57 protein-coding genes and 1 tRNA gene (1 of these 58 running past the window's edge) are annotated in these 57,671 nt (G+C 52.5%); 32 read left to right on the plus strand and 26 right to left on the minus strand.

The genetic code is table 11. From position 1 onward, the window contains the following. The coding region (locus H7F11_RS11830) for a PDZ domain-containing protein (protein WP_193658151.1) at positions 1 to 499 on the plus strand (499 nt) is incomplete at its 5' end. 12 nt (positions 500 to 511) lie between these two features. Here H7F11_RS11830 and H7F11_RS11835 read toward each other — a convergent pair. From H7F11_RS11835 to H7F11_RS11885, 11 genes are all read right to left on the minus strand, one after another. Then, on the minus strand, positions 512 to 1,885 hold the full coding sequence (locus tag H7F11_RS11835) for a hypothetical protein (RefSeq protein ID WP_193649490.1): 1,374 nt from the start codon (positions 1,883 to 1,885) through the stop codon (positions 512 to 514). An 87-nt stretch (positions 1,886 to 1,972) separates the two neighbouring features. Next, positions 1,973 to 2,884 carry a site-specific tyrosine recombinase XerD gene (xerD, locus tag H7F11_RS11840; RefSeq protein ID WP_193649489.1) on the minus strand — a complete coding sequence of 304 codons (912 nt, stop codon included), beginning with the start codon at positions 2,882 to 2,884 and terminating at the stop codon, positions 1,973 to 1,975. Between the two features lie 12 nt (positions 2,885 to 2,896). Beyond that, entirely contained in the window at positions 2,897 to 4,102 is a 1,206-nt protein-coding gene (locus H7F11_RS11845; RefSeq protein ID WP_193649488.1) for a hypothetical protein, read from the minus strand. Between the two features lie 54 nt (positions 4,103 to 4,156). Next, a complete protein-coding gene (gene rplS, locus H7F11_RS11850; protein WP_010637603.1) occupies positions 4,157 to 4,501 on the minus strand; it encodes a 50S ribosomal protein L19 in 345 nt (114 codons plus the stop codon). 22 nt (positions 4,502 to 4,523) lie between these two features. Continuing rightward, positions 4,524 to 5,267, minus strand: coding sequence for a tRNA (guanosine(37)-N1)-methyltransferase TrmD (gene trmD / locus H7F11_RS11855; RefSeq protein WP_227485468.1), 744 nt, complete (start codon positions 5,265 to 5,267; stop codon positions 4,524 to 4,526). Further along, positions 5,267 to 5,782 carry a ribosome maturation factor RimM gene (gene rimM, locus H7F11_RS11860; protein ID WP_193649487.1) on the minus strand — a complete coding sequence of 172 codons (516 nt, stop codon included), beginning with the start codon at positions 5,780 to 5,782 and terminating at the stop codon, positions 5,267 to 5,269. The genes trmD and rimM overlap by 1 nt, the downstream gene beginning before the upstream one ends. After that, positions 5,766 to 6,026: a 30S ribosomal protein S16 gene (rpsP, locus tag H7F11_RS11865; protein WP_010637598.1), complete on the minus strand. Its 261-nt coding sequence runs from the start codon at positions 6,024 to 6,026 to the stop codon at positions 5,766 to 5,768. Before rpsP ends, rimM begins: the two co-directional genes overlap by 17 nt. Before the next feature lie 69 nt (positions 6,027 to 6,095). Then, positions 6,096 to 7,472 carry a signal recognition particle protein gene (gene ffh / locus H7F11_RS11870; protein ID WP_193649486.1) on the minus strand — a complete coding sequence of 459 codons (1,377 nt, stop codon included), beginning with the start codon at positions 7,470 to 7,472 and terminating at the stop codon, positions 6,096 to 6,098. A 41-nt stretch (positions 7,473 to 7,513) separates the two neighbouring features. After that, the gene (locus H7F11_RS11875; RefSeq protein WP_193649511.1) at positions 7,514 to 7,870 is read right to left on the minus strand and encodes a DUF192 domain-containing protein; all 357 of its coding nucleotides are present in this window, start codon (positions 7,868 to 7,870) and stop codon (positions 7,514 to 7,516) included. Then, positions 7,870 to 8,751 (minus strand): type II secretion system F family protein, encoded by an 882-nt coding sequence (locus H7F11_RS11880; RefSeq protein ID WP_031573076.1) that lies wholly within the window; start codon positions 8,749 to 8,751, stop codon positions 7,870 to 7,872. Before H7F11_RS11880 ends, H7F11_RS11875 begins: the two co-directional genes overlap by 1 nt. Continuing rightward, the gene (locus H7F11_RS11885) at positions 8,748 to 9,596 is read right to left on the minus strand and encodes a type II secretion system F family protein (protein WP_193649485.1); all 849 of its coding nucleotides are present in this window, start codon (positions 9,594 to 9,596) and stop codon (positions 8,748 to 8,750) included. The genes H7F11_RS11880 and H7F11_RS11885 overlap by 4 nt, the downstream gene beginning before the upstream one ends. A gap of 216 nt (positions 9,597 to 9,812) precedes the next feature. On the opposite strand from H7F11_RS11885, the gene H7F11_RS11890 reads away from it, so the two are divergent. The 3 genes from H7F11_RS11890 to H7F11_RS11900 all read left to right on the plus strand — a co-directional run bounded on the left by H7F11_RS11890 (position 9,813) and on the right by H7F11_RS11900 (position 11,581). Continuing rightward, positions 9,813 to 10,031, plus strand: a complete 219-nt coding sequence (locus H7F11_RS11890) for a hypothetical protein (RefSeq protein ID WP_193649514.1) — start codon at positions 9,813 to 9,815, stop codon at positions 10,029 to 10,031. A gap of 220 nt (positions 10,032 to 10,251) precedes the next feature. Continuing rightward, a complete protein-coding gene (locus H7F11_RS16765) occupies positions 10,252 to 10,623 on the plus strand; it encodes a helix-turn-helix transcriptional regulator (RefSeq protein ID WP_227485463.1) in 372 nt (123 codons plus the stop codon). Beyond that, positions 10,616 to 11,581, plus strand: coding sequence for an OmpA family protein (locus H7F11_RS11900; RefSeq protein WP_193649483.1), 966 nt, complete (start codon positions 10,616 to 10,618; stop codon positions 11,579 to 11,581). The genes H7F11_RS16765 and H7F11_RS11900 overlap by 8 nt, the downstream gene beginning before the upstream one ends. Here the strand turns inward: H7F11_RS11900 and H7F11_RS17285 are convergent. Beyond that, positions 11,494 to 11,916 carry a DUF1778 domain-containing protein gene (locus H7F11_RS17285; RefSeq protein ID WP_193649482.1) on the minus strand — a complete coding sequence of 141 codons (423 nt, stop codon included), beginning with the start codon at positions 11,914 to 11,916 and terminating at the stop codon, positions 11,494 to 11,496. The two genes, H7F11_RS11900 and H7F11_RS17285, sit on opposite strands and share 88 nt — an antisense overlap. Before the next feature lie 283 nt (positions 11,917 to 12,199). Between H7F11_RS17285 and H7F11_RS11910 the strand changes: the two genes are divergently transcribed. The 11 genes from H7F11_RS11910 to H7F11_RS11960 all read left to right on the plus strand — a co-directional run bounded on the left by H7F11_RS11910 (position 12,200) and on the right by H7F11_RS11960 (position 23,241). After that, positions 12,200 to 12,478: a Flp family type IVb pilin gene (locus H7F11_RS11910; protein WP_193649481.1), complete on the plus strand. Its 279-nt coding sequence runs from the start codon at positions 12,200 to 12,202 to the stop codon at positions 12,476 to 12,478. Between the two features lie 95 nt (positions 12,479 to 12,573). After that, positions 12,574 to 14,172: a pilus assembly protein TadG-related protein gene (locus tag H7F11_RS11915; protein WP_227485464.1), complete on the plus strand. Its 1,599-nt coding sequence runs from the start codon at positions 12,574 to 12,576 to the stop codon at positions 14,170 to 14,172. Between the two features lie 14 nt (positions 14,173 to 14,186). Further along, positions 14,187 to 15,017 (plus strand): hypothetical protein, encoded by an 831-nt coding sequence (locus H7F11_RS11920; protein ID WP_227485465.1) that lies wholly within the window; start codon positions 14,187 to 14,189, stop codon positions 15,015 to 15,017. Further along, positions 15,014 to 15,685, plus strand: coding sequence for a hypothetical protein (locus tag H7F11_RS11925; protein WP_193649479.1), 672 nt, complete (start codon positions 15,014 to 15,016; stop codon positions 15,683 to 15,685). The genes H7F11_RS11920 and H7F11_RS11925 overlap by 4 nt, the downstream gene beginning before the upstream one ends. 9 nt (positions 15,686 to 15,694) lie before the next feature. Beyond that, on the plus strand, positions 15,695 to 15,862 hold the full coding sequence (locus tag H7F11_RS11930; RefSeq protein WP_193649478.1) for a hypothetical protein: 168 nt from the start codon (positions 15,695 to 15,697) through the stop codon (positions 15,860 to 15,862). A 9-nt stretch (positions 15,863 to 15,871) separates the two neighbouring features. Further along, a complete protein-coding gene (cpaB, locus tag H7F11_RS11935; protein ID WP_193649477.1) occupies positions 15,872 to 16,933 on the plus strand; it encodes a Flp pilus assembly protein CpaB in 1,062 nt (353 codons plus the stop codon). Between the two features lie 16 nt (positions 16,934 to 16,949). After that, entirely contained in the window at positions 16,950 to 18,299 is a 1,350-nt protein-coding gene (locus tag H7F11_RS11940; protein WP_193649476.1) for a type II and III secretion system protein family protein, read from the plus strand. Positions 18,300 to 18,310: 11 nt separating this feature from the next. After that, positions 18,311 to 20,080: an ATPase, T2SS/T4P/T4SS family gene (locus tag H7F11_RS11945; RefSeq protein WP_193649475.1), complete on the plus strand. Its 1,770-nt coding sequence runs from the start codon at positions 18,311 to 18,313 to the stop codon at positions 20,078 to 20,080. Continuing rightward, entirely contained in the window at positions 20,070 to 20,969 is a 900-nt protein-coding gene (locus H7F11_RS11950; RefSeq protein ID WP_193649474.1) for a TadE/TadG family type IV pilus assembly protein, read from the plus strand. The genes H7F11_RS11945 and H7F11_RS11950 overlap by 11 nt, the downstream gene beginning before the upstream one ends. A 29-nt stretch (positions 20,970 to 20,998) precedes the next feature. Continuing rightward, a complete protein-coding gene (locus tag H7F11_RS11955) occupies positions 20,999 to 22,249 on the plus strand; it encodes a pesticin C-terminus-like muramidase (RefSeq protein ID WP_193649473.1) in 1,251 nt (416 codons plus the stop codon). A 140-nt stretch (positions 22,250 to 22,389) separates the two neighbouring features. Then, entirely contained in the window at positions 22,390 to 23,241 is an 852-nt protein-coding gene (locus H7F11_RS11960; protein ID WP_193649472.1) for a hypothetical protein, read from the plus strand. Here the strand turns inward: H7F11_RS11960 and H7F11_RS11965 are convergent. Next, on the minus strand, positions 23,227 to 24,156 hold the full coding sequence (locus tag H7F11_RS11965; RefSeq protein ID WP_193649471.1) for a uracil-DNA glycosylase: 930 nt from the start codon (positions 24,154 to 24,156) through the stop codon (positions 23,227 to 23,229). The two genes, H7F11_RS11960 and H7F11_RS11965, sit on opposite strands and share 15 nt — an antisense overlap. Before the next feature lie 163 nt (positions 24,157 to 24,319). Here H7F11_RS11965 and H7F11_RS11970 point away from each other — a divergent pair, with 163 nt between their 5' ends. After that, positions 24,320 to 24,670: a DUF4870 domain-containing protein gene (locus H7F11_RS11970; RefSeq protein WP_193649470.1), complete on the plus strand. Its 351-nt coding sequence runs from the start codon at positions 24,320 to 24,322 to the stop codon at positions 24,668 to 24,670. 93 nt (positions 24,671 to 24,763) lie between these two features. After that, positions 24,764 to 26,623 (plus strand): ATP-binding cassette domain-containing protein, encoded by a 1,860-nt coding sequence (locus H7F11_RS11975; protein WP_193649469.1) that lies wholly within the window; start codon positions 24,764 to 24,766, stop codon positions 26,621 to 26,623. A 216-nt stretch (positions 26,624 to 26,839) separates the two neighbouring features. Here H7F11_RS11975 and H7F11_RS11980 read toward each other — a convergent pair whose 3' ends face one another. The 9 genes from H7F11_RS11980 to glnL form a co-directional block, all read right to left on the minus strand. Further along, entirely contained in the window at positions 26,840 to 27,115 is a 276-nt protein-coding gene (locus H7F11_RS11980) for a hypothetical protein (protein WP_193649468.1), read from the minus strand. Positions 27,116 to 27,125: 10 nt separating this feature from the next. Then, the gene (locus tag H7F11_RS11985) at positions 27,126 to 27,437 is read right to left on the minus strand and encodes a hypothetical protein (protein WP_193649467.1); all 312 of its coding nucleotides are present in this window, start codon (positions 27,435 to 27,437) and stop codon (positions 27,126 to 27,128) included. After that, the gene (locus tag H7F11_RS11990; RefSeq protein ID WP_193649466.1) at positions 27,434 to 29,188 is read right to left on the minus strand and encodes a peptidoglycan D,D-transpeptidase FtsI family protein; all 1,755 of its coding nucleotides are present in this window, start codon (positions 29,186 to 29,188) and stop codon (positions 27,434 to 27,436) included. Before H7F11_RS11990 ends, H7F11_RS11985 begins: the two co-directional genes overlap by 4 nt. After that, positions 29,185 to 29,382: a hypothetical protein gene (locus tag H7F11_RS11995; RefSeq protein ID WP_193649465.1), complete on the minus strand. Its 198-nt coding sequence runs from the start codon at positions 29,380 to 29,382 to the stop codon at positions 29,185 to 29,187. The genes H7F11_RS11990 and H7F11_RS11995 overlap by 4 nt, the downstream gene beginning before the upstream one ends. A gap of 92 nt (positions 29,383 to 29,474) precedes the next feature. Continuing rightward, positions 29,475 to 29,551: transfer RNA gene (locus tag H7F11_RS12000), tRNA-Pro, on the minus strand. A gap of 10 nt (positions 29,552 to 29,561) precedes the next feature. After that, a complete protein-coding gene (locus H7F11_RS12005; RefSeq protein ID WP_193649464.1) occupies positions 29,562 to 30,530 on the minus strand; it encodes a polyprenyl synthetase family protein in 969 nt (322 codons plus the stop codon). A 124-nt stretch (positions 30,531 to 30,654) separates the two neighbouring features. Beyond that, the gene (locus tag H7F11_RS12010; RefSeq protein WP_193649463.1) at positions 30,655 to 31,593 is read right to left on the minus strand and encodes a hypothetical protein; all 939 of its coding nucleotides are present in this window, start codon (positions 31,591 to 31,593) and stop codon (positions 30,655 to 30,657) included. Between the two features lie 97 nt (positions 31,594 to 31,690). Next, complete coding sequence (gene ntrC / locus H7F11_RS12015; protein WP_193649462.1) at positions 31,691 to 33,100, minus strand: nitrogen regulation protein NR(I); 1,410 nt, start codon at positions 33,098 to 33,100, stop codon at positions 31,691 to 31,693. Further along, positions 33,097 to 34,182 (minus strand): nitrogen regulation protein NR(II), encoded by a 1,086-nt coding sequence (glnL, locus tag H7F11_RS12020; RefSeq protein ID WP_193649461.1) that lies wholly within the window; start codon positions 34,180 to 34,182, stop codon positions 33,097 to 33,099. The genes ntrC and glnL overlap by 4 nt, the downstream gene beginning before the upstream one ends. Before the next feature lie 347 nt (positions 34,183 to 34,529). On the opposite strand from glnL, the gene H7F11_RS12025 reads away from it, so the two are divergent. From H7F11_RS12025 to H7F11_RS12040, 4 genes are all read left to right on the plus strand, one after another. Next, positions 34,530 to 35,279 carry a peptidase gene (locus H7F11_RS12025; protein ID WP_193649460.1) on the plus strand — a complete coding sequence of 250 codons (750 nt, stop codon included), beginning with the start codon at positions 34,530 to 34,532 and terminating at the stop codon, positions 35,277 to 35,279. A gap of 190 nt (positions 35,280 to 35,469) precedes the next feature. Then, positions 35,470 to 36,933, plus strand: coding sequence for a circularly permuted type 2 ATP-grasp protein (locus H7F11_RS12030; protein WP_193649459.1), 1,464 nt, complete (start codon positions 35,470 to 35,472; stop codon positions 36,931 to 36,933). Continuing rightward, positions 36,918 to 37,904 carry an alpha-E domain-containing protein gene (locus H7F11_RS12035; RefSeq protein WP_193649458.1) on the plus strand — a complete coding sequence of 329 codons (987 nt, stop codon included), beginning with the start codon at positions 36,918 to 36,920 and terminating at the stop codon, positions 37,902 to 37,904. Before H7F11_RS12030 ends, H7F11_RS12035 begins: the two co-directional genes overlap by 16 nt. A 32-nt stretch (positions 37,905 to 37,936) precedes the next feature. Beyond that, positions 37,937 to 41,323, plus strand: a complete 3,387-nt coding sequence (locus H7F11_RS12040) for a DUF2126 domain-containing protein (protein WP_193649457.1) — start codon at positions 37,937 to 37,939, stop codon at positions 41,321 to 41,323. On the opposite strand, the gene H7F11_RS12045 is transcribed toward H7F11_RS12040, so the two are convergent. Then, positions 41,320 to 42,270 (minus strand): PDC sensor domain-containing protein, encoded by a 951-nt coding sequence (locus H7F11_RS12045; protein WP_193649456.1) that lies wholly within the window; start codon positions 42,268 to 42,270, stop codon positions 41,320 to 41,322. The two genes, H7F11_RS12040 and H7F11_RS12045, sit on opposite strands and share 4 nt — an antisense overlap. Before the next feature lie 602 nt (positions 42,271 to 42,872). Here H7F11_RS12045 and H7F11_RS12050 point away from each other — a divergent pair. Then, positions 42,873 to 44,807, plus strand: a complete 1,935-nt coding sequence (locus tag H7F11_RS12050) for a PrkA family serine protein kinase (protein ID WP_193649455.1) — start codon at positions 42,873 to 42,875, stop codon at positions 44,805 to 44,807. Positions 44,808 to 45,030: 223 nt separating this feature from the next. On the opposite strand, the gene H7F11_RS12055 is transcribed toward H7F11_RS12050, so the two are convergent. Continuing rightward, positions 45,031 to 45,501 (minus strand): hypothetical protein, encoded by a 471-nt coding sequence (locus tag H7F11_RS12055; RefSeq protein ID WP_193649454.1) that lies wholly within the window; start codon positions 45,499 to 45,501, stop codon positions 45,031 to 45,033. A gap of 460 nt (positions 45,502 to 45,961) precedes the next feature. On the opposite strand from H7F11_RS12055, the gene H7F11_RS12060 reads away from it, so the two are divergent. The 6 genes from H7F11_RS12060 (at position 45,962) to H7F11_RS12085 (ending at position 53,377) form a co-directional block, all read left to right on the plus strand. Beyond that, complete coding sequence (locus H7F11_RS12060; protein ID WP_227485466.1) at positions 45,962 to 47,284, plus strand: ammonium transporter; 1,323 nt, start codon at positions 45,962 to 45,964, stop codon at positions 47,282 to 47,284. Between the two features lie 221 nt (positions 47,285 to 47,505). Beyond that, a complete protein-coding gene (locus H7F11_RS12065; RefSeq protein WP_193649453.1) occupies positions 47,506 to 48,810 on the plus strand; it encodes a YeaH/YhbH family protein in 1,305 nt (434 codons plus the stop codon). After that, on the plus strand, positions 48,803 to 50,293 hold the full coding sequence (locus H7F11_RS12070) for a SpoVR family protein (protein WP_193649452.1): 1,491 nt from the start codon (positions 48,803 to 48,805) through the stop codon (positions 50,291 to 50,293). The genes H7F11_RS12065 and H7F11_RS12070 overlap by 8 nt, the downstream gene beginning before the upstream one ends. 155 nt (positions 50,294 to 50,448) lie before the next feature. Then, positions 50,449 to 51,627, plus strand: coding sequence for an outer membrane beta-barrel protein (locus H7F11_RS12075; RefSeq protein ID WP_193649451.1), 1,179 nt, complete (start codon positions 50,449 to 50,451; stop codon positions 51,625 to 51,627). Positions 51,628 to 51,681: 54 nt separating this feature from the next. Continuing rightward, positions 51,682 to 52,020: a P-II family nitrogen regulator gene (gene glnK, locus H7F11_RS12080; RefSeq protein WP_010639279.1), complete on the plus strand. Its 339-nt coding sequence runs from the start codon at positions 51,682 to 51,684 to the stop codon at positions 52,018 to 52,020. Between the two features lie 52 nt (positions 52,021 to 52,072). Then, on the plus strand, positions 52,073 to 53,377 hold the full coding sequence (locus H7F11_RS12085) for an ammonium transporter (RefSeq protein ID WP_193649450.1): 1,305 nt from the start codon (positions 52,073 to 52,075) through the stop codon (positions 53,375 to 53,377). An 83-nt stretch (positions 53,378 to 53,460) separates the two neighbouring features. Here the strand turns inward: H7F11_RS12085 and H7F11_RS12090 are convergent, their stop codons facing one another. Continuing rightward, positions 53,461 to 53,847: a hypothetical protein gene (locus tag H7F11_RS12090; protein WP_193649449.1), complete on the minus strand. Its 387-nt coding sequence runs from the start codon at positions 53,845 to 53,847 to the stop codon at positions 53,461 to 53,463. Positions 53,848 to 54,061: 214 nt separating this feature from the next. On the opposite strand from H7F11_RS12090, the gene H7F11_RS12095 reads away from it, so the two are divergent. Then, on the plus strand, positions 54,062 to 54,436 hold the full coding sequence (locus tag H7F11_RS12095; RefSeq protein WP_193649448.1) for a glycine zipper domain-containing protein: 375 nt from the start codon (positions 54,062 to 54,064) through the stop codon (positions 54,434 to 54,436). Positions 54,437 to 54,473: 37 nt separating this feature from the next. Further along, positions 54,474 to 54,998 carry a hypothetical protein gene (locus H7F11_RS12100; protein WP_193649447.1) on the plus strand — a complete coding sequence of 175 codons (525 nt, stop codon included), beginning with the start codon at positions 54,474 to 54,476 and terminating at the stop codon, positions 54,996 to 54,998. On the opposite strand, the gene H7F11_RS12105 is transcribed toward H7F11_RS12100, so the two are convergent. Beyond that, a complete protein-coding gene (locus H7F11_RS12105) occupies positions 54,995 to 56,740 on the minus strand; it encodes a peptidoglycan D,D-transpeptidase FtsI family protein (protein ID WP_193649446.1) in 1,746 nt (581 codons plus the stop codon). The genes H7F11_RS12100 and H7F11_RS12105 overlap by 4 nt on opposite strands. A gap of 58 nt (positions 56,741 to 56,798) precedes the next feature. Between H7F11_RS12105 and H7F11_RS12110 the strand changes: the two genes are divergently transcribed. Both H7F11_RS12110 and H7F11_RS12115 read left to right on the plus strand, forming a co-directional pair. After that, positions 56,799 to 56,975 carry a hypothetical protein gene (locus H7F11_RS12110; protein WP_193649445.1) on the plus strand — a complete coding sequence of 59 codons (177 nt, stop codon included), beginning with the start codon at positions 56,799 to 56,801 and terminating at the stop codon, positions 56,973 to 56,975. Next, positions 56,966 to 57,671 carry the 5' portion of a septal ring lytic transglycosylase RlpA family protein gene (locus H7F11_RS12115; protein ID WP_193649444.1) on the plus strand. It continues 410 nt past the right edge of the window, so the window shows 706 of its 1,116 coding nt (coding positions 1-706); its start codon is at positions 56,966 to 56,968; its stop codon lies beyond the right edge, outside the window. Before H7F11_RS12110 ends, H7F11_RS12115 begins: the two co-directional genes overlap by 10 nt.

Consider the following 57,671-nt stretch of genomic DNA (forward strand, 5'->3'; position numbering starts at 1 on the left):
CGGTGATGTCATTGTGACCTATGACAGCAAACCGGTTTACAACGTCGGCCAACTGCCGCCCATGGTCGGCAACACGGTTCCCGGCACCCATGCCAGCGTGGGCATCCTTCATCATGGCGTCGCGGAAACCAAAAATGTTCTGGTCACCGCCCTGCCGAAAAACATGGACGAGCAGCCCGGCAGTACCCAACCGGCAGCGCCTGCAAAGACCCTGAAAATCAGTCGGATGGATATTCATGTTCAAAATCTGACTCCAGATATTGAAAAACAGCTGGATGTTCACCATGGTGTGGTGGTGGTAGGCGTCAGTGAAGGCCCTGCCGCTGAAGCGGGCCTGATGCCCGGAATGATCATTCAGCAGATCAATCAGCAGGATGTCCAAAATGTCAGCGAGCTGGCGCACATTGTCGCCGAACTACCCGCAGACCAACCCATTCCCATGTTGGTCCGTCAGGGTAAAGCCAGCATCTATGTGGTCATTACCCTGGCAAAAAAATAACCCGTTCGAGCGCTACAGGACGTTGCGCTCGACAATCACTTCAGAATAGGGATCACCCATAGCCACACAAGCGCTTTGCCGTCCCCAGAAACCAGCTTTTGAACGGTTCACCTGATAATAAAATTCCAGGGTCAGATCGGGTTTGGCGGTAATATCAGCACTGTACAGCAGGTTCATCAAGGATGCGCCGATACCCGTCATCAAATAATCCACTGGATGATCTGCCGTGCCAAAACTCCGCAGATAACCCAGAGATTCATAGGGATACCAGGCCCTCAGCACCAGACGTTCGTTGGGCACCAGTTCATGAATCCTCCAGACACCCCAGCCGAGGGCATTAATACAGGCGACGATACCCGCCAGCCAGTCCTCACGACAGCGCAATTGGGGGACCACCAGCTGATACCAGGGATCCGAGCGCATAATGCCACCCATAGTATTGAAACCACATATATGACCGGCTTCAATAAGCAGGGTATCGGCGAGATCCTTACCCTGTAATCCCGCAAATTTTTCCTTGTAATAAAACAGGGCGGGATATTCATACCACAGCATTTCACCCAGATAAGGATGGGTGGCCATTGCTTTAACCAGAGCCTCTTCGAAGCGAAAAGATACCAGATTGTAATAGTCTGCATAATGTCGCGTCAGACAAACGCCAAATTCCCGTATCATCCCATGCTCATCGCCCTGAAGCGGCATGCCACTGACTGCTGCGATAATACCCGGCTCATCCAGATGCAGGCCAACAGTGCGTTCAGGTATATCCGCCGCTTCTGAAGGTAATCTTACCTCTACAATGGCCTGGGTACCCATAATATTTCCGTCTGGTTTGGCAATAAGAATTTGACTCATCCAGAAATCTGTTTGTTCGTCCCCACGGCTGAGGGACTGATCACCAAGGCGATTTCCCAAATGACCGGCAAATGGGATCTCATAACCCGCTGATAAGGCACCAATAGCAAATCCCAGGTCAAAGTGTTCTCCTGCCCAGCGTCTTTTCCCATAATTAAGACGTAGGGCAAAACCATAATGAGAATTTTTTTCGATAATCTGAAAAGCATTTTCCGGGTTTTCCGGCAGCTGAAAAGATGCCAGGGGCAAATCACCGAATCCACAAAATCGATAAACAGCTTCTGCATACGCCAGCCGATCTTCCACTGACCAGTCCGGACAGGATTTAAAATGTTGCTGCAGTTGCCGGAAGCTGACCTCAGCCGCTGATTGCATGAGAATAGGATCACGCTGAATGTAGTGACAATCTTCGACCACCAACTGCAAAAAGCGATTGTAATGATTACAGTGAAAAATCACTGGCTCATTATCAATGGTCACTATGCCGGTTTTGGGGTCACGCTGGGGATGAATGGAAGGAAGTTGCATCATATTCTGCCACACTCTATGGTTATAAACCTGACTTTACAGATAGTCGAAACGCGCCAGGCTGCAAGTCCAAATTAGCGTAAAATAATCCTACGCGCGGGGATGATGCTTTTCATGCAAGGCCTTGAGGCGGGCCTGGGCGACATGGGTGTAAATTTCGGTAGTACCCAGATTCGCATGCCCCAGCATCAACTGTACGCTGCGCAAATCAGCACCATGATTCAGCAGATGGGTGGCAAAAGCATGGCGCAAACTATGGGGTGAAACTGCCTGTTCAATACCGGCGACTTTTGCATAAGCTTCCATATTCTGCCAGAAACGCTGACGCGTCATCGCTGCCCCGCGAGCTGTCACAAATACGGCTGCAGAAATGCGCGCTCCCAGAATCCGGGGACGGGCATTTTGCAAATAAGTCGCTATTCGCTCAGCCGCCATTTCCCCCATGGGCACCAGCCGTTCCTTGCGGCCTTTGCCAAAGACCATGACCAGATCTGCGTTCAGATCCAGTTGCCGCATTTCCAGATTGACCAGTTCGGAAACCCGCAAGCCGCAGGCATACATCAACTCCAGCATCGCCGCGTCGCGCAACCCCAGCGGCCGGGTCTGATCCGGTGCGGCAAGAAGGGCTTCAATTTGTGTTTCACTCAGCACATGGGGCAAATAGCGGGCAAGACGAGGACTTTGCAAGTTCTGGCTGGGGTTGTGGGTTACCCAGCCCTCACGCAGCGCATAACCATAAAAACGGCGGATGCTGGACAGCAACCGGGCGACCGAACGCATTGCCGCGCCGGATTGCAGTTTTTGTCCGAGAATACGCATCAACATCCCGGCATCAGCACTCAGCAAGTGCGCATCCTGTTCAGCCAGAGTCAAAGACAACTGCAGCAGATCCTGCCGATAAGCAGCCAGGGTATTTTCACCCAGATTTTTTTCGAGCCAGAGCGCATCCAGAAAAGCATCAATGCGCTGAAGATCCTCAGACGGGGGTGCTGCCATCGTCATGAGGCTGTTTACTTAATCGAAATAAAAACGCAATACGACCAAAGGGTGAATCCATGCCAAGGGTCCTCCTGTGACCTGTCCGGCACGCTGCGCAGTTCGCCAGATCGGCCAGAAACCCGTGGGATTCCCTTGGGCTACCGCCCGTTCGGCCAATTGTAACCACCAATCCGCAGATGTTCCGGAAGCGGCAGCATAAAGCGCCCCTTGCCAGGTAAAAGGCGCCGGAACCGGTTCGGACAGCGCCCTATCCCGATAAGCAGCGAGGGTACTGAAATCCGGCCAATCCTCACGGCGCTGCCAACCGGCAAAGCCAAAAGTGCTGGCGGCAGCACTGAACAACACCTTACGTGCCTGGCGCAAACTGCGATGGGGAAAGGTCAGCAGGGTTCCCAGCCAGACATACAAACGCATCAGCGCCTGAGGATCATGACGATGACCACCCTCAATAATCATCAGGGTCACCGTCAGAAACAACTGCCGAATGGCATCCAGAGGCTGATCCCCCAAGGCCCGGATCCGCCCCATGAAGGCGGGCAGATCGCGCTCGCGCAGGGCATGCAGCAGGGGCTTATCCACTTCAGGATCGCGACTCGCACGCCCTTCCGGCACGACCACCGCAATACCAGATGCCTGCTGCCAATGGCTCTGCAACAGAGCCAAAGCCCCCAAAGCAAAAGGCCGGGCAGGCAGCCCGGCCGCTGCGTCATGCCATTCACCAAACAGAATACTACGAAGGCCCTGCGCATGGCTGTCATCCGCCAGCCGCTGGGCCAGCCGATTCAGCACCACACGCCGGGCATTTTCGTCATCGGCCATGCTCTGCAGCAAAGGCACCAGATGCTCCAGATCAGCTTCTTCCACCGCCTTGGACAGAAGATCGACTTCCATATCCAGCGGCATGGGTGCACTGGCTTCCAGCTTGAGCAACTCCGGCAAAGGGGCGGCAGTCAATAACGCGCGTTTTTCTTCCTGGATACCTGCCGCAGCGGCCAAGAGCCCGACAGGAAGCTGCCCCGCTGCAGCCCAGATGGACTGGCTATCCACCACCACCTGCAAAGCCTCCGTATTATCCGCTGCACTCCACCAATACGGCAGGATATCCTCCTGCCAGGCCGAATGGAGCAACAACTGCTGAGCGGGGTCGGCCCACAGGGCGGCCCGCCCATCAACAGACGCAGAACGCCAGCGTTCCAGGATTTCCCTGGACGCCGGCGTCATGATCAGATTATCCAAAGCGAACCCAGCCTTCGCCAGGAAGCGCAGCAGAAATCATCAGCCCAGTTTTTCTTTGATGCGGGCAGCCTTACCAGACAGATTACGCAGGTAGTAAAGCTTGGCACGACGCACATCACCGCGACGCTTGACTTCCACCTTGGTCACCAGCGGTGAATAAGAGGGGAAAACACGTTCCACACCTTCGCCATTGGAGATTTTCCGCACCGTGAAGGCAGAATGCAGGCCACGATTGCGACGGGCAATGCAGATTCCTTCAAAAATCTGGATACGTTCGCGGTCGCCTTCCTTCACCTTGACATGCACGGCAACCGTATCGCCTGCGCCAAAAGCCGGAAGTTCCGACTGAACCTGTTCTTTGTTGATTTCATCAATGATGTTCACAGCCCTGCTCCTTCGCCTAGTATTACTGCACTTCGCCGTCCTGACGGCGATAATCATCCAATAACTTCTGCTCACGCGCACTCAAAACGCGCTGCGCCAACAAATCCGGACGCCGCTCAGCCGTACGCCCCAAAGACTGTTGCAGGCGCCAACTACGAATCCGGGCATGATCTCCCGAAAGCAAAACTTCCGGAACCCTTACGTCCCCCACCACTTCCGGGCGCGTAAAATGTGGACAGTCCAGCAAGCCGTTATCCGCAAAGCTATCTTCGACTGCCGAGTCCGCATGTCCCAACAAACCCGGTAATTGCCGGGCCACTGCTTCAATCAGTACCAAGGCAGGCAACTCCCCACCTGCCAGTACATAATCGCCAATGGACCATTCTGCATCCACCGCCGCCAGCACCCGCTCGTCAATGCCTTCATAGCGGCCTGCCAGCAAAATCAATCCGTCTGCACCGGCAAAGCCCTGCACGGCTCCCTGCTGCAGACGCTGCCCCTGGGGGGACAGGTAAATCACCGGCGCCCCCGGGTTTGCTGCGCGTACCGCAGCAATGGCTGCCAACAACGGGGGCGCCATCATCAACATTCCCGGACCGCCACCAAAGGGCCGGTCATCCACGCGGCGATACGCATTATCGCTAAAATCGCGAGGATTCCAGGCATGTATCTGGATCAGCCCACGCGCCTGGGCCCGCCCCAGCACCCCCTCGCGCAGATAACCGTGAATCAGCTCCGGAAAAATAGTGATGACATCAAAACGCATCACCAGTCCGCTTGCCAGTCCACGGTAATCAGTCCGGCACTCTGGTCCACCCCAGCTGCACTTGTATCTGACCAGGGAATCAGCAATTCCCCGCCTTTTTCACCGTCCAGTACCATAACGTCATTCGCACCGGTTTCGAGAAAACTCTTCACGTTTCCCAGAAACTGACCTTCCAGATTCTGAACCCGCATACCAATCAAATCACGCCAGTAATATTCACCGGGCTCCAGGTCCGGTAAATACTTCCGCGCAATTCTGATCTCCTGACCAATGAGGGCACGGGCCTGTTCCCGGTCACTGACTTCCGCCAGCTTGGCAACCACACCCTCACCCTGCATACGCCCCTCTTCCAACACATAAGGCCGTAGTTCAGAACCCAAAAACCAGGGTGAGTAGTCGAGAATGGCATCACGCAGATCCGTAAAAGAGAACACTTTTAACATTCCACGCACACCGTAGATGCCGGAAATTTTTCCCAGCACCACCCATTCTTCAGACTCAGGCGGCAGCGACACCCGTCTTACTCACGCCTTCTTTCTTGAAAAAGCCGGCTACCGTATCAGAAGGCTGCGCACCCTGGCTGAGCCAGTAAGCGGCACGCTCTTTGTCGATGCGCAATTCGGCCGTAGCGCCAATGGGATTGTAAAAACCCAGGCGCTCAATGAAACGGCCATCGCGCCGGTTACGACTATCCGTCACCACGATGTGATAAAAAGGCCGCTTTTTGGCGCCGCCCCGGGCCATACGAATAACTACCATGTGTTCTCCTTAACCATGTCCTCTCCCACTGGACGGGAGAAAGGCGCGTATCGTAACTAAAAACAAGCTCTAACGGAAGGGTAAACCGCCCTTTAACATCGATTTGGGATTCATCCCCAATAAACGGCTGAGTCCGCGCCCGCCTTTCCCCATTTTTTTGAACATTTTCTGCATCATCTCAAACTGCTTGAGCAGCTTGTTGACCTCAGTTACGGTGGTTCCAGCGCCTGCAGCGATGCGACGACGGCGCGAAGCCTTGATGATTTCCGGATGCCGACGTTCGCCGGGCGTCATGGAATTGATAATGGCCTCCAGACGACGCATGGGTTTACCGTCCTGCATGGCCGCCTGTGCCTCAGCGGGGAGCTCACCCATCCCCGGCAATTTATCCATAATGCTCGACATGCCCCCCATTTTTTCCAGCTGCCGGAGTTGCTGGCGAAAATCTTCCAGGTCAAAACCTTTTCCGCTGCGCAGTTTTTCGGTCATTTTCTGCGCTTGTTCAACATCGACATCCTGTTGGACCTGCTCAACCAGGCTGACAATATCGCCCATGCCCAAAATACGCGAAGCCAGGCGATCCGGATAAAAAGGTTCCAGACCCTTGCGGATTTTTTCGCCAATACCCATAAACTTGATGGGCTTGCCGGTAATGGCCCGCACCGACAAGGCAGCGCCACCACGCGCGTCACCGTCAGTCTTGGTCAAAATGACGCCGGTCAGCGGCAAGGCATCATTAAAAGCCTTGGCCGTATTGACCGCATCCTGACCTGTCATGGCGTCCACCACAAACAGCAACTCCACCGGCTGGACGGCGCCGGTCAAAGCCTGGGCTTCCGCCATCATGGCGTCATCCACATGCAGGCGTCCGGCGGTATCGACAATCAACACGTCAAATACCCCGCGCTGCGCTGCCTCTAAGGCATCTTTGGCAATCTGCACCGGCTGCTGATCTGGACGGGACGGAAATACTTCGACCTCAATATCCTTGCCCAGATGCGCCAACTGCTCCATGGCAGCAGGCCGATAGACGTCGGTACTCACCATCATGACCCGCTTTTTTTCTTTTTCCTTGAGCCACAAAGCGAGCTTGGCACTGGTCGTGGTTTTACCGGAACCCTGCAACCCGGCCAAAAGGATCACCGCCGGAGGACGGGCACTCAAATCCAGCCGGTCGTTGTGCTCACCCATGAGCTTGACCAGTTCATCATTGACAATCTTGATAAACACCTGCCCCGGCGACAGGCTTTTCACCACTTCCTCCCCCAGCGCCGATTCGCGCACCTTGTTGATGAAGTCTTTCACCACCGGCAGTGCCACATCGGCTTCCAGCAAGGCCAAACGCACTTCACGCAGGGCGTCACGAATATTGTCTTCGCTCAAACGCCCCTGGCCACGCAGGTTTTTAAAAGTCTGGGTGAGTTTTTGGGTCAGATTGTCAAACATGGGTCCCCCTCATATCAGGGGTGGATTTTGGACTGTATGGCTCAGTCGTGCAATGGCGGACGCCATTCCAGCCGCTGGCCGGGTTCAACGCCATAAAACCTAATGCCGCCAGCGGCTACTTCCAGGGTCATTACTGCAGCACGGCAAAATCGCCAACGCCAGGGGGGCAAATCGCTATGACAAGCAGTAACCCGCCTGTTCTGGTCCAAAAAAATCACGTCAATGGGGAAAACCATGCCTATGCTGTGAATACTGCCTACGTGCATCAATAGCAGTCCTGCGTCAGCATTGAGATGACTTTTCCCTAACAGCCCACGCAGACGATCTCCAAAATGACTGGCGCAAGACACTTCTGTCCATAAAATGTCTTCTCCCCGAGAGATACAGCCTACTGACATCAATATCCGCCCTCCTGTAAAAATTTCATGTAAATCACAAAAGCCAGCATCAGGAAGGTAATCGGAAAAATAAAAACCACCAGCGGCGCCAAAAGCTTGACTGGTGCTTCAAGAGCCAATTTTTCTGCCCGCAAAAAACGCTCTTCCCGTCGCTGTTCTGCTTGAGCACGCAATACTGGTCCCAGATCTCCGCCACGCTCCTCTGATTGAACCAACGCACTGACCAGACTGCGTACTTCCGTCAACGATACGCGCTCTCCAAAGCGTCGAAACACATCCATTTTTGCCGTACCGGATCGCAACTCCCGAATCATGATCGCGAACTCGTTGTGCAGCGGGCCTGCAGGCCCCTTATCAACAGCCACCTGCATCGCACTGGTTAAATTAAGCCCTCCCTCAATCATAAGGGTGATGAAATCCAGGTAAACCGGTAACTCTTTTAGAATAAGACGCCCACGCCGCTTGGCCTGTTCAACCAACCAGATGTCAGGATAAAAGCTCGCAAACAACATAGTCAAAAATAACAGCCAAACATTGAACAACCCTGAAACCCGATATAACAACACACAAAAAATCAAGGGTACCGTCGTACTCAGAACTTTCAGTGCAACAAACTCTCTGGAACTCAGCAAGTAGTGCATACCCGCTCTTTGTAACCGTTGATGTACCGGTAACAGCAAACGATCGGGAATGAAAATAACCAATGTTGAACGAACAAATTGAACTATGGGCCAAAGCAGCCTCAACCCTTTGGGTAAAGGATCCATGTAGTCCCTGGGCGAGGGCTCCATCTGGCGTGCCAGATAACCCAAGCCATAAATTGCAACAGCAATAGACAACCCTATCAGTACGGCAATTAACCATATTGTTAGCTTTGTCATACTTCAATACTCACAATTTTCCGTATCCAAAAATAACCCAAAAACTCACAAAGAATGGCAACGGCCAATACTGCCCATCCCTGGGTCGTACTAAATAATGCACCCATAGCTTGCGGCTCGATTTGCAAGAGGGCCAAAATAATCAATGCAGGAAGCGCCGTCATGACGATCCCCTGAAGACGGCCCTGCGCAGTCAATGCTTTTATTTTCTGTTCCATCATCAGTCGCTTGCGAATAGTTTCTCCCAGTCGTGCCACTGTATCTGCAAGGCTGCCTCCGACTTCCCGACTAATTCGCAATGCGGAAGCGACCAGTTGTACATCTGGACTAGGTATACGTTCCGCCAGATGATCAATCGCATCTTCAAAAGCAGCTCCAAGACGCTGTTCTCGCACCACCAAACCCAACTCCTGACTGATGGGCGGACTGAGATCACGAGATAGCCCCTCCATAGCCTGTTGCAAATTAGCACCGGCACGCAGTCCACTGGCCAACATCATCAGCGCATCTGGCAACTGCGCATGCAGTCGGTCCAAGCGTCGCCCCTGCAGCCAACGCATAATCAGGCGCGGCAGAAGCAGGATCAAAAAGGCAGCCCCGACAGCGACCACAACTGACCCCGACGCCCACCACGTCAGAATAGGCAGAACAACCAGCAACATCAGATTAAATTTCCAGAGCAACACGGGGTCCGCAAAAATGAAAAGACTTTTCAGCCCCATTTGACTGTCGCGTGCGAAGCGGTTCTGTCCTCTATGCAGAAGCTGACGGGCAGCAAATAATAGCAGCAGCGTCAGGCCCAGAACGGCCATAAAGACCAGAAAAGCAAATGCTTCATGTCGCAACAGGTCTCTCCCACTCAAACAAGCAGCTCAGACAAAGTGTAAAACAATACACATTATAATCAGCATTACATTTTCAGCCATAACCGATAGCTGCTTTACAGGATCATTTAATCATAAGATAAAAATTCTAAAAAGATGTTCAATAATCATAACAGATATATTATAACTACATGTTTTTTATTTATATATAAACTGATAAACAAGAATTATAAACCCATGAAAGAGGTCTTTATCCATTTTATATACGATATTGACATTATGAAAAATCACAGTATTATTTTTGAAAATATTATAGATGTATCAACTTCCATAATGGAGGGAGCGAACGATGTGGTTAAAACTATTGGCCCAGACAAAACTCCAGGGCACAGATGCAACACTTTTGAACAACAATTTGCAGCTATCCCCGACACAGATGGCCCAACATTGGCGTGATCTAGGCTGGCTGCGCCAGATAAAAACTTACCGTATTCATCGACAAAGCAAGAGCTGGCAAACACATTGCTGGTGGCGCTACCCTGCCGGGCGCTGGCCCACCCCACCTCGGGGACTGATCGTTCGGGCTCAAAGGGAAGCCACGGGGAACACCCCAACTCCGCACACAGTCATGACCTCACTGGAAATCGCGTCAAGCTTCATCTGCAATGACACTCCCATGCAGATCATACTGTTTCATCTCGACACACAAAGAATACTAACTGCTGTAGAAATGCAAAAAATTCAGGCAGGGCTAACCTTCCTGCACAGCAGATTAGAAATAGAATACCCCTTTCATCCTGAACTAAACCCGACAGATTTACTTATTGCACAATTACTGGTTAATGGTGTTGGTCAAAGCCAAATTGCACTGCAACTTGGACAGAGTGAAAGCACCATACGTTCCCGGATAGCCGCACTATGCCGACGCCATGGGGTACCAAACAGGCGCATGCTCCTCGCGCGCCTTCTAAGGACCATTGGCAGAAAAAAACAAATCGCCACGTTGTCTTTCGGAGCCACTTCTGACTGGAGTGAACAGCATGCGTAACAGATTTAATTTTTTCTTTTTTCTGACATTGTCTTTAGCAGGTTCAACATCTACTCTTGCAGAAAGTGGTCAAGATCTCCCCTTTCTGGGGCGATACCCCGGAAGCGTAGTGGATAATTATCGCAGCGCTCATTACGATGAAATAACAATTCCCCTGGGACCATTAGGTAAAAATGCTCTGACCCGTTCTGAAACACTGGAGGGCCAAATCACTTATATCAAATATCAGGTTCCCAGAGATCGCTCGCCACTGGAAGTGATCCGCAACTATCAACAAGCTTTGCAGCATGCAGGGTTCCATATTTTGTGGCAATGCGCCAACCACAGTTGCAGAACCAATGGAGATGCAGCCATCAATACATCTCTCTGGCGAAACGCGCCGACAGGCTATACAGGAGGCGTTGAAAATTTTCTTTTTGATGATGGGCGGATGTTAACAGCAGAACATCGAGCTGCTGATGGAGTACGTACTTTAGTTTTCATAAACGACAACACCCTGTTCGGTCATTCCCAGGATGCTTCAGTATATGCAATACAGACGCAGCCTATGCAAAACGGGATGGTGTCCAGTTCGCCCGACCCTCTGACTAGCGAAAGCATGCTCTATGCACTGAATAATAAGGGGCAATTTTCCTTGCATTTACCTTTTGACTTCAATCGCTCAAGCCTCAGGGCAGATGCCCAACCCTCCTTGAAGGCATTGAGTGATCTACTAAAGAAGCATCCTCAGTTACATGTACGAATTGAGGGACACACAGATCAGGTAGGTGCAGAAAGCTACAACCAAAAGTTGTCCGTCACTCGGGCGGTAGCTGTTAAAAACGCCTTGCTTGTCGAAGGCATTGATCCCCGGCGCCTTGAAACAACAGGCTATGGATCAAGCAGACCCCTGGTTAGCAACGATACTGAGGCAAATAGAGCCATCAACAGACGCGTAGAAATTATTAAATTGTCGTAATCGTAACTTGTTTTTTTCGCACCGGGCAGGATCCTTTTGCAAGCCGGGAAACTTATCTCGTTGGCACCCATCAGCCACATCCATGAGGATGTGAGCTTGCGAATCTGCTCATGAGTCGCACCCAAGCTATTACCCCAGTAGCTCTGAGTAATTGCTGCAAAGTTTTGCTTCACTTGAACCGAACGGTCCAGCGCACCCTGAAATTTCTTCCATATATCCTCGCTCAGGACTAAGTGGTAAAAATCTGCGAGCACATGGTTAGCCGCAGTTACAGCTGCGTCCAGCAAAAAATCTGGTACACCATCGTGACAAGCGCGAGCGTCAAACTGCGACATATTACCCCACAAATTAACATCACAAATTACCTCACTGAAAATAATATAATAACGTCATTAGCAATAAATTTTATAGAAAATAATTAACTATAAAACAATATTTATACAACAAACATAAATCATCATTAAAAAATTATAAGCCATAATTATAAAAAAATATTTATTCAATATTTACAAATAATTAAAAATTAAAACGCGTGATTATTGAACATATTGTTCATGTCTTTGTGGCATGCTTAAATAATAACACATCGATAAAGTAGCCGACCCTAATGGAGGATTCATGAAACATAATTTATCCACGTCAAATCAGCAAAAAGAATACGGTCAAGGGATGACAGAATATCTCATTATCGTTGCCCTCATCGCCATAACTGGAATTGCAGTATTTTCCTATTTTGGACAGACGTTGCGTCATCAAATGGCGGGTATTTCCCAGGAACTATCTGGCAAAAGTGGAGGAACCGAAATCACTGCAGCGCAGGGCACTGCGGGGCAAGCAACAGGCAATGCTGCCATTCAGAAAAATATGAGTGATTACAAATCTGACTTAGGCAAATAATTTTTTAATTTAGAATTTTTCATCAATTCAGATTGAGAAATAATTCCATACGCACCTACCGGGATCATCAACTTCATATAAATATGGAATTTATTATGCGTTCAACGTCTATAAATATGATATTTACTTCGAAAAATCTCGCAGAATCCGGGCAGGCAGCGTTATTTTCTATTGTTTTAATTCCAGCCATACTGTTAGCAGGGTTGTTTGTTTTTAATACTGGGCAGCAAACCGCTGTCAAACTTAAAACGCAAAATGCGGCTGACGCGGCAGCATTTTCAGCCATGCAAATGGAAGCGCGCGAACTAAATTTTATTGCTTACACAAATCGCGCTATGGTGGCAAATCAAGTAGCTATTGGCCAGACCATCAGTCTTGTTTCGTGGGGAAGACACATAAATAGTCTGGGTGATAACATCCGGAATGTTGGAAATTTTGCCCAGACCATTCCAGGTGTAGGCTCAATCATAACAGCCATTACCAATGCCATTGCACAAAGCACCAATGTGCTGAATCAAAGCATAGAAACTGCAAGCAACGTCTTGCTTCCCGCACTGGATTTAGCCGATTCGGCTTTGAGTGGTTCGCAAGAAGCCTACCACCTTGCTAACGGTGTTTTCGATCCAGGAGGAGGCAACAATCATCCTGGTGGAGCAATGACAGCCGTTGCTGAACAGGTTGTTAAACTGAATGATGCCAACGGTCAACTAAACACCATTATTATGGCTACCAACCTCAGCAGTTATTTCAAAAATCGTGGGAACCTCCTTCAGCGTTGGGGCGGTGACAAAGAGCAAGCTCAAAACCGCATGGCTTACATGATCAATGCCTCACGAGATGGTTTTACATCCACCCGGAATCATCTGCCTACACCTCTTCTCCCTGTTAAATCCGGAAATCTGTACGTTACCGGCTGGGAATTTCGTCGCGCTGGGGGCTCGGAGATTGCCAAAACTACAGAAGGAAAGTTTGGCTGGTCCGGTATGGACACCTTGTCATTACATGTTTGGACCAGAAAAGGGATATTGTTTGGTGGAAAAAAATTGATTGAGATCCCATTAGGTTTTGGAGCATCACAAACCGGTAATGGCAATAATTTCCCCTATCCTGGTCGATATCTGGAAACAAGATCAACTCCCCAAACAGTTTTTCCAACTGCAGAACGTATAGTCAACTTACCAGCCTATCAGGATTCCCGTTCGCAAAATGCTCAAGGGTCCAATATTGCTGCTTTCAAAAATCCCGGAGAGCAAGATAGCACGGGGGCATCCATGCGCTCGGTCGGCGGCGATGCAACACGTTTTTCTGCTGGTGGAATCAGTCGCTACTGGGATTTTAATCGGAATAACCCACAACTTAAGGACGCGAATGGAGATCCAGCTGATGTAATGCCTTCTTATGTTGTAGTTGTGGAGCATGATCGCCAAAACGTACGGGATGCCAGCAACGCTTTGGGCATCAAGCAGTCCGCTCAGGATAAAACAAACATTTCACTGGCACAGGACAATCCAGGCAAGCACATACGCTCCATGGCCAAAGCTCAAGCATTTTTCCGACGGCCTGCATCATTATGGCAACGCGCTGATGCCTATGACGAGCGCGCCAATCTTTTTAGCCCGTTCTGGGAAGCCCGACTAGTGGATTTGAATGCACGCGAAAGATCGCTGTATGCGACTTTGCTTGGCTTGCAATAAACGTGATGCTTCTCATGCTGAAAAAAATTCATGCCGAAAAAAAATTATTTGGGGATAGCTCGCATAGTTCAGAACGAGGTCAGTCACTCACCGAATTCGTCGTGCTTGCAGCTTTTGCAATAATTCCTCTATTTTTCCTTGTTATTTACACCGGCAAATGGAGCTTTACGCAGTTGCGAAGTATCCAGGCAGCGCGCTATGTAGCTTGGGAGAGAATAGTGTGGAGAAAGTCTCCTCCTCCAGGGCGGGAATGGCCCGCCATCAAAAATGACAGAGAGCTACGAAACGAGGCTGCAATACGTTTTTTTGGTCCTCACGGTATAGGGCCCGTATCTATCAACTCAGGTAATAGTAATAGCGTACACCCAATATTAACCCGACATGATGGCCAGCCACTACTCCGCAATTTGGCTGACATAAGCATTTCGACGCATGAGGAAAACATCGCCGATGGCGTGTCCATGAAGTTTTTGGGAACGCTCATGAAAATCTCCAGAATCCCCTTGCAGATGACCGGACCTACAGTGGCAAATATCAGTGTGCCACTAAGAGGTTTACCCTCTTACGTCTACCTGCCAGGCAGCACCTTCTCAGATGGCCTGCGATTTAACGCACAAGCAGCGGTTTTGACGGACGCTTGGACCGCTAATGGTCCTGAAGAAGAAGTCAGAATCGTTAAAACTCTCCTGCCCAGCGCCTATCTCGGCAATGGTCTGTTCAACACCGTAAAGACTATGGGGGGAGTGCTGTTTCCTGAACTCAATCAGCTGGGCTACGGGCATGTGGATCCAGAAGTACAGTATGGAGATCGCCTGCAACCTTATCCTGGAGATGGAAGGTCATGAGAAAAAATCAACTTCTTCTTCTCTGTATGTTCTGCCTGGGTAACACAGACGTTTGGGCGGGAGAAAATCCTCTCTTACTACCAACACCTGAAAATACTGTGACAGAACCTTTAGCGGGAAGCCTCAAAATCAATGGCGTGGATATTCATGCTACACAATTTCATGTCAGTGCGGAGGAAGAGCGGCTGCGTTCCCATTTTGTCGACGCCTGCGCCCAACTAAGAGGATCATATACCGAGAATATTCTTCGTGGTGAGCATATTCAGGGTTGTATCACTCCTCCATATTCGCTCACCAGCCAGTGGCATATGGAAGGAAACACTGCCTACGGTACACTCTCCAGCCTACGAATGGACCAGAAGACAGGGCACGATCCTCTGCCAGATGATTTGCCTCTTCCTGCGAATGCCGAAATATTGCAGGACATTGATAGTCACGATCATGGGATACACGGACGAGTTTTGCATATACATGTGAACATGCCTGCATCTGATTTGCGTACGCTCCTGGAAAAAGCACTTCTGGCACGACAATGGCGTGGAAGCCCGGCAATGCAGGGGCAGACATCCGTTATTTCCATGAATAAGGACAACCGCCACATCGATATGGTTATTGGTGCCGATGGAGTTGGTGAAAGCCGTGTCGTTGTTGTGCTGGATCAACGGTAGAGACCGCCGATGAATGAAAAAGGTCAGTCCAGCATTGAGTATGCCATCGTCGCCGTATTTGCACTCGGCTTACTGTTTGTGGGTACGCCCAGTCCCATCGTACAGCTGATGGATGCATTGCGGAAATTTTCCAGCGATTTTTCCTGGGCTGCAGCTATCGCCACTCTACCTTTTTGAGGACAACTCGTGTCGACTCAAAACATCCCTGAACCAACCGCCACCCCCCCATTTCTGCAAAAGAAAAAGCGTGCCCTAATTGGCTGGATCATTTTGGCATTTGCTATCACAGCGGGTTTTGCCGCAGCAGTGCTTGCTATTCAAACGCTGGATGCTCAGGAAACTGCGCTAAAAAAACGCCTCATAAGTGAATTAACTCCCAAGAAAGAAAGTACCGTATCAGTAGTTGTCCCGATAGAAAATTTACCCGCTGGTACTGTCATTACCTTAGCCAAGGTAGCACGTCGCGTTATCCAGGCCGACAATACTCCTGCAGGCGCAGTTCTGGACACTGATTTCGATAAAATTGCATTGAAAAGACTGCTCTTTAAGGCAGAAAGAGGAAAGCCAATTACACTGTCGATGATTAACGCGACAGAGAGTCCAGCGGACGTTCTTGATGACCAACACGTTGCATTGACCATTTCGGTAAACTCAGAGAACTCCTTGGATAAAATGCTGCGGCCAGGGGATCGCATCGATTTATTGTGGATCACTTCGTCAAGCATATCTCATAACACCGCCCTGCATAGCCTACAAACAATAAGTTCCACATCAGAGGGGTCGCTAGTGCGATTTTTAGGACAGAATTTAAAAATAATTGCCACTGGAAGAGAACTTTCCCCAAACAATATTGACAATTATTCACAGGGATACAACACCATTACCCTTGAAGTGACGCCTTTGCAAGCACAAGAAATTCTGGTTGCACAAAAAAGCGGGGAAATCAGAATGGATTTACGTGGTAATAAAAAAAATACGGCATGGCCAAAGCGTAGTGTCTCCTTGCATGACATCATTGGTTATCCACCTATTCCTCCTGCAGGAGTGGAATATATAGCGGGTGGAACGACCTCGAACGGCCCAGCTGACATCACTCAAATATCAACTACGGGACAGAAAAATGATGGTGCGCTTAATTCTAAACCATCGTTTGAAGAGCACCACAATCAGGAGCACAGCATCCCCCCTGCTGAACAAACAATCCAATATTTACCGTTTTCCTATATTCCTCCTTTACCTCAGTCCTGACAGGAAATAGCCTCTGATGAAACCCGTTACCAATATTTTTAGTACAGCCATCTTATGTATATCAACATTGTCCATAGCCACAGCAGACCCTTTTATTAATCAAGCAGAAAATATTTCGATGTATTCTGGTCAGGTCAAAATTATTCCGACCAGCACGATCAGAAGAGTCGCAGTTGGTAACGGTAAGATTTTGAGCGTGACACTTGTAGATAACAAGGAATTATTGCTCCTTGCAGAGGGTACTGGAGAAACCAATCTGCATTTATGGTACAAAAACGGAACAGAAAGTGCCGCTCGGATAGTAATCGCTCCCAAAGATATTGGACATGCGGCGGACGAAATTTCAAGCTTGCTGACCGCCAGTCCCAACACTCAGGTCAGGATTGTCGGCGATAGAATAATCATAGATGGAAAAAACCTTTCTGAAGAAACTCTGACTCGCATTGAAAAACTCAAAGCAGTTTACCCCAACGTGATAAATCTCGCCGAAAAAGAACCCTTGCGAATGGAAAAAGTAGTTCTTCTAGACGTGCGAATACTTAAGATGAAAAGAGACTTTTTTCGCAGTCTCGGGGTAAACTGGAATCAATCAATGGCCGGACCACAAGCTGGAATTGTGGGTGATTTTACTTCTAATCCATACTTCCGCATGGGGGTTCCAACCAGTAATGGTACAGGTGGGCCTTTAGCGAACTTCGCATTTCCTAATTCCGGGATCACTGATTTACCGCTAAAGGTGGCCCCACTTGCAAGTAATTTTGGCATCATAGCTTCCGTGGCCTCACGCATTAATTATGCGCTGCAAAATGGTGAAGCCTATGAGATTGCCAATCCAAAATTAAGCGCTAAAAGCGGTGGCAAGGAACCCGCAGAATTTCTGGCTGGCGGACAAATACCTATTCCACTGGCCATCGGCTTTGGTCAGACATCGGTGATTTTTAAGGACTTCGGAATTCGACTGAAATTTTCACCCGTTGCCGATGATCGCCATAATATTGGTTTGAAAATTTTTACAGAAGTGAGCAACATTGACCCTTCACTGACGGTTGGCGGTGTGCCAGGGTTTTATACCAATCGTAGTCAAACAGAAATCAACCTGAAAGATGGTGAAACACTGGTGATGTCGGGTTTGGTGGATCATAATCTTGCCAAGAATAGTAGCAAAATTCCAGGATTTGGAAACATACCAATTATTGGATACCTTTTTAAATCCGATGATTTCAGAGATAACGAATCCGAATTGGTTTTTCTAGTTACTCCCACCGTGATCACCGCAGATTCACGCAAAAATATTGACGCTGCCTCTCAGGCAAAATATCTCGAAAACATGTACCAACGCAGCTCAGATAAAGGTTTTATTCGTTAGGAGAGAAGATCATGTTTCTGATCCGCGCATCACATCCTAAAACAGGAACCCAAATCATTGCACCCAGCGATGGGGTATGCCTCATGGGAAAGGCTGAGTATGCTCAATTACGTCTGGAAGGCTGGAACGTTGGCAAGGAACATGCTCGCGCTTACTTCGAGCAGGGTGGAGTGTATGTTGAAGGGCTCAGCAATTTCGCCACGATCATGGTTAATGGTGAACGCTTGCGCGCCTATGGACCAGTGGGCGCAAAGGACGAAGTTGTTATCGCAGGATATTGCCTGCAGATCCTGCCCCGCTTTGACGACGAAAACCTAGAAGTCGACAAAGACAATTCGGCAACGTCTCTTTTAAATAATAAAATACCTTGTTCCATTGACAATCCACCCAATGCTGAACCACTTATTACTCCTCCACAATCAACAACCAAGGTATTAGACATCTCCAAAACTGATCAGATAGCTCGCCCTGTATATGACGCACACTGGCTCAGCATGGTTAGGGAAGTACATGAATCAGTTCGTAGCCAGATGGATTTACGTCGCATTGATCTCAGCACACTTTCCACAGAAGAACTGCGCCGCATGGTGGGTGAACTGGTGCGCGAAATCGTCTGGCGCATGAATCCATCAGCGGATATTGATCGACAAAGACTTGTCAAGGAAGTGCTGGATGAAGCCATTGGCCTGGGTCCACTGGAAGACTTTCTGGCTGATGAAAGCATTACCGAAATCATGGTAAACCGCTTTGACGAAATATTTATTGAAAGGCAAGGAAAGCTACTGGCAGCGCCCGCCCTATTCAGTAGTGAAATAGCCGTTCGTCATATTATTGATCGAATTGTTGCGCCCATTGGTAGACGCATTGATGAAAGCTCACCGTTGGTGGACGCACGCCTCGCCGATGGCTCCCGTGTCAATGCTGTCATCCCGCCTCTATCCCTCAAAGGTGCCTGCATTACCATCCGGAAATTTTCCAAAAAACGTCTGCAGATGGCGAACCTAGTTGCTTATGAATCCATCGCGTCCGAGATGGCGCAATTTGTTCAGGTCTGTGTCCAGCAGCGTAAGAACATGATTATTTCCGGAGGGACAGGATCGGGTAAAACCACCCTGCTGAACGTCCTCTCCAACTATATCCCCGACCACGAGCGCATTGTCACCATTGAAGATGCGGCAGAATTGCGTCTCTACCAGCCAAACCTCGTTTCCCTTGAAGCCCGACCCGCCAATATGGAAGGAAAAGGACAAATATCCATTCGGGAACTTGTACGTAATGCCCTGCGCATGCGGCCCGATCGCATCGTTGTTGGCGAATGTCGCGGTGGTGAAGCACTGGACATGCTGCAAGCCATGAATACAGGGCATGATGGCTCCCTTACTACAGCTCACGCCAACAGCCCCCGCGATATGCTCTCCCGTCTGGAGGTCATGGTGCTGATGGCAGGCATGGATCTACCACTCACGGCTATCCGGGAACAAATTGCTTCAGCAGTAGATGTAATCCTACAAATCACCCGTTTCTCCTGCGGTTCTCGCAAGGTCACCAGCATCTGCGAGGTAACAGGGACCGAGAGCGGAACCATCCAGCTGCAAGAGTTATTCACTTTCAAACAACAGGGTTACGACAGCGAAGGTAGGGTGCGCGGTGCTTTCAGGGCGACCGGGGCTATACCAGAATTTTATGAAGTAATGCGCGAGCGGGGATTACCCATTGATCTCGGAATTTTCCAGACACCTGAATCGCAATGTAGCTCGGGAGCAGAACATTATGTTGCCTAGTTTTTATTTGTTTGATCGGGCATGTCCCACAGTAGTCGAGCAGACTGTCGCTATACCCCTTAGCGAAAGGGGGGTCAGTGCCGTAGAGTTTGCCATCACCCTGCCAACTCTACTGCTGGCCCTGCTCGGCACTTTTCAAGGAGCCCTTCTTTATCAGGCTCGCGCTCAATTTGAAGTGGCCACTCAGGAGGCTGTGCGCGCAGGAACGCTGCACGGTGCGAACACTGAAGCAATCCGTGAAGCACTGGCCCGTGGCCTGACTCCGCTGTACACCCACGGTCAAAACCTGGAAGCTCTGGCCAGAGGCTACGCCGCCGCCAAAACCGCTGCAGCACAAGCCAACATCCAAATACTCAGCCCCACTCGAGAGGCCTTTGATGATTTTGCTGAACTGACCCGTGACGGGTCTGGGGCTCCGGTTCATGCAATTCCTGTGGATCATCTTGCTTACCGGCAGACAAGCACCGGCGTCAACAGCAAAATGTCCATACAGGATGCGACTCTTCTGAAAGTACAAATTACTACTGTACAGCCGCTCGTTATACCCTTCATTGATCAAATTGGGCGTGGCCTCTATGCCTTGAAACAGGAAATGGGCTTACCCAGCATTTTTGGTCTGCAGTTAAGTCCGGTAACTGGTATTAATGGCCAGATGGGCTGGGGAATCCCTTTGCAGACAGACACGGTGATGCGCATGCAAAGCCCTGTGCTTGTGGCGGGGCTACCTAGTCAAAACCAGCTTGTGCAACACCCAGAGGCGGAAAGTGTACACGGTTCCACCCCACCTGCTTCGAACATGGAGCCACTTCCCACTTCTCCCAGCGATCTTGCCACTATTTCTGACGATAAAGCGCCGGTGTCCGATCACATTTGTAATGCAGGTGCCTGATGCTAAGCATAATTCACGGAGAAAGCATATTGAATCCATCCATTAAGTTTGTTCAAAAATGCCTACAGCCCTGCCTGCTTTTAACCTGCATAATCACAGTAGATGCACGAGCGAGTCTGTACTCCACATCCTTTAACTGCGCGTCGGCAAGCACTGAAACCGAAAAAATCATCTGCCAGGATCCACAGCTGGCAAGTCTTGATCGACAGGTATCCAAGGACTATAACCAGTTGGCGGATGATATGAAAAAAGCAGGCAATTATCACGAGGCATTGGACTATCTGAATACTTCTCAGGAAAAATGGAAAAAGGAAACCATTGAGTGTAAAGGAGACAGTTTTTGTATCCAGGATGCCTATGGAAGACGTCTCTCTGAATTAACTAGCTGTTATCATAAGGATAGTGGTGTCACGAACACCCAGGATCTCGCGACATCCGCCGCTGTTTGTGTCAGCGCGTATAAAATGGATTGGTCCTTTCTTTCCGTCAGTGAAGGCGGTGTCTGGGTAGAAGGCTATGTACCCGGTTATCACCGGGAAGACCCTCATAATCCTGGGCATATTAACAAGAAGAAGCATGGTTTTTCCCCTGATTCGCACAGCGGGGTAACCATCGGAAATGGTGTAGATCTGGCGCAGCAGACGCCTACGCAACTCCGCCATGATTTTAAGGCTTATGTTGAGGCAAATGGAAACCCAGACCACATTGACTATGAAGAAATTATAACTAATTTATCTCCATATATGAACAAAAAAATAACAGCCTGGAAAGCAGTTGAAATAGTCACAAAAAATTCTCCAAGTTTATCAAAAGAAGAAGCCGATTTTCTCACACAGGCTGTGCAATTACGCTCAGTGCGTCAACTGGAAGCGCAATTCAATCGCAACAACCAGATGGGAACCACTTTTCAGCAACTTCCAGCCGAAGCGCAAACAGCACTGGTGGATTTTTCCTATCAATATGGCCACGGTGACTCCTTGAACAAAGCCGAGAATAAAAAAACTGCTCAGGACAAAACGCGCAATGCTTTCTGGTCCGCCTACTATCAGGGAGATTGGCAAACTTTGAGCACCTCCCTTCAAGAATTCACCATTCCAGACCAGCGCAAAAAATTCAAGAAACGGCGGCATCGGGAGGGAATACTTTTACAAAAGGCCATCGGCGAAAAACGCTTGCCTGGAAAAGGAAACCCCTGCCCACCGAGCATCCCCAAACCTAGCGCTGCATTGAATAAAATTTTTGATACTCGCGTAACAACAAGGAGAACACTGTGGTCATAACAAGGACAATGCAAAAATGCTGCTTGGGATTATTATTTTCGTGTATTTTATCCGGACCAGTTGCGGCAGAAAATCTCCCACCAACCTCATCTGTGCAGTGTGCCAAGTCTACGGGCAGTTCAAAAGCGATAATCTGCAATATGAAAGGAGACGCTCAAGCCCCCTTCTTGCAGGAAGACATGTACAATGCCGGGCTTTTCGGACGCGCCTTACGCAACACCACGCCTGACAGCGCAGAACAAAAGCAAGTCATAGCAGGCCAATGGAGTTATCTCAAGGAACGCGATGCTTGTGGCACCGATACATCCTGCATCATGCGCGTGATGAAAGCACGACATAAGGTACTCATCGCCCTTAACCAACAACTCCGGGTGGAACTTCCCGATGCCGGAATCGCTCTGTTTGCGGGTAAAGCCTACCTTATTGACGCTGACGACCATGACCCACAGAAAAAGTCCGCCCAGATTTTGCTAAGTGACCGTATTTTTGATGCCTTTGAACAAGATCCCGTTGCTCACGCCAAATTATCTGATGGCAGTATCGTATTTTGGGGGTTTCAACAGGGTAATGGCAGCGTGCGTTCTATTGTGATCAGTAATACCCGGGGTGAGGTACAGCTGATAGGGGCAGTTGATGATTTGCCCGAGATCAGCCGCACACCTATGCCAACTGCAAAGACCATCTTAGCTGCCAGCCCTGCGAAAGCTTCGGGGCAAGTCCTGCTATTTGTCCATAATGCGAAAGCACTGCAATACTATTTGCCCGCTGTAGACGCCTGGGCAAGAGCCAATTTGCTGGGATTCAATGTGCGTTGCAATCAGAATTCGCATTGGCAGACGCTCTGTAAACAAGCGCGAGCCTATCCACTGCCTATTCGGGCTTATCAACTGGCTTGCAAATCAGGCTCTGGCCCCAAAAACTTCGCCGAACGCTGTCCATTACCCTTACCCAAAAGCCACGAGCAGGTTTCACTGGAATTATTCAGGCAATGATTGCGCTGAGTACACCTGCACGGCCAACTGCAAATCCTCCCAGGCCTTGCGCTTTTCCAGCGGGCTGCGGAGTAAATAGGCCGGGTGGTAGGTAACAATCAATGGAATGTTCTGGTACCGGTGGGTTTGCCCGCGTAACTGGCCGATGGGTGTCGTGACCTGCAGCAGACTCTGGGCGGCAAAACGCCCCAGGGCAACAATAATACGGGGCTGGAGCAGGGCAATCTGACGCTGCAAAAAAGGCAGGCAGGACTGCACCTCTGGACCCAGAGGATCACGATTGTTGGGGGGGCGGCATTTGAGCACATTGGCAATATAGACATCCTGCCGCCGGGTCAGGCCCATGGCTTTCAGCATGTTATCGAGCAACTGCCCGCCGCGACCGACAAAAGCTTCGCCGCGCCGGTCTTCTTCGGCACCCGGTGCTTCTCCTACAAAAAGCCAGGAACCTCTGGGGTTACCGGCTCCGAAAACCGCATGCTGGCGGGTTTCGCCCAATGAACAAGCCCGACAGTTATGCACCATGATTTGCAAATCACGCCAGTCACTCGCGCTGATCTGCTGAAGTCTTTGCGGTTCGGCAGATTCGCCGGGTGCAGGCAGATCAGACAATGTCGCCGCCGCTTCCGGTTCAGCCGGGATTTTTGGCTGCAGTTCCGGGGCTACTGGCTGCGGTACGCCTGCTACTTTGGGTGGGGCACTGAGAAGACCTGCGGCTGCGCGCAAGGTACTGATACCCTCTGGGGCCTCCAGAGAGTTTGCTAAGGATTCCGGGATTTTTGCCTTGGCGTCTGCTTGCGCCGGGACAGATACGGCTTGGTTTTTTAGCGGGGGCAGAACAGGGCTCTCCCCTGGCACCGCCAAACCCAGGAGTTTCAGAAACCGCCGCTGCTCTACATTAAAAATGTCTGACATGACCCTATGCTAAGGGTCGGACGCGTTGCTGGCAATTACAGGGGCTGATCCACATCATGCGGGCATATTCCATTTTATGATGATTATCAGTATGATAATAAAGCCAGCGGCATAAAATCATCCTCTAATCGCTGGACCACTCATTTTGCAAGGGAGCGTTATTATGGAAACAAGCAGTCTGGTAACCAGCAGCAACAAGGAAGATCGCAACATCATGGCATTAATCCAGGCCGGAGGTATTTTATTCGGTTTTTTACCGGCGCTGATTGTGTATCTGATCAAGAAGGATGGCGACAATCAATGGCTCATCACCGAGAGCAAAGAAGCCCTGAATTTTCAGATCACCATTCTCCTCGCTTACATTGTCGCCAGCGTGCTCAGCGCCTTACTCATCGGGCTTTTTATTTTTCCCCTGGTTTTTCTTTTCAATCTGATTTTCTGCATTATTGCCGCGCTGAAATCAAGTAGCGGTGAAGGCTACCGTTATCCCCTTACCCTGCGTCTGCTGAGCTAAACCAACATCCTTCCGCAATGACGGCTTGCGCCGCCAGAGCCCGCCCCGTACCCTATCTCCCTTCTGAAGGAAAATACATGGGAGATTGGGGCGATGTCTATTCTGCGGCTGGAAGCGGGGCAGGTGGAGTGGGGAGGCCGCGCCTTACTGGACCATGCGGATCTGAATCTTGAAGCCGGTGAACGCATTGGTCTGATTGGCCGTAATGGCGAAGGTAAATCGACCCTGCTGCAAGCACTTGCCGGTCTTTGCAGGCTGGATGCCGGAAATCTTTGGGTGGCACCGGGACTCAGCCGTAGCTATCTGGCCCAGGAACCCGAACTGGCCGCCGATCACGATCTGCTCACCGCTATCAAATCCGGACACCCCGCCTGGCGGCAACTGCAAAATGCCGAGGCGGGGGATGCACAGGCCCATGCCCTGGCAGACCATCATGATGCCTGGCAAATCGACTACAAAGCGGAAGCCCTGCGCGATAGTCTGGGCCTGCCAGCTGAAGGCGTGGTTTCTGCCTTGTCAGGCGGGCAGCGCAAGCGCGTAGCCATTGCTGCTGCCCTGGTTTCCGAACCGGATATTCTGTTTTTTGACGAGCCCACCAACCATCTGGATTTACCAGCCATTCTTGCCCTGGAACAGTCCCTGCTGCGCTATCGCGGCACCCTGGTATTCATCACCCATGACCGGCGCTTTCTGGATCGCCTGGCAACCCGTATTGTCGAACTGGATCGCGGCATTTTACGCAGTTTTCCGGGCAGCTTTGCCGAATATCAGGCACGCAAGGCGGAAGTGCTGGCGGCCGAGGCTGCAGCAGATAATCGCCTGGAAGGGCAACTTGCCGAGGAAGAAGCCTGGTTACGCCAGGGGGTAAAGGCACGGGCCAAACGCAACCAGGGCCGTTTGCGTCGTCTGGAAAGCCTGCGCGAGGAGCGCGCCAGCCGTCGCCAGCAGCAGGGGCAGGCGAGCCTGCAGATCAGCACGGCGGAACGCTCCGGGGCCTTGATTGCGGAACTGGATCAGGTGTCCTTCCACTATGAAGAGCGCCCCATTATCCGGAATTTTTCAACACGTATTGAACGCGGCGACCGGGTCGGTATTATCGGCCCCAACGGAGCCGGTAAAACCACTTTGCTGCGCCTGATTCTCGGCGAACTGGAAGCCCAGCAAGGCCAGATCCGGCGCGGCACCAAACAGGAAGTCGCCTATTTTGATCAGATGCGGGCGACGCTTGATCCGGAAAGCCGGGTAGTGGATGCCATTGCAGATGGTAACGATTTCATTGAGATCAATGGGGAGCGGCGCCACGTTCTGGGATATTTGCAGGACTTCCTGTTCCCGCCCAGTCGCGCCCGGGGGTTGATCAAGGCGCTGTCGGGCGGCGAACGGGCGCGCCTGCTACTGGCCCGCTTGTTTGCCCGCCCCGCCAATATTCTGGTGCTCGACGAACCGACCAATGACCTGGATCTGGAAACCCTTGAAGTGCTGGAAGAGCGTCTCCAGAATTATACGGGCACCCTGTTTCTGGTTTCTCATGACCGGGACTTTCTTGACAACGTAGTCACCCAGGTCATTGCCTTCGGTGAAAACGGTCAGCTTACCCAGAATGCCGGCGGCTATGAGGACTGGTTACGCTGGCAGACAGAAATCCAGCTAGCTGCCAGCAAGAATGCTGAAAGCTCTACGGGCAAAACATCCGGCAAACGGGAAAACAGCAAAAAAACTACGCTCAGTTACAAGGAAAGTCAGGAGTTGGTTGCTTTACCTGCCCAAATAGAAGCTATGGAGCAGGAACAGGAAAACGTGGCAGCGACTCTGGCTTTACCGGAAACCTACCAGAACCCGGAAAAGCTGAAAGCGCTCCAACTGCGGTCAGACCAGCTCGCCAAAAAGTTGCAGCAGACTTATTCACGCTGGGAGCTGCTGGAAGCCAAAGCGGCTGCCAGCAACAACGCCTAACCCTAAAAACGGCAGTTGCTGCGGGTGCTTTGCAGCGACTTTTGTTCCGTGCCGTTGTTGTTTTTGGCGAAATCCAGCGCCCGTCAGGAGAGCTGTCTGAGCCCGCAGGGCGAGTTCTCTCCTGACAGCAGGATGAACCTCAGAACAACAGGCAAGGAACAATGGAGCAAAAAGCACCCACAGCAACTGCCGTTTTTAGGTTAACTGGAAATGATTTCATTTGCGCAGGACAAAGTGCAGGACGATCCCATCCACAACAGCCGGGACCAGGGTAGCAATGACCCCGACGGCCATACTGATCCAGGGGCTGGGGGGATTGAGGGGGTCCGGCAAAATGCCGGGCCAGTGCCAGGGAAGACCCATCAATGTGTAAGCCAACATCAATCCGGGAATCAATAAAAGGCCATCTAGTGCCAGCAGCAACAAAACTGCCAGAAGCACCAGAACAACGGCGATAGCGCCTTGCAGCAGGGCTTTCAGAGTCGCGGTCATGGGGTCTGCTTTAACCACGATACACCCAGAGTTTGATGTCCTGACGCGGGATAGTCACCGCTTTGCCCTGCCGAAAGTAGAGGGTCGCATCAGACCAGAAAGCAGGGTCGGTAAATCGCGGGGTTACCCGATAGGCGCCCGGCCAATCTGGTGCGGTTACGGCTCGGTGTCCGGCCACAATAATATTTCGGGCACCGGCGGCATTCACATAAATATGGGCTACCGGGATACGCGAAACAGCAGCGAAGGCTAGAACACCCAGCAGCAAGCCGGCAATACCCAGCGCCAAAATGCTGGCGACCCATTTATCGGTTCGACTCAATTTCCGCCTCCTTCTGCCCATATTTCCGCCTGGGTAGCAGTAATGCCTTTATTCTTGGAAGCACAAGCCTTGCCACCACACCAGCGTGGAGAAATATTCAATTCTTGCAGCGCATGGCGCATGGTAACCCGAAACACCGGTGCCGATTCAACGCCGCCGAAGTTCCAGTACCGCGTGCTGCCGCGCATGGTCACGGCCATGACCAGTTTTGGAGCAAAGCCGGGGGCAAAACCCACGAAGGTCGCATTGGTCTTGTTTTTCTGGAAGCCATCCTTGCCATTGGCCATATTGGCGGTTCCGGTTTTGCCAGCCACCGCATAGCCGGGGATGGCAGCCAAAATACCGGTCCCATTGGCTGCACACACACCCTCAAGCCAGTGGCGCAAATGTGCGGCAATATTTGTCGGCATGATGCGCTGTTTTTGCACCGGCTGGCCCGCTATCAGGGTCGGTGTGACGTGATAACCGCCGTTGGCAATGGCGGCATAACCCTCGGCGAGCTGCAGGGTCGTCACCGAAACGCCATAACCCAACGCAATGGTGGCGTGGCGGGCTTTATCCCAGGTCTGAGGTTGTGGCAGGACGCCGCCAGTAGCGCCAGCGAAGCCCAGATCCGGCTCTTTCCCGAAACCCGCAGACCGATACATGTCATAAATCGCTTGGGCAGGCGTCCGCAGCGCAATTTTGGCCGCCCCGATGTCACTGGAATATTTGAGAATATGCGCCACATTCAGTTCATGATGCACCACATCATCACGAATACAAAACCCACCGACGGGCAGACAGTGAGAAACATTGAAGCTTTGGTCCGGCTGGATACTGCCGGTTTTCAGTGCTGCTGCCACCATAAAGGGTTTCATGACAGAACCCGGTTCAAAAGCCTGATGCACGGCGTTGTTGACGTAATCGGCAGGATTGCCGCAACCACTTCGGGAATTGGGGTTGCAGGAGGGTACGCTGGCCATGGCCAGAATCTGTCCATTTTCGACATTCATGACTACTGCAGAACCTTCTGTTGCCCCAAAGTGCTTCTGGGCAGCCAGCAGGGTCATGTATGCCCAGTACTGAATCTGGGGATTAATGGTCAAATGCAGATCATGACCGGGTATGGGGGCATGACGGGCACCCAGCACCCGCAGCACTTCACCTTGCCCGTCCACCAATACTTTTTCCGTGCCGGAATGACCTGCAAGCCATTGGTCATAGCCTCTTTCCAGACCGGCAGCACCATGATGATCCAGATGTACCAGGCCCAGCAGAGGCGTAGTCACAGCGCCTAGTGGATAGTAAGTGCGACTGGTTGCCTGCACGTAAATGCCCGGCACATGGAGGGCATGCAAAGCCTTGCCCATCTGCGGCTCGCCCTGACGCAAAATATAGGCAAACCCGGAACCACCGGATTGCACACGTTCCGCCAACGCCTGTGGGCTTAAATTCAGGGCAGCAGCGACCTTATCCCAATCTTTCTGGTATTGATTAAAAATTCGCGGGTCTGTCCAGATGGTGACAGCGGGGACATTGACTGCCAGTGCCGTACCATTATCGGCATAAATCACACCGCGATCAGCAGGAAGAGGACGATCCTGCATATATCGCATGCGCCCCTGATCACGCAGGGTATGATCCTGCCACCATTGCAAATCCGTGTCCCGGGTCAGCACAACGACAAAGCCAACGAAGATGATCGCCAGAATGAGCACAGCCCGCCAACGGGGCAAAATGCGATGCGACTTTGGGCGTTCTGCGGTCAATCCGGATCTCCCGCATGTAGGGTACAGCGATAATTGCCTTTGGCACTTAACATGGCGGAGTGGATGGATATATGGCGCCCGCAAACGGAGCAGCGAACCAGGGACTCCACTTCGGGATGATTTTTGGGTATGCGCTGTCGCCAGAAATAAAACAACAGACCCAGAACCCCTGCCAGTAACAACCATTTAAACATCCACAAAATCCCTGCCTGCTTCGAGCCGCAATTTTTTGGAACGCCATGAAAACACCAAAAAGGCCCGACGAAGCGGGCCTTTTCAACAATATTGGTCGGGGCGAGAGGATTCGAACCTCCGACATCCGCCTCCCGAAGGCGGCGCTCTACCAGGCTGAGCCACGCCCCGATGCTACTACCTAAAAGTCACGCCGCACCGCGAACCCGGCCAGGAATGTCAAAGCTGACTTTTCCGGACCATCGGGAAAGCTGGATAAACAGGCAACGGCCTGTTCAGCCTTTTCTGCCGCGACGCGCAAAGTGTAATCAATAGCTTCTGTTCTGGCAATGATTTCCCAGACCGCCGCAAAATCGGCCGGGTTTTCGCCATCCAAAGCTGCTCGTAAAATGGCCTGCTCAGACGGAGTAGCATGCTGCATGGCGTGAATGTAGGGTAAGGTCGCCTTGCCGTCAGCCAGATCATCTCCCCGGTTTTTACCCATTTTTTCGGCGGAGGTGGAATAATCCAGGGCGTCGTCCATCAACTGAAAAGCAATCCCGAGTAACGAACCATATTTTGCCAGTGCTGTTTCGGACTGCTGATCCAGATGATTGATCAAGGCACCAATACGCATGGCAGCCTCAAACAACTTGGCGGTTTTGGCTTCAATGACCGAAAAATAAGATGCCACACTTAAATCTGGATCGTGCGCATTTTCCAGTTGTGCTACTTCTCCCTGGGCAATGACACTGGTTGCCTCGGCCATGGTCGCCAGAATACGCATATCTCCATCTGCCACCATCATTTCAAAGGATCGGGCATAGAGAAAATCACCCACCAAAACCGCCGCCGCATTACCCCATAGCTGATTGGCGGTGGCATTGTTGCGGCGCAGCTCGGAACCATCCACCACGTCATCATGCAAGAGTGTCGCCGTGTGAATAAATTCCACCACTGCCGCCAGGGGGATTGGCCGCGCGCTGTGTTCGCCACCCATGCGCGCGGCCAGGAGCAGCACGATAGGACGCAGTCGTTTTCCACCAGCGTTAATCAAATAGGTGCCCATCGCGGGGATGGTCGGCACGCCGGAACGCAGTTGTTCCTGAATCACCTGATTCACCGCCAACATATCCGACCGCACCAGTTGGTTAACCGACTCCAGATCCATACCTTGCTGCTCCCTGTTTATTGGCATCGGCACCACTTTACACCAGAAAGTGCCAAGCTTGCGGCCGCAGGGGATTGTGGTGAGGGCGACAATAGCTTGTCAAGCACGATTCCTGCCCAACTGTTCAGACATCGGGGAGAGACTTGGGGATTTCCAGCTGTCGGGAACGGGCCAGCTGTCGCAATTCTTCCGGATCACCCTGCCAGTCTGCCAGCACCTTCCATAAGGGATGCGGCCCAAGATCCTGACCCGCCCGCAACATCCGCTCGCGCAGCGTTTTCCCGCCACCACCTACCGTCAGGAATAGCAAAATCAAGGCGTTGATGTATTCCTCAAGAAGATGCTGCTGGTGGGTAATACGCAGTAACTCGGCATAGAGGGGCAAGCGCAGTGGCTCGTGGGCAATCGCCCGCCACAATATGGCCATGCCATAATGCGGGTCACGATTGCGGGCAACCAGCGCGAGGGCCATTTCTGCGGTCATCGCTGCCTCACCGCCTTGTTCCTGCGGCATGGGAACAGTCATTCCCACTTTTTCGGCCAGCACCAGAAGTTCAAGATTGCCGGGATCCTGCTGCAAGCCGTGTTCCACCCGCTCCCGCCACCAGGTTTCATCCATGGGCACATTGCCGGATTTTTCACCCAGGCTTTCCAGCAAATCCGCATAACTGTTCATATCAGCCATGGCAATATAGGTGTCCAGTAGCTGATTAATCACCCGGGTTTCATGGGGATTCAGATCAACATACCAACGTAATACTGTCGCCGCCTGCGCATGATGCCCATATTCCAGATAAATATTCGCCTCATTGAGTAAGTCATCAATGCTGAGAGCTTCCTGCGTGGTCGCCGTCACTTTTTCAGCTTCAGGAATGGCCGTGACTTCATGCAGGGGAGCGGGAACAGTCTTGACTGGCAGAGCAGAGGCATCCCTGGAAAGATCTGGCGAAGCCGTCACAGCGCGATTCTGCAAACGTCGCCGCCGGGCGCGCAAGCGAATAGACACTTCCACCAATAACAGCAGCACAACAATCACTTCCAGGAATATCATCAAGCCTTGCATAAACACCTCAACCCCATGACCGAGCTTCCAAACATGCTATTAAACACTGCATGTTCCAGTACAATTAGTCTAAGAGTCAGAGTTCGCAAGAATATTTTTAATGATCTTCAATACCCAGTTCTTTCAGCTTGCGGGTCAGGGTATTACGTCCCCAACCCAATTTCTGGGCGGCATCCTGCTTGTGACCACGGGTATGCTGGAGTGCGGCTTCCAGCATGCAGCGCTCAAACTGGGGCTGAATTTTATCGAGCAGGGATTCTTCCCCGCTGGCGAGGCGTTGGCGCACCAGCGTGCCCAGTTGCAGCCGCCAATCCTGATGGATCGGCGCATCTGTCAGCTCCGCTAGCGGCGCCGCAACGCTCATCTCCGGCGGCAAATCGGTGATCTGCACCTCACTGGTGGGGGCCATGACGGTAACCCAGCGACAAACATTCTCAAGTTGCCGGACATTGCCCGGCCAGTGCCATTCGGTGAAAGCCATTTCGGCAGCCGGGCTCAACAGCTTGCGCTCGACATCCAGTTGCTCCGCACTGCGGCGCAGGAAATGCCGCGCCAGTCGCGGAATATCTTCGCGGCGCTCACGTAGCGGCGGCAAGTGAATATGGATGACATTCAGACGATGATAGAGATCTTCGCGAAAACTGCCGTCGCGGACCTTGGCTTCCAGGTTCTGGTGGGTGGCTGCCAGCACCCGCACATCAGCACGCAAAGGGGCATGCCCCCCCACCCGGTAAAAAGTACCATCCGAGAGCACCCGCAGCAGGCGGGTTTGCAAAGCAGCAGGCATATCCCCGATTTCATCCAGAAACAGGGTACCCCCGGAGGCTTGCTCAAAACGCCCCTGGCGGGTTTGTACCGCTCCGGTAAATGCACCCTTTTCATGTCCAAACAGTTCGGATTCCAGCAGTTCGGCGGGAATAGCGGCGGTATTGATAGCAATAAACGGCCCTCTGGCCCGTGGACTGTGACGATGCAGGGCGCTGGCCACCAGCTCTTTACCGGCTCCCGACTCACCGGTAATCAGCACATTGATCTGTGATCGGGACAGACGTCCGATGGCTCGAAACACCTCCTGCATTGCTGGCGCTTCACCAATCATTTCCGCCGGGTCCACATCCTCCGTCTGGCTACTGGCTGTCGGTTCTTCCTGACTGCCCAAAGCGCGGCGAACCAGATTGATGGCCTCGTCCATATCAAAGGGTTTGGGTAAATACTCAAAAGCCCCACTTTGGAAAGCCGAAACGGCATTATCGAGGTCCGAATGGGCCGTCATGACAATAACCGGGAGCTTGGGCCAACGCGCCTGCACTTCCCTCAGAAAAGCCAGACCGTCCAGACCGGGCATGCGTAAGTCCGTGACAATGGCATTGGGTTGATCACGGCCCAACGCCCGCAAGGCACTGTCAGCATCGGCAAAACTCCGGGAAGGAATTTCCGCCTGAGCCAGAGCTTTTTCCAGTACCCAGCGAATAGAGGGATCATCGTCAATAATCCAGACCTGTTTCATTGCGGCTCCTCACGATGTTGGCCAAGGGGCAGGGAGACCGAAAAAATGGTTTCCCCCGGTCGGGAATGACAGTGCACGACGCCACCATGTCCGCGCACCAGACCCTGGGCAATAGCCAGCCCCATCCCCATGCCTGCCGCACGACTGGTCACCAGGGGCAGAAAAATGCGGGGCAAAAGATCCTCAGCAATCCCTGGACCGCTATCGACAATATCTACCCGTAGGGCGAGGCGAAATTTCTGGTGGAGCAAGGTGACATAGCGATCCACCCTGGTCCGAATGAGGATGGTGCCGTGGCGATCCAGCGCCTGCTGGGCATTACGCAGCAAATTGAGGAAAACCTGCACCAGTTGCTCCTGATCCGCATAAACTTCCGGAATGGAAAGGTCATAATCGAAACGCAACGCAATACCTGTGGGCAGTTCGGCCTGGAGGAGACGCCGTACATGCTCCAGCACCTGATGAATATTGACGTTGGCAAAAATCGGGCGACTGCGTGGTCCCTGTAAACGATCCACCAGATGATGCAGACGGTCGACTTCATGGAGTATGACCCGGGTATAATCTTTCAATTCAGGACGTTGCAATTCTCTCTCAAGAAGTTGGGTAGCGCCGCGCAATCCACCCAGAGGATTTTTGATTTCATGGGCAAGGCCGCGTAGCATTTCCTGAGCTGCTCCGTAAATCCGATCCTGCATTTCTTCTTCTGCATGCCGTGCGGGTAGTTCCATCGGTCGCATTTCGATAATCAGATGGCCATCGGCCAAAGGCGTCACCACCAGATCCACCACCGCATGACTGCCATCATGGAGCTGCAATGACAAGGCGCGACGCAGTATGGTCCCATTCAAATCGGTGGCATCGGCAAACAGCGCAGCAAAGCGATCTTCTCCGACAATGCTGCATAAGGCTGCAACGGTTTGGCCGCGTGCCTGATGCTGACTGATGCGCAGGAGGTTTTCTGCCGCCGGATTCATAAAACGCAGCTTGTGCTGAGTGTCCAGAGTCATTACCGCTGACTCCAGGGCATCCAGTACCGCGTTTTCTGTCAATGTTGCTTTTGTGCTTTTGCGCTGCGCCATGCAAGCTCCAAATGGGTATCCGCCTCTGGAGGCGCTTTCATAAATTCATCCAAGCAAAAAACACACCAAACCAATATCTGGCAGCCGGGGAATTGCCCTGCGTACGCATACAATCCTTCAGCTGGGTACCAGCTCTAGCCAGTAGCAGCAATGTCTCGAATCAAAATGACCGCCCATCATCCAGAGCAACAGTCGCAACCAGGATAGTGCATCGGCCGCACCATAATAGTGCACAAGCTCTGACCACCACAACGCCGGAAAATCATGCTCATGGTGAACAGGCTTCCAAAACGCCAAAATATCAGCGACTATAACTACACAGCGCTGCATGCCTACAGGGATAATTCATGACTTACTGCCTCACTGCCCACGTTTCTGGGGGGCTGATTTTCTGTTCTGACTCCCGCACCAATGCAGGCACAGACAATGTCAGTATTTACTCAAAAATGCATAATTATTGCTGGCCGGGTGATCGCTTTCTCTGCCTGCTTTCGGCTGGAAATCTGGCCACTACCCAGGGAGTCGTTAAACGCCTGCAGCAGGATATGGACCAGAACGCCGAAGTCCATCTTTTGAACCTTTCCGGTATGGCAGAAGCTGCAGATTATATTGGCCTGATAAACGCCGAAATCCAGCGTAATCAGGTCAGCCGTGATACGGCCAACACCAATTTTGAGGCCACTTTCATTTTGGGTGGTCAGATCGGCAGCGAAGTACCTGTCACCTACATGATTTACCCGCAGGGAAATTACATTCACGAATCGGCAGATCATCCCTTTTTACAAATCGGCGAAATCAAATACGGCAAACCCATACTCGACCGCGTGATCAAACCGGAACTGTCCCTGGAAGCCGCCGCCCGCTGCGCGCTGGTTTCGATGAATTCCACCATGCGCAGTAATGTTACGGTCGGCCCGCCGGTTGAGTTACTCATCTATGAAACCAATACACTGCAAATGGGACGATACCTTTCACTGACCGAAGAAGACCGCTTTTACCGGACTCTTGGTGAACGCTGGAGTCAGGGACTTTTGCAGGCATTGGACGGTCTTCCTCCTTTTGACTGGGAAACTCCGACAACCATGCCACCGTTGTGAAGTAAAGGCACATAAACATACGGAGTAGTTCTGCACTTTAATGGTGCAATATGCACCAATATGATACAATTGCGGCCTTGGCGTGACGGTTTGTTGCCTCCACAAACCGACCAGCCTGACTGGCACGCACTTTGCTTCATTCATTGTACTAAAACTTGGGCGAGAATCTTGCGACGAGGAGATAAAGCAGATGGACTGGCTCAGAACCCATTATCAACAGCAGATCACCCATGACGAACTGGTAGATGAAAATGCCCGACCGCGCCGGGCGGCTGCACCCCTGTTCAATTATCTGAACACCCTGGACAGCAGCGAGTTGCAGGCGCGTCGTCAGGCTGCAGACGCCTCCATTCTCGCCATGGGAATCACTTTTACGGTATACAGTGAAGCGGGCAATATTGATCGTGCCTGGCCTTTTGACATTATCCCGAGAATTCTTTCCAGCAGCGAATGGACACGCATTGAAGAGGGACTCAAACAGCGCCTGCAGGCACTCAACCTGTTCATTGATGATCTTTACAATGATCAGCGCATTGTCGCTGATGGCGTTTTTCCGGCCGAAGTGTTGGAAGGTTCGCGCAATTTTCGGGAAGCCTGTCGGGGCATTCATCCCCCCTTCGGCGTCTGGGCACACATCTGCGGAAGTGATCTGGTGCGCGATGCGGACGGCACCATTTATGTGCTGGAAGATAACCTCCGGGTACCTTCGGGCGTTTCTTACATGCTTGAAAACCGCCAGATCATGAAGCGGCTTTTCCCGGAGTTGTTCAAATCATCCATTATCCGGCCCGTGGACGACTACCCCAATCGCCTGTACGAAACCTTGGCGGCCTTGTCTCCGCGCCCGGAAGAAAAGCCCGTGCTCGCAGTACTTACCCCTGGCATCTACAATTCCGCTTATTTTGAACATAGTTATTTAGCCCAGCAGATGGGCGCTTATCTTGCTGAGGGCCCGGATTTTTACGTCAGCAAGGAAGATATTGTTTATTTACGTACCATTTCCGGATTACAACGCGTCGATGTCATTTACCGCCGTATTGATGATGACTACCTGGACCCCGAAGTTTTTTTTCCGGATTCCGTGCTCGGTATCCCCGGACTACTCCGCGCCTGGCGACGCGGGAATGTGGCCATTGCCAACGCGCCTGGTGCCGGAGTAGCCGATGACAAGGTCGTGTACGCCTTTGTTCCGGAAATCATTCGTTACTATCTGGATGCCGAACCCATTATTCCCAATGTTCCGACTTATTTGTGCATGCGCGATGCAGATCGGGATTATGTCCTCAGCCATCTTGCCGAACTGGTGGTTAAGCCGGCCAACGAGTCCGGGGGTTATGGCATGCTGATCGGCCCCCGCGCCAGCCAGGCTGAACGCGACCGTTTTGCCGAACTGATTCAGGCCAATCCACGCAACTATATTGCCCAGCCGACCCTGAATATTTCCACAGCACCCACTCTGGTAGATGATCATCTGGAGGCACGACACCTCGACCTGCGCCCTTTTATTTTGCAGGCGGATAAACTGTATGTAACCACTGGGGGATTGACCCGGGTGGCGATGCAGCCGGGCTCACTGGTAGTGAATAGCTCACAGGGTGGCGGCAGCAAAGACACCTGGATTGTTGATGAGGAGGCACCATGCTTTCCCGAGTAGCTGAAAATCTGTACTGGATGGCACGCTATCTGGAGCGCACGGAAGACGTAGCCCGTCTGATTAATGCCACCACCCTGATGCTGCTGGATCTGCCCCCTGGAGCTTATTTTGGCTGGGATATCCTGTTGCAGGTCACCGGTGACGCGACGCTATACGCAGAGCTTTATGGTGCCCCCGAAGAAAACCGCATCATGCGTTTTTTGATTGCCGACGAGCGCAATCCGAATTCGGTCATGGCTGCCATTCATCAGGCTCGGGAAAACTGCCGGACGTTTCGCGACTTACTGCCTGGCGAGTTCTGGGAACGCCTCAACACCCTGTTTCTGTACGTTCGCGATCAGGCGGTTTCCGGAGCAGATAGCCGTCATGCCCGTTACGCTTTTCTCAACGAAGTCATTGCCCGACGCCACGCCCTGGTAGGCCTGCTGATCAGCAGCATGAGTCAGGATAATGTTTACCAGTTCATCAAGTTGGGACGCAATATGGAACGGGCGGACATGACCACGCGCATTGTCGATGTCACCAGCGCCGTGATTTTACCTCAGGATCTGGGGCTGCAGAAAACGGCGGGCAGCAGCTTGTGGATTGGGGTTCTGAAGTCACTCAGTGCCTTTGAAATGTACCGACGCCATATTTCCGTGCGGGTGCGCAGTAATCAGGTAGTGGATTATCTGCTCAAGGACGGCAAATTCCCGCGCAGCATGAAATACTGCCTGGGAGAAATGGAAGTGGCATTAGCCTATCTGCCCAATGCCGGAACCCCTGCGGAGGCCGTCCGCCGGGCCCGGCGACGCCTGGATCAGCTGAAATTGAGCGACCTCCGCCCGGACCTGCTCCATGAATATCTGGATCAGGCCCAGAGGGATCTCGCCATGGTCCATCGGACCATTCAGGGTACCTATTTCGCCAGGGAAGATAGTGGTTCGGAAAATGCTCTGAATGGACTCCACTTGCAGATTGCACAAGCTTAAGTCCCACAGCATTTCACCACCGAGGATAATTTATGGGTATTCATGTCGTTCTGCGTCATCAGACCGAGTATGACTTTGATCGTTTGGTGGAAATCCACCCTCACGTACTGCGCCTGCGGCCGGCGCCGCACTGTCGCACCCCGATTCTTGCGTATTCGCTGGAAGTCAGCCCCGAAAAACATTTCCTCAACTGGCAGCAGGATCCCTTCGGGAATTATCAGGCCCGTCTGGTTTTTCCTGAACGCGCCAAGTCCCTCAAATTCAGCATCGAAGTCATCGCCGATCTGAGCGTGATTGACCCTTTCGATTTTTTTATTGAAGAGCAGGCAGAACGCTGGCCCTTCCGTTACGAACCCGCATTATATAAAGAGCTGGCCCCCTATCTGGAAAAAGAAAAAGCCGGGCGCCTACTGCAACAAATGTTGCTGGGCATCATCAAACGCAAACAGCGGACCATTGATTTTCTGGTTGGCATCAATCAGCAGCTACAAAGTGCCATCGCTTACACCCTGCGCATGGAGGTCGGCGTCCAGACTCCCGAAGAAACCCTGAAAAAAGCCAGCGGTTCCTGTCGGGACAGCGCCTGGCTGCTGGTACAGTTGTTACGACATCTGGGTCTCGCGGCCCGCTTTGTTTCCGGCTATCTGGTTCAGTTGGTGGCCGATCAGGCACCTCTCGAAGGTCCCTCCGGCCCCGCCCAGGATTTCACTGACCTGCACGCCTGGGTGGAAGTGTACATCCCCGGAGCAGGCTGGATTGGCATGGACCCGACCTCCGGTCTGTTTGCCAGTGAAGGGCATATTCCACTGGCCTGTACGCCGCATTACCAAAGTGCCGCACCGATCAGCGGTGCCACTGGAAAATGTGAGGTTACCTTTCATTTTTCCAACCAGGTCACCCGGCTGCCGGAAATACCCCGGGTCACCAAACCCTATACCGAGAGCCAGTGGGAAGAAGTCATGGTGCTTGGGCGCATTGTCGATGACCGCCTGCAGGCGGCAGATGTCCGTCTGACCATGGGCGGGGAGCCCACTTTTGTGGCTACGGAAGCGGTGGATGATCCACAATGGAATCTGGAGGCACTGGGCAAACACAAACGCGAACGCGCTGAAATCCTTTCGGAACGCCTGCGTAAGCATTTTGCACAAGGGGCTTTGCGGCATACGGGTGAAGGTAAATGGTATCCGGGCGAACCCCTGCCCAGATGGGCCTTGGGCTTATACTGGCGCAAAGATGGCCTGCCGGTGTGGCAAAATCCGGCATTGCTAGCGGATCCACGCAAGGATTACGGCTGGAAACCGGAAGATCTCCATCATTTCGCCTGTCAGCTCTGCGAACAATTGCAGGTAGACAGCACCCGGCTCATTCCTGCCTATGAAGATGCCTGGCATGTCCTTCATCAAGAGGGACGGGTTCCGGTCAACATTGACCTCAGTACCCATCGCCTTGATGATCCTCTGGAGCGTCAGACCCTCATCGAAAAGCTTCAGGCCGGTCTGGACCGCCCCGTGGGTTGGGTTCTGCCTTTGGCCTGGGAATGGAATCAGCAATGCTGGTACTCCGCAACCTGGGTATTTCGCAGCGGACGCCTGATTCTCATTCCTGGCGACTCAGCTCTGGGTATGCGCCTGCCCCTGGATAGCCTGCCGTGGATGGTCGATCCGCACAAAAAATGGCAGCCGGAAACGGACCCCTTCGCGCCCTTACCGCCCCTACCGGATATGCATGTCAAGCCGACGCCGGAGAGCAGCCATAAATCCCAAACAGCGAAAAGCCAGGCCAGCAACAAAGCTCCCAGCTGGGAGGAAATTCCCCACACAGCAGTCACCCTGGAGATCCGCAAAGGCTGTCTGTATTGCTTTTTCCCACCCCTGCAGGTGACTGAGCATTATCTGCGGCTACTCAGCGCGCTTGAAGCCACTGCGGCCGCCCTGAAAATGCCGGTCGTCATTGAAGGTTATGCGCCGCCCAGTGATCCTCGCCTGGAAAAACTGCTGGTCACACCGGACCCCGGTGTTATTGAGGTGAACATTCACCCCTCTTCCAGCTGGCCGGAAATGGTCGAAAAAACCAAGCTACTTTACGAAGAAGCCCATGCCTGTCGCCTGACCGCCGAAAAGTTCATGCTGGACGGCCGCCACACCGGTACCGGCGGCGGCAATCACATGACGCTGGGCGGCGCTACCCCCGGCGACAGTCCTTTCCTGCGCCGTCCGGATTTGTTGCAAAGTCTCATTACCTATTGGCAGCATCATCCAGCTCTCTCCTATTTTTTCAGCGGGATGTTTATTGGCCCGACCAGCCAGTCACCCCGGGTGGACGAAGCCCGTCATGAAGCACTTTATGAACTGGAAATTGCCTTTACCCAGGTACCTCCAGGCAATGTCGTGCAACCCTGGCTGGTGGATCGCCTGTTTCGTAATCTTCTGGTCGACATTACCGGAAATACTCATCGCGCAGAAATCTGCATTGACAAACTCTACTCTCCAACCGGTTCCGCCGGACGCCAGGGACTGGTAGAACTGCGTGCCTTTGAAATGCCGCCCCATGCGCGCATGAGTCTGGTCCAGCAGTTGCTGGTCCGCAGTCTGATTTTACGCTTTTGGGAAGATCCTTATCGTCATGCCCTGATTCGCTGGGGAACGACGCTGCATGATCGCTTCATGCTGCCCCACTATGTTTGGGAAGATTTGCGCGAGGTCTGTACGGACCTGCAAAACCACGGGATCCTCTTTCAACTGGAATGGCTGACACCCTTTTCGGAATTTCGCTTTCCAGAGCATGGTCATGTGCAGATTGGTGATGTACAAATAGAACTGCGTGCTGCCATTGAGCCCTGGCATGTTCTCGGTGAGGAGGTCACCGGAAGTGGTACCGCCCGCTACGTGGATTCGTCCATTGAACGCCTGCAGGTCAAGGTCACGGGAATGACTCCCGGACGACATATACTGGCCTGTAATGGACGGCGTGTTCCGCTGCAGACAACCCGAGCCCCGGATACCCAGGTGGCAGGGGTGCGTTATCGTGCCTGGCAGCCGCCATCTGCCCTGCACCCGACCATTCCGGTGCATTCCCCACTGACCTTCGATCTGATCGACACCTGGAATGGACGCAGCATCGGCGGCTGTACCTACCATGTCATGCATCCGGGTGGACGCAATTCGGAAGTATTCCCCGTCAATGCCTGGGAAGCCGAGGCCCGGCGCCAATCCCGTTTTACCACGACCGGTCACAGCCAACCCGAACCGACGCCTTCTGCACCCTCTATCATGGGAGGTAAGGCGCTCCCCAGTGAGGGGCGTTTCGTCGCCAGAGGCAGCGGTGAATACCCCTGGCAAGCACCCTATGATGAAGAACAACCGGATTATCCGCATACTCTGGATCTGCGCATGAGCAGATCCCCAAAACCGGGGTCCTAACCCGCATCGTGACGCTGATCACGATGCTGTGACAGGAGCACTTCTGCCTGGCCACCCAAATATACATATACGCCCAGAGCCACCAGCAGCAATGCAGCAGCTACCAGCAGCAGTTCAGCCAACCAGAGATTCTGGGGGGCATCCAGAGCAAATTTGAACACCAGCATCAGGCCTTCGATGGACACCGCAATCAGGATGGCCGCAATGAATCGGGTCAAAGTGCGTCGCGTAGTACTATGACGACGAATATCTTTGCGCAGCAGGACTTCCTCTTCAAAAATGGTTTTGGACAGATCAAATACGGCCAGCGCCAGGGTAAACAAAATGGTCGCCTGAAAGGGCGCCGTAAAGTCCCCTGGCGCGGCAACAGCCGACCAGACCTGTTTCAGGCTGACGAGCGCATGAAAACCCAGAGCGGCGCTGACTGCCAGCAGGCCAGTCGAAAACAGGGTATAAATGGCCTTGAAATAGGGTTCGAAGCCCCGCCGGATATCATCTTCTTCGAGCAGGGCGAGGGCTCTATCCAGCTCGCTATCAGCCACCAGCATGCCCAGCAGTTGCCCCTTTTCATCACGAATAGGCGCTGCAGCCGTCACACAAATATGACCATTGGCCGAAGATAAATAGGGTTCGGTCAGGACTGGAGACAACGCATTGAGGGCCAGACGGTAATAAGGTCGATGGCTGCGATCCACGCCATCCCCATCCTCTTTACCAGCAGCACGGCGCCGGGAAGCAGCCACATTATCCCCAATTTGCCGACCCTCCGCATCCAGGAGGTAGCACAAATCCAGAAAAGGGTGGCGATTAATGAGACAACTCAGCTTTTTCCGTTGTTCATCCGCATGCTGCTGCAACAATGCAGGACTGGCGAGGGCATCAACGACGCCCCCAAGCAGTGCGGCAAGATCCTTGCGTACCTCGCGAAAATGCTCGAAGCGATTCATGACTCACCCCCAACAGGTCGCTCGTGGCGTCTATGTGCAAATTGATCAGATCATGACCCATGGATAGTGCAGCAAGGGGCGTGCCATAGCCTCAACACCTTTTATGCTTCTAAGAATCTACTCACCCAAAAGCGGGAATCGGCATTTCGCAAAAAAGATGGCACGCTTCCTGCTAAACATATCCTGATCATGGTCATCTGATCACTCCTCCTCAAGTGGCTTCCAGGGCGGTCCTCCCGCCCTTTTTTTTGTTCAAAGCTCAGGCGCATAGCCAAATACCCATATAATCCGCTGATAAACAGCCGGTTAATATTTTGTGAAGCATTTCTGGACAGAAACTTTCCGGTCGGGATGCGGACTGGCGCAACCAGCCGCCATGCACCATAATTGTGCATAGAGCGCACCACCTACGAACAATTTGTCAGTACACAGTGCAGGAATACACAGCAGGCCTCATCGGGGGGAAAGACCAGAACTGCCCGCACTTTGGCACAGGAAATGCTTAATGAAAAACATTCTTCAACACCTGAACCCTAGGGTCGCGTCCATGTCCAAGAGTTTCAGGATGTAAACCATCGCGGCTTCGCCGCAAGGAGTGGCAAATGGCGTTATTCGACCGTTATCAGGAGCGTTTCCTGCAACAGCAGGAAGTCACCCTTTCACTGGACGCTTATCTGGACCTCTGTGCCCGTGAACCCATAGCCTATGCCAGCGCTGCAGAACGGATGCTGGCCGCCATCGGCGAGCCGCAGGTGATCGACACTCAGGCGGACCCCCGACTGTCGCGGATATTCATGAATCGAAAGTTGCTCACCTACCCGGCTTTCAATGATTTTTACGGTATTGAAGATGTCGTCGAAAATCTGGTGGCCTATTTCCGCCATGCCGCGCAGGGACTGGAAGAACGCAAGCAGATTCTCTACCTGCTGGGTCCGGTTGGGGCTGCCAAATCTTCTTTGGCCGAGCGTCTGAAGACCCTGATGGAGCATCATCCCATTTACTGTCTGGCCGCCAACGGCAAGGTTTCGCCGCTTTACGAATCGCCTTTGGGTTTGTTTGATCGGGATGAAGATGGCCCCATACTGGAGGATCGTTTTGGTATTCCCCGTCGCGCCCTGAATGGCGTGATGTCTCCATGGGCCGCCAAACGCTTGCGCGAATTTGGCGGTGACATCCGTAAATTCACGGTGCAGCGCCTGATGCCATCGCAGCTGCATCAAATCGGTATTACCAAGGTGGAGCCCGGTGACGAGAATAATCAGGATATATCCAGCCTGGTGGGCAAAGTGGACATTCGCAAGCTGGAAGATTTTTCCCAGGATGATCCTGATGCCTACTCCTACGCGGGTGGCCTCAATGTCGCCACCCAGGGCGTTCTCGAATTCGTGGAAATGTTCAAGGCACCGATCAAGATGCTGCATCCGCTGCTGACTGCCACCCAGGAGGGCACCTATAATGGTACCGAGGGCTTTGGAGCCCTGCCTTTTCAGGGCATTATCCTGGCCCACAGCAATGAATCGGAATGGTCCGCTTTCCGCAACAACAAGCGCAATGAGGCCTTTCTTGACCGGGTATATATTGTCAAGGTGCCCTACTGTCTGCGGGTCACGGAAGAAACCCGTATCTACCATAAACTCCTGGAAAGCAGCGCCCTCAGTGACGCCCCTTGCGCACCCGACACCATGGACATGCTGGCGCGTTTTTCAGTACTCAGCCGTCTCAAGGAGCCGGGCAACAGCAGTCTCTGGTCCAAAATGGAAATCTACGACGGCAAATCCTTGAAAGACAAGGATCCCAAGGCCAAAAGCCTGCAGGAATACCGGGATGCTGCCGGCGTGGATGAAGGCATGGATGGCATTTCTACCCGTTTTGCCTACAAAATCATGTCGCGTACCTTCAATTTTGACAGTGACGAAGTGGCTGCCAATCCCGTTCATCTCCTGCACGTGCTGGAAACGCAAATTCGTGCCGAACAGTTCCCGGCAGACACCGAATCCCATTATCTGGCTTTTCTGAAAACCGAACTGGCGCCCCGCTATGCCGAATTTCTGGGTCTGGAAATCCAGAAAGCCTATCTCGAAAGTTATGGGGATTACGGTCAGAATCTTTTTGATCGTTACATTCAATATGCTGACTTCTGGCTCCAGGATACAGAATTCCGTGACCCCGACACCGGCCAACTCATGGATCGCGGCCTTCTGAACGAAGAACTGGAAAAAATCGAGAAACCGGCGGGTATTGCCAATCCCAAGGACTTCCGCAATGAAGTGGTCAATTTTGTCCTGCGGGTAAAAGCTTCCAATGATGGGATCAGCCCTTCCTGGACCAGCTATGAAAAACTGCGCGCGGTTATCGAAAAGAAAATGTTTGCCAATACCGAAGACCTCTTGCCGGTGATTTCCTTCGGTAAAAAAAGTTCTTCTGACGACGAGCGGAAACATCAGGATTTTGTAGCGCGCATGACCCGAAAAGGCTACACGGAAAAACAGGTACGCCTGCTGGTGGACTGGTATATGCGCTATCGTAAGCACCACTGAAATCTGCCAAAACTTCTGCATTTTCGCAGACCTTTGGCCCAACCAATTACTCAATTGGAAGTGCCAAATACTCAGTATTCACTGTATCGCCAGTCATGTTGGTTGGCGACAAGACTGGCTTTGGTGATATGAATGTTGCGCCTTTGGCCACCTGGTTTTACCAAGTGGCCATTATCATATTGAATTTGCAGATGGAGAGCATGATGCTATCTGCTTCACCGGATTATTGCCCATCAACCCCTGGAGTGGCGTTTGGGGCGATGGTTCCGATGGTGATGCTGGCGTTATGTCCGAAGGGCGTGGGTGGCAACGGGGAAGCGGCATGAATGGCTGCCAGCTCGATTTTGCCAAGGGCTTCAGAAGAACATCCAGCGAGTTCTGCCCGGACTACTGTGCCATCAGCCAAAATCACCGCCACTGCCCGACATGTCCCGGTAGGCAAAGTTACGGGATGTCCTGCCCGTTTCATGGCCGTGCGCTCCTGTTCTGCACGGATTCTTCCGACCTGACCAGCAACGATCTGGTTCACCTGCATCATATAGGAATGCAGGATACGATCTTGCTGCGTAACAACAGAGGTATTCTGTACAGCTTGGGCCGAGGATGGTCCGGGATAGGTACTCACGTTGCTGACGGCACAACCGGAAAGGAGTGCTGTCAGGCCAAGTGATGCGACAACTGCTTTGCGCGACATTATGGTATTTTCCTTTTTCTGCAATTGTTTTTTTGCTGGAGATATCGCTGAACCGTATCAAGACGAAACCCCTAAAAAATAGGTATGTTGAAAATTAGGTGAGTTCGCGGAAAAAAGCAATTCACCCGCTATGACGATAAAAGAAAAGCTGTCAGCTTAACTACGTCCGGGTTGAAGCTCGCATTCATGATCCTTACCGGTGCTTACATCTTTACAGCAAGTCTTGTGCAGGGTCGGGAATAATCTGGGCACGTGTATCCATAAGGTTTTTGCATATGGTCGTTTCCAAAAGCCCCACTCTCTTGTGCTGCACCATATTGGTGCACGTCCTTATGATTTCATCTCTTCTCCCGGTTCAGGAAGCTTCAATCTGGCGCTTTTAAGGGTTTGCACGGTTTTTGCTTGACCAAATTGCACACTGGGGCATTCAGCCTCAGAAACGATGGAAACAAGGAGCGATATGATGAAGAAGGGAGCAAGGCAACACGTATTTCGAGGAACAGCATGGGTGGGTGCCCTCACCCTCCTGGGGAGTCCGCTGGCAGAGGCAGGCACCAGCACGCCCAGTTTCAATAGTGGGGATACTGCCTGGATGCTGACCTCTACGGCACTGGTGCTGCTCATGACCGTGCCGGGTCTGGCGTTGTTTTATGCAGGCATGGTCCGCAAAAAAAATGTGCTGGCAACAGCTGCCCAGAGTTTCGCGGTCACAGCGCTGATTTCGGTATTGTGGATGATGCTGGGATACAGCCTGTCTTTCAGCACCGGTAATGCCTTTATGGGGGGCATGAGTCGCTTGTTCCTCAACGGCCTGGGGCTGGATTCGGTGAGCAGTCTGGCGCCCACCATTCCGGAATCCGTGTACATGACCTTCCAGATGACTTTTGCCATCATCACCCCGGCACTGATTGTGGGTGCCTTCGCAGAGCGCATGAAATTTTCGGCACTGCTCTGGTTTACCGGTCTGTGGTCCCTGCTGGTCTATGCGCCCATCGCCCACATGGTCTGGGGACCCGGCGGCTGGCTGGGCGCCGATGGCGTCCTCGACTACGCGGGCGGTACCGTGGTGCACATCAATGCCGGGGTCGCGGGCCTCGTAGCAGCACTGGTCATGGGCAAGCGGGTTGGCTATAAACATGATGCCATGCACCCCAATAATCTCATGTACACCCTGATAGGCGCTTCGTTACTGTGGGTAGGCTGGTTTGGATTCAATGCCGGGTCTGCGGTCGCGGCCAGTGATCGGGCAGGCATGGCGCTGGCGGTTACACAGATTGCTACTGCGGTCGCAGCTCTGGCCTGGATGTTTGCCGAGTGGGTGGCACGGGGTAAACCCACGGTATTGGGCATGACTTCGGGTGCTGTCGCAGGGCTGGTAGCCATCACCCCGGCTTCGGGTTTTGTGGGTCCCATGGGCGCATTGTGGATAGGGATTGCGGCGGGCGTCATTTGTTTCTGGGCCTCCGTCTACCTGAAAAACTGGATGGGCTACGATGATTCCCTGGATGCCTTCGGGGTCCACGCCATGGGTGGTATTGTTGGCGCGCTGCTCACCGGGGTGTTTGCCGTCAAAGCTATTGGCGGCACGGCTGGCGTGCTGGAAGGCAATACCGGACAGTTATTGATCCAGGCTACCGGAGTGGGCGTCACGATCGTTTATGACGCCATCGTCAGCTTCATCATTCTGAAAGCCATCGACTGGACCCTCGGCTTGCGCGTGAAAGAAGAGCAGGAAAGGGAAGGGCTGGATATTACCCAGCATGGTGAACAGGTTTACGAGTAACCCGAAAATGGACCTGTGTCGGGCCGCTGCAAGGCCCGGAGCAGGTCCCCGGGCGGGCTGATCAGAACACGATTTGCAGGCTGCTGCCTGTTTTCCAGAACGATCTACGCGCGTAAACTGGAAATATCGAGCGTGCTCTGCTCAACCTTTAACGGGAGCATCCCGCAATCATTCTCTTGCGTCATCATCCGGAAAAGACCTGGTTTTCCGAGGAGTCAGCCATGAGTACGATTATCGACCGGCGCAGTTCCGGAACCCGATCCACCAGCAATCAGGAGCGTCTGCAGAGAAGAGTGCGCGCCCGCCTGAAGAGCGCCGTGGAAAAAATGGCACGCTCCGGCTCCATTGAAGATCTGGCAAACGCCGATCAACCCATTTCCATCCCTACCCGCGATTTGCACGAACCCAGTTTCCGCCGGGATTTCAGCGACTCCTCCTGGGAAAGAGTCTTGCCCGGTAACAAGGAATATCAGCGTGGTGACGAAATCAACAAACCCGAAGGCGGTGGTGCCGGTCAGGGCCGTGAAGGTTCTCCCGATGGCCTGGGCGATGACGAAGTAGCCATCGTCCTGTCCGCCGATGAGTTTCTGGATTTGCTTTTTGATGGGCTGGCTTTGCCCAATTTACGCAAAACCGTGCAGGGCGATGTCCAGGCGGAACAATGGCGTCGCGCCGGATTTATCAAGGACGGCAGCCCCTCACGCATGCACGTCGGTCGCACCATGCGCGCTGCCCGGGCCCGCCGTCTGGCTCTGCGGGCTGGCAAACGCCGCGAGCTTCAGGAGCTTGAAGAAGCCCGCAGCAAGCTGCAGGAGGAAATCAGCACACGCATTGCCCGCAAGGAGGATGTTTCCCTGGAACAGGAACGTCTGAAAATTCTGGACGAGCAGATTTCCATCCTGGCGCGCAAAATCAAGGCGATTCCTTTTATCGATGAAGCCGACCTGCGCTTTGCCCATATCGATCAGCAACCCCATCCCATCACCAATGCGGTCATGTTTTGTGTCATGGATGTTTCGGGCAGTATGGGAGAAAAGGAAAAAGATCTGGCCAAGCGTTTTTTCCTGCTGCTCTACCTTTTTCTGCATCGCCATTATCAGGCCGTACAAATTGTTTTCATCAAACATCACAGTACGGCAACAGAATGTACTGAACAGGCCTTTTTTGGTGCACGGGAGGGTGGCGGCACCCTGGTTTCTCCGGCCATCATGCTCACCGAAGACATCATGGCCAAACGCTTTCCGGTCGACCGCTGGAATATCTACGTCGCGCAGGTTTCCGATGGTGACAACTATTTTGCCGATAATACGGTCGTGGCTGAACACCTGCATCAGCTTTTACCTCGCCTGCGCAACCTCTTTTACCTGGAGGTCAACCGCGAAAACGAAAGTGATCTTTTGCAACTTTATGATGGCATTGCGGAAGATTATCCTGAGCTGATCACCGCCAGAGCCAGCGCCCGGGAAGATATTTACCCGCTCTTCCGCACCCTGTTTTCCAGCGAGGAGATCCCCAGCCATGTCTAAGTTCCTGTTTACGGATAACGATTGGACTTTTCCACGACTGGATGCGGTCACAGAAGCCATTGCCGTCATAGCCGCAGAAGAACTCCATCTGGACACCTATCCCAATCAGCTGGAAGTCATCAGCGCCGAGCAGATGCTCGATGCCTACGCGTCCATCGGCTTGCCGGTCTATTACGCGCATTGGTCTTTTGGCAAACAGCGCGCCATTGAGTCGGGTCAGTACCGGCGCGGTGAAATGGGTCTGGCCTATGAGCTGGTCATCAACAGTGATCCCTGCATCAGTTATCTTATGGAAGAAAACACCATGACCATGCAGACTCTGGTCATTGCCCATGCCGCTTTTGGACATAACGCCTTTTTCAAAAACAATGCCTTTTTCCGGCAATGGACAGACGCCGAAGGGATTATCGATTACCTGGCTTTCGCCCAACGCTATATTGCCCAATGCGAAGACCGCTTCGGGATGGATGCGGTGACCGATGTCCTCGACGCTGCCCATGCCATCAGTCGCAACGGCATTGACCGGGCGCGCCGCCCCCGACAGCTTTCGGCGCGGGAAGAAGAGCAGCGCTGGCAGGAACGGGAACATTATCTGGAACAGCAGGTTCTGGAAATCTGGCGAACCCTGCCCCCTGCCCACACTCCCAGCACCCATTCCCCGGATATTTTCCCCTCTGAGCCACAAGAAAACCTGCTCTATTTCATTGAAAAAAATGCCCCGCATCTGGAAGGCTGGAAACGGGAAATTTTGCGCATTGTCCGTAAAATCACCCAGTATCTTTACCCGCAGGGCCAGACCAAAATCATGAATGAGGGCTTTGCCTGCTTTGTCCACTATCACATCATGCACAGCCTCCATGCCAAAGGCTTACTGACGGATGGTACGCTGCTGGAGTTTTACGCCAGCCATACGGCGGTAGTCATGCAGCCCGATTTTGATGACCGCCGTTATAGTGGTCTCAATCCCTATGCGCTGGGTTTTGCCATATTTCAGGACATCAAACGGATCTGCGTGGCGCCTACCGAGGAAGACCGGCGCTGGTTCAGTTTTGCCGGCGACCCGGACTGGCTGCAACACATTCACTTTGCCATGCGCGAATTTCGTGATGAAAGCTTTGTTCTGCAATACCTTTCTCCCAAGGTGATGCGGGATTTACATCTGTTCTCCCTGCACAATGCGGTCGATGAAGCGACCTACCGGGTCAGCGCCATCCATGATGATGCGGGCTACCAACACCTGCGCGAAGCACTCGCCCGGCAAATTGCCGACAGTAGCCGCCCTCCGGATATTCAGGTCATCTCTGTAGACCGCTGGGGAGATCGGCAGTTACGTCTGAAACAAATGGACCAGCAAGCCCTGGACCTTAATGAAGCCCAAAAGACTCTGGGATATATACAGGAGCTTTGGGGTTATGACGTCCATCTGGATATGGAAGATCAGACCTTGACGGCGCCACAACCCCGGCCGGATGACGAACCGTAGCGCACCATTTTGATGCGATTCGCACTATCTTGGTGCGCATGACAGTTTACCCCCTCGTTAAATTTAATAATCTCTCTGTTTTTTAATTGTTTTTTTCATGGCATTGAATTTGCTAAACGCTTTCTGCAACTACACTGACAGGGAGCGTTACTTCAATGAAAAACAGCAAAAAAACATTAAGCAGTCGATATCACCCCATTTTTCTGGCGATGCTGGCTGTTTCGCCCCTCGCCATGGACAACGCCGAGGCAGCCCCCCTGGCTCTGCCCAGCCCGCTGACCTTCAATGCCGGTCCTTTGGGTACTCTGAATGTTCAAGGCGTAGCCAGTGGCTATGGGGTATGGCAGGACAACAAGTTCCCCAGCTCCAGCTTTCCGGGTAGCAAATCCGCCTCTGCCGATATCAGCAACGGCATGGTCATGATCTCCAACAATTCCGGCCTTGTGCAATTTGCCGTCCAGGCTGGCGCCTATAACGTCATGACCCTTGGTGCCAATTACGCTTCTACCGGGACGTTTACCCAGGACACGTTTGGCGCCCTGCCCACGGGTTATATTGAAATTGCCCCGAATGATCATTTTAACGTCCAAATCGGCAAACTTTTTACCTTGATTGGTGCGGAATATACCTTCAGCTATCAGAACTGGAATATTGCGCGGGGCCTGCTCTGGGGCCAGGAAAATGCTGTCAACAAGGGGATTCAACTCAACTATAGTGCGGGACCCATTACCGCTGCCGTCTCCTGGAATGACGGATTCTACTCCAATCGTTTCAACTGGATGAGCGGCATGGTCAGCTGGGCGCTGGACAAGCAGAACACGCTCTTCGCCCAGGGTGGCGGGAATCTGGGCCATACGGATTACGCCTACTCCAGCATTGCCACCACGCCTTTGCAAAATAATGAGGCCATTGTCGATGCCGGATACACCTACAGCGGGGGTAATCTTGTCGTTACCCCCTATATGCAATACACCAGCGTTCCTGCCAGTGCCATCCAGGCCTTGGGTACAGGCACCAAAACCACCAGCACCCTGGGGGGCGCCATCCTCGCCAACTACAGCCTGACGGACAAAATTTCCCTGGCTGGTCGCGTCGAATACATCAGCAACTCGGGAAGCGCCACGGATGGCTCGGCCAATCTGACAGGCTTTGGGGCAGGATCTCACGCCTGGTCGCTGACGGCCACACCCACCTATCAGGATGGCGGCTTTTTTGCCCGCGCCGAACTTTCTTATGTCAAGGCCAGCATGGCCAGCGGTACTGGTTTCGCGGGCACCTCCGGGCTGGCCAAAAGCCAGGTCCGTGGCATGGTCGAGACCGGCTTTATGTTCTAACCCCTGGGGGGTATTACCCCCGGGATGTTCCAACCCTGTGTAAGAGGTAACGTCATGAAATTGATTACTGCCATTGTTAAACCCTTCAAACTCGATGATGTCCGCGAGGCCTTATCGGCGGTGGGGATTCAGGGCCTGACCGTCACCGAAGTCAAAGGCTTCGGTCGCCAGAAAGGTCACACTGAACTCTACCGTGGTGCTGAATATGTCGTGGATTTTCTTCCCAAGGTCAAAATCGAAACCGTCATCAGTGATGATGCCGTCGATCAGGCCATCGAGGCCATCGAAAAAGGCGCCCGAACCGGAAAAATCGGTGACGGCAAAATCTTTGTTTCGGAAGTTCTGGATGCCATCCGTATCCGTACCGGTGAAACCGGTAACGACGCACTTTAAATTTAAACCGTTCTACAACCGCTCTTAAATTGTTAAAAGGGGGAATTACCTCATGTCAGTAGCTTGGCTGAATACGGGCGATAATGCGTGGCAGCTCACTGCCGCAACTATCGTCGGAATGCAAAGTGTTCCGGGGCTCGTGGTACTTTACGCGGGCATTGTCAAAAAGAAATGGGCTGTCAACTCTGCTTTTATGGCCTTTTATGCTTTTGCTGCGGTTATGATCGCCTGGCTCCTCTGGGGCTACAACATGGCCTTCGGCCACCAATGGTTCTCGTTTGTCGGTATTCCGGGGCCCATAGCCAGTATGAATGATGAACTCATGCAAACGGTCTTCCCGACCAGCGGCTCTACTGCGGCCATGCCGATGGCGACGATGGTGTATTTTCAGTTTGTCTTCGCTGCAATTACCTTGGTCATCATGGCGGGGGCCTTTTTGGGCCGCATGAGTTTCAAGGCCTGGATGATTTTTGTGCCCCTGTGGCTGACTTTCTCCTACACGGTTGGCGCCTTCAGCCTTTGGGGTGGCGGCTTCCTCTCAACGATGGGTGTTATCGACTATTCCGGTGGATACGTCATCCATTTGTCTGCAGGTATTGCCGGATTTGTCGGTGCGGCAGTCATTGGTCCCCGTCTCGCCAGGGATCGTGAAAACTTCCAGCCCAACAACGTGCTGTTGATGCTGGTAGGTGCCGGCATTCTCTGGCTCGGCTGGAACGGCTTTAACGGCGGTGATCCTTATGCTGCCAGCCGCGATGCCGGTGCCGCCGTTCTCAATACCAACGTAGCCACTGCCATGAGTGTGTTGACATGGACGGTCATGGACATTTTTTACTTCAAAAAACCAGCGGTAATTGGCGCCGTTCAAGGGATGATTACCGGACTGGTCGCAATTACCCCGGCCGCTGGTGTGGTAGACGGATATGGTGCTATTGCCATTGGCATCGCTTCCGGCATTATCCCCTGGATCAGTATGAATATCGTTGGCAAAACCGCACTGTTCCGTAAGGTGGATGACACCCTCGGCGTATTCCACACCCACGCTGTAGCCGGGGTACTGGGCGGCATTATGGTGGGCCTGCTCGCCACCAAGGAAGGCTGTAAAGCATACGGGCTCAGCAACCCAGGAGGTGCCATTGACGGTAACTGGCATCAGGTCTGGCTGCAGATTATTGGTGCGGCATTTATCATCGCCCTGAATATCGTCGTCACCTATATTCTTCTGAAACTGATCAGCCTGATCGTACCGCTGCGCATGTCTGAAGAAGAACTGATGATTGGTGATGATGCCATTCATGGTGAAGAAGCTTATGCCTTCTATGGTGATGGTGAACGGCGTCCGGTGACGGGTGACTGAAGCTATCTGGTAAAACCTTAGGAACAAGCACTATACGGCGGGAAACCGCCGTTTTTTATTTCTGAAATAAAAACAAATGGATACTATTTACTGCTAATAGCTTGTCCTACGTAGCGCCCCATCCAGTGTTCTATTTGCTGAACTTCCTGAAGATGTCCATAGAGGCCAATGCGTGCTGAAAATTTGGTAACTGCAGCGCCCTTGGATGTGAGATTAATAAGGACAGCATTACCCTCAGAATCATAGCCGTGGACTTCCACGGTGGTCGGGCTGATTTGTTTAGCTCCGGTAAATTGCATGCCTGCCTGGGGCAAAGCCTTTTCTGCAGCCGCCGTGACCACCGTCAGCGAAGCCGGATAGTAAGTATAATAAGGCACCGGATTGACTTGTGGCGCCCAACTGGCCGTACAACCGCTCAGCCCCAGAGCCAAAACCACAGACACAGTCGCAAGGCGTGACGAAAAAGACATAAATTCCCTCCAAAAACAGCGGACATTAATCAGAATGATTGTTTGATGTACAATATACCCGAAAATTCCGGGGAACAATGCTCCATCTACGATGCCCCGCTTTTCATCAGACTCCTGCTGTAGGTACTTGGCTACAGTGGCACAACCATGTAACTTTGTCCCATACTGTGAACTCGGCCTATTATGATTAAACGCTTAGAGGAGCTGAACACTCATGAAAACTGCTAAATGGTTGATAGCGGCTACTTTCCCCCTGATCCTTGCGGGTTGTGCGAACAATCCTTATGCCAGCAATGGCACCACGGCCAATACAGCTGGTGGCTCCCTGCTCGGCGCCGTAGCTGGCGCAGTCATTGGCAACCAGACCGGTTCACCGCTCGCGGGTGCTGCCATTGGCGCAGGCCTGGGTGGATTGGCCGGATATGGTCTTTCCAATCAGCAACAGCAAGCACCTGCCCCGCAACCCGGCTATTACGCAGCGCCCCAGGGCAGTGTCCCCTGTCCGGCCGGTTATGTGTGCAATCCAACGGCACCCCAGTATCAACAGCCTCCGGCCTGTCCAGCGGGTTACACCTGCACACCACGCTAGGTCTATGCCTTTAGCAGCGATGAATACCCCGTCCGCAATGCCCGCCATCGAACATATCGGCGGGCACCTTGAGGGTGGGAAAACCCTCGACAAGCACCCTCTCGCCCTGCCGGGCATCATTCTCAGTTCGGGCGAGGGCAGCATTCGCAGCTATCAGTTTCATCCGCAGGAGGAAGGCGTTCCGGTTACCCCACTCATTTGCCAAAGCATGGAGCCATTACCAAGCGGATCTGATGCCGATTTGCTGGTCCGGCAGGGGCATATCGTGGCAGTGCGTCTGGCTGATGCCAATATTGCCTTGCATCCGCAAATTCTGCGGAAATCGGCCATTCGTGAAGTGTTGCAGCGCGAATGGCTACTTTCGGTATTTCTTTTTGGTCCAGTTGCCGGAGTGTTTCTGGTCAACCTGATTTTTGGGATGCCTACATTTTTGTGGTGGACGGCGTTGGGGGTCCTGATTTTTTCCTGCCTGATCATGGGAATTCTGGTCAGAAACGATTTACGTAAATTGCAGAACTGGGTGGAAGAATTACATAAGCTGGCCAAACAGCAGGGCACTTAGTTTCCGCCGCCCTCCGACCAGATTTCCGCCTGTGCGGTGGTAATATTTGGCGCCCGCAGACGACACACCGATTTGCCACACCATTCCGGGCCAATATTCAGTTGCTCCAAGGCATGCTCCATGGTTACCCGGAATACTGGGGCCGCCTCGACCCCCCCGAAATTCCAGAATTTATCGCTGTCGCGCAGGGTGACCGCCATCACCAGTTGCGGATCACGTCCCGGAGCAAAGCCCACAAAAGTCGCATTGGTGCGATGATGAAAAAAACCATCCTTGCCGTTGGCTAAATCTGCCGTACCGGTTTTACCTGCTACTGCATAACCGGGAATTGCCGCAAGAATACCGGTGCCATTGGGCTCTGCCACACTGCGCAACCAGCGTCGCAAATCGTTGGCCACCCAAAAAGGCATGACCCGCCGTTTGACTAAGGGCTCCCCTTTTACCAGCACGGGACGAATATGAAAGCCCCCATTGGCGATGGCCGCATAAGCATCTGCCAATTGCAGGGTAGTCACAGATATTCCATAACCAATAGAGATTGTCGCGTGGCGTGCTTTTCCCCAACCTTCCCAGGCGGGCAAAACGCCCGAAGTCGTCCCTGGCAAAGCGACCTGGGGAACATCACCAAAACCCACCGCCCGATACATGGCATATATATCTCGACGCGGCGTCTTCAGAGCTATTTTGGCGGTGCCAATACAACTGGAATACTTGAGAATGTGCTCAATATTCAAAATGTGATGGGTAACGTCATCGGTAATCGGATACCCCCCCACCCAGAGGGGATGAGACACGTTGAAACGGGCCGTTGGGCGCACACTATGCGTAGCCAGTGCGGCGGCAATGGCAAAAGGTTTAATGACCGATCCCGGCTCAAAAGCCTGATGGACGGCGTTATCCACATAATCCATGGGATTGCTGCAACTCCCGATATTATTGGGATTGCAACTGGGAACACTGGCCATCGCGAGCACCTGTCCGGTACGCACATCCATGACCACCGCCGAACCGTTACTTGCCCCGAAATGACGCTGGGCAGCCAGCAAGGTCATATAGGCCCAATACTGGATTTGTGGATTGATGGTGAGCTGCAAGGCATGTCCGGCGCGGGGAAGACGCAAAATTTTATCTACATGCACAATTTGTCCATGACCATCTTCCAAAACCCGTTCCTTGCCGGGATACGCCGCCAACCACTGATTGTAGCCCAGCTCCAGTCCGGTCCCTCCCTGATGCTGGAGGTTGACCATACCTAACAGGGGGGCAGTGACGGCACCCAGCGGATAATAACTGCGGCTGGTGTTTTGCACATAAATACCCGGAACCTGCAGTGCATCCAGCTTTTTTCCCAATGCGGGGGGAACCTGCCGGAGAATATAGGCATAATCTGCCCCACCTCCGGCAACCCTTTCGGCAAAACTGGCAGGACTCAGATGTAAAACCTGAGCAATGGCGCCCCAATGATTTTGATGTTTATCCAGAATGGCCGGGTCGGCCCAGATAGTGACGGCTTTGACATTGACCGCTAAAGGTTCGCCATTTCGGGCCGTAATTACGCCACGCTCACTGGGCAGCGGTAAGGTCCGCAAATAACGCATGCGCCCCTGAGATCTTAAGGTTTGATGCTCCAATAGCTGCAAACGCAAATCCCGGGCAAGAACGGCTGAAAAACCGAGCAGAAGAATAACAATCAACCAGCGCGCCCGCCCCGAAGGTAATATTTTGACGGAAGTCTCAGTCATGACCTGGGCACCGTCTGCTGGTAAAAGTATTCATGGCGAACTCTGATGGAGTTTTAACATGGATCAGACGGCGGTACTGATAAAAAGTTCCGGGAATACGGCAGGATTTGAAATATTGTTCTATATGAACATGAGAAAAGTTTGGCAACCCAATGCCAAACTTGAACTTTCTGAAGACTCTGCCCTAGAATGGCAGAAACGACACTATAGAGGTCATGCATTTCCATGCGCTTGAAGCAGGCATTCCCGTTTTTCCGATTGGGGACTTTTACCCTGGCTGTTGCGGCCCTGGCTGGCTGTGCCAGCATGCCCGGCCAGATGCATGCTTCTTCAGGCAACGGCTATGGATCTGCCTTGACCAATTCCGCCTATTCAACCGGGCAGTCCTGTTATGCTCCGTCTCCTGACCTGAATGCTGCCTATAATCAGCCCTATGAAATTGACGGACAGTGGTATCACCCGATGCACAACGCCTCGGGATTTTCTGAAAACGGCGTCGCCTCCTGGTATGATCGTCAATCTTCCAGCGACACAACCGCCATGGGCACGGCCTTCCATGCCCGGCAACTGTCCGCCGCGAGTCGCACCTTACCCCTGCCTTCCTGCGTGCGGGTGACCAATCTTGAAAATGGTCGCAGCATCGTGGTGCTGGTAGATGATCGAGGACCCTTCGTAGACAGTCGCATCATGGACTTGTCAGCGGGTGCCGCCAATGCTCTGGGAATGCTCAGTCAGGGGACTTCCCGGGTACATATCCAGGTAGTCCCCAGCGCTCTCAGTCCCAATGTCCCGACCCCGCAGATTGTCCAGGTCGCACAAAGGCCAGTGCCGCAAGCTCCAGTACCACAATCTGTAGCGCCAGAACTGGTTGTTCCCCGGGCTGCTCCCCAGGCTATTCCCTTGCCCACCTACACGCCTCCCGCAAATGCCC

The organism is Acidithiobacillus sp. HP-2, from assembly GCF_015100155.1.
Lineage (GTDB): Bacteria > Pseudomonadota > Gammaproteobacteria > Acidithiobacillales > Acidithiobacillaceae > Acidithiobacillus.

Bases quoted from the DNA above. Each gene is read 5' to 3' on its own strand.
- H7F11_RS12095 (WP_193649448.1), top strand. From the start codon at position 54,062: ATGAAAACTGCTAAATGGTTGATAGCGGCTACTTTCCCCCTGATCCTT.
- H7F11_RS12040 (WP_193649457.1), top strand. From the start codon at position 37,937: ATGGGTATTCATGTCGTTCTGCGTCATCAGACCGAGTATGACTTTGAT.
- H7F11_RS12055 (WP_193649454.1), bottom strand. From the start codon at position 45,501: ATGTCGCGCAAAGCAGTTGTCGCATCACTTGGCCTGACAGCACTCCTT.
- H7F11_RS12060 (WP_227485466.1), top strand. From the start codon at position 45,962: ATGATGAAGAAGGGAGCAAGGCAACACGTATTTCGAGGAACAGCATGG.
- H7F11_RS12005 (WP_193649464.1), bottom strand. From the start codon at position 30,530: ATGGATCTGGAGTCGGTTAACCAACTGGTGCGGTCGGATATGTTGGCG.
- H7F11_RS11930 (WP_193649478.1), top strand. From the start codon at position 15,695: ATGAATGAAAAAGGTCAGTCCAGCATTGAGTATGCCATCGTCGCCGTA.
- H7F11_RS16765 (WP_227485463.1), top strand. From the start codon at position 10,252: ATGCAGATCATACTGTTTCATCTCGACACACAAAGAATACTAACTGCT.
- H7F11_RS11910 (WP_193649481.1), top strand. From the start codon at position 12,200: ATGAAACATAATTTATCCACGTCAAATCAGCAAAAAGAATACGGTCAA.
- H7F11_RS12105 (WP_193649446.1), bottom strand. From the start codon at position 56,740: ATGACTGAGACTTCCGTCAAAATATTACCTTCGGGGCGGGCGCGCTGG.
- H7F11_RS12010 (WP_193649463.1), bottom strand. From the start codon at position 31,593: ATGCAAGGCTTGATGATATTCCTGGAAGTGATTGTTGTGCTGCTGTTA.
- H7F11_RS12025 (WP_193649460.1), top strand. From the start codon at position 34,530: ATGACTTACTGCCTCACTGCCCACGTTTCTGGGGGGCTGATTTTCTGT.
- ntrC (WP_193649462.1), bottom strand. From the start codon at position 33,100: ATGAAACAGGTCTGGATTATTGACGATGATCCCTCTATTCGCTGGGTA.
- H7F11_RS11980 (WP_193649468.1), bottom strand. From the start codon at position 27,115: ATGACCGCGACTCTGAAAGCCCTGCTGCAAGGCGCTATCGCCGTTGTT.
- H7F11_RS11890 (WP_193649514.1), top strand. From the start codon at position 9,813: ATGAAAGAGGTCTTTATCCATTTTATATACGATATTGACATTATGAAA.
- H7F11_RS12100 (WP_193649447.1), top strand. From the start codon at position 54,474: ATGCCCGCCATCGAACATATCGGCGGGCACCTTGAGGGTGGGAAAACC.
- H7F11_RS11915 (WP_227485464.1), top strand. From the start codon at position 12,574: ATGCGTTCAACGTCTATAAATATGATATTTACTTCGAAAAATCTCGCA.
- H7F11_RS11965 (WP_193649471.1), bottom strand. From the start codon at position 24,156: ATGTCAGACATTTTTAATGTAGAGCAGCGGCGGTTTCTGAAACTCCTG.
- H7F11_RS12045 (WP_193649456.1), bottom strand. From the start codon at position 42,270: ATGAATCGCTTCGAGCATTTTCGCGAGGTACGCAAGGATCTTGCCGCA.
- H7F11_RS11975 (WP_193649469.1), top strand. From the start codon at position 24,764: ATGTCTATTCTGCGGCTGGAAGCGGGGCAGGTGGAGTGGGGAGGCCGC.
- H7F11_RS11945 (WP_193649475.1), top strand. From the start codon at position 18,311: ATGTTTCTGATCCGCGCATCACATCCTAAAACAGGAACCCAAATCATT.
- rpsP (WP_010637598.1), bottom strand. From the start codon at position 6,026: ATGGTAGTTATTCGTATGGCCCGGGGCGGCGCCAAAAAGCGGCCTTTT.
- H7F11_RS12070 (WP_193649452.1), top strand. From the start codon at position 48,803: ATGTCTAAGTTCCTGTTTACGGATAACGATTGGACTTTTCCACGACTG.
- H7F11_RS11875 (WP_193649511.1), bottom strand. From the start codon at position 7,870: ATGTCAGTAGGCTGTATCTCTCGGGGAGAAGACATTTTATGGACAGAA.
- H7F11_RS11920 (WP_227485465.1), top strand. From the start codon at position 14,187: ATGCTGAAAAAAATTCATGCCGAAAAAAAATTATTTGGGGATAGCTCG.
- H7F11_RS11835 (WP_193649490.1), bottom strand. From the start codon at position 1,885: ATGATGCAACTTCCTTCCATTCATCCCCAGCGTGACCCCAAAACCGGC.
- glnL (WP_193649461.1), bottom strand. From the start codon at position 34,182: ATGGCGCAGCGCAAAAGCACAAAAGCAACATTGACAGAAAACGCGGTA.
- H7F11_RS11880 (WP_031573076.1), bottom strand. From the start codon at position 8,751: ATGACAAAGCTAACAATATGGTTAATTGCCGTACTGATAGGGTTGTCT.
- H7F11_RS11925 (WP_193649479.1), top strand. From the start codon at position 15,014: ATGAGAAAAAATCAACTTCTTCTTCTCTGTATGTTCTGCCTGGGTAAC.
- H7F11_RS11900 (WP_193649483.1), top strand. From the start codon at position 10,616: ATGCGTAACAGATTTAATTTTTTCTTTTTTCTGACATTGTCTTTAGCA.
- H7F11_RS11845 (WP_193649488.1), bottom strand. From the start codon at position 4,102: ATGACGCCGGCGTCCAGGGAAATCCTGGAACGCTGGCGTTCTGCGTCT.
- H7F11_RS11950 (WP_193649474.1), top strand. From the start codon at position 20,070: ATGTTGCCTAGTTTTTATTTGTTTGATCGGGCATGTCCCACAGTAGTC.
- H7F11_RS12090 (WP_193649449.1), bottom strand. From the start codon at position 53,847: ATGTCTTTTTCGTCACGCCTTGCGACTGTGTCTGTGGTTTTGGCTCTG.
- H7F11_RS17285 (WP_193649482.1), bottom strand. From the start codon at position 11,916: ATGTCGCAGTTTGACGCTCGCGCTTGTCACGATGGTGTACCAGATTTT.
- H7F11_RS11970 (WP_193649470.1), top strand. From the start codon at position 24,320: ATGGAAACAAGCAGTCTGGTAACCAGCAGCAACAAGGAAGATCGCAAC.
- H7F11_RS12075 (WP_193649451.1), top strand. From the start codon at position 50,449: ATGAAAAACAGCAAAAAAACATTAAGCAGTCGATATCACCCCATTTTT.
- H7F11_RS12030 (WP_193649459.1), top strand. From the start codon at position 35,470: ATGGACTGGCTCAGAACCCATTATCAACAGCAGATCACCCATGACGAA.
- trmD (WP_227485468.1), bottom strand. From the start codon at position 5,267: ATGCGTTTTGATGTCATCACTATTTTTCCGGAGCTGATTCACGGTTAT.
- xerD (WP_193649489.1), bottom strand. From the start codon at position 2,884: ATGACGATGGCAGCACCCCCGTCTGAGGATCTTCAGCGCATTGATGCT.
- H7F11_RS12050 (WP_193649455.1), top strand. From the start codon at position 42,873: ATGGCGTTATTCGACCGTTATCAGGAGCGTTTCCTGCAACAGCAGGAA.
- H7F11_RS12085 (WP_193649450.1), top strand. From the start codon at position 52,073: ATGTCAGTAGCTTGGCTGAATACGGGCGATAATGCGTGGCAGCTCACT.
- ffh (WP_193649486.1), bottom strand. From the start codon at position 7,472: ATGTTTGACAATCTGACCCAAAAACTCACCCAGACTTTTAAAAACCTG.
- H7F11_RS12035 (WP_193649458.1), top strand. From the start codon at position 36,918: ATGCTTTCCCGAGTAGCTGAAAATCTGTACTGGATGGCACGCTATCTG.
- H7F11_RS12110 (WP_193649445.1), top strand. From the start codon at position 56,799: ATGGATCAGACGGCGGTACTGATAAAAAGTTCCGGGAATACGGCAGGA.
- H7F11_RS11940 (WP_193649476.1), top strand. From the start codon at position 16,950: ATGAAACCCGTTACCAATATTTTTAGTACAGCCATCTTATGTATATCA.
- glnK (WP_010639279.1), top strand. From the start codon at position 51,682: ATGAAATTGATTACTGCCATTGTTAAACCCTTCAAACTCGATGATGTC.
- H7F11_RS12065 (WP_193649453.1), top strand. From the start codon at position 47,506: ATGAGTACGATTATCGACCGGCGCAGTTCCGGAACCCGATCCACCAGC.
- H7F11_RS11995 (WP_193649465.1), bottom strand. From the start codon at position 29,382: ATGTTTAAATGGTTGTTACTGGCAGGGGTTCTGGGTCTGTTGTTTTAT.
- H7F11_RS11960 (WP_193649472.1), top strand. From the start codon at position 22,390: ATGAAAGGAGACGCTCAAGCCCCCTTCTTGCAGGAAGACATGTACAAT.